The organism is Aeromonas sp. FDAARGOS 1407 (assembly GCF_019048725.1).
GTDB classification, from domain to species: domain Bacteria; phylum Pseudomonadota; class Gammaproteobacteria; order Enterobacterales; family Aeromonadaceae; genus Aeromonas; species Aeromonas enteropelogenes.
Genome location: NZ_CP077399.1, coordinates 1197672 through 1251248, shown reverse-complemented (window position 1 = coordinate 1251248; position 53577 = coordinate 1197672). Strand labels below are relative to the sequence as shown.

Genomic DNA, 53577 nt, shown 5'->3' with positions numbered 1-53577 from the left:
CGGATCTCGCAGGGGCGACTGAGGGCCAGATTGGTGGCGAGCGGATACTTCTCGGGGAAGCAGCCGGAGAGATCGCGACAGAACTGGTGCAGATTGTCGATGTGCAGATCCGAGCCCTGATTGAACAGGTGCACCCGGGATTGCGGCGTCAGCAGATCGTTGAAATAGGCCCAGGCCACCAGCTTGCTGATGTAGCTGTTGAACTCAAGCGGCGCCCTCCCGATGATGTCCACCGGCTCCAGCGAATGTTTGTAGAGGTACCAGCCGGCACGATTGAGGCGGCCGTGGGGCACCTGCACGAAGCTGAGATCCTGCTCGCTGAGATCCGGCGCTATCTTGAGGTTCACCCGCTGCACTTTGCCCGGCAGGCTCTCGAACGCGGCATAGAGCTTGCGCGACAAGATGCCGATATCTTCCGGGTTGATCGACTCGCTGATGTTGTTGCGCCGGGCGAACTGGATCAGGTTGCGATAGCTCAGCATCAGGGCTTCCAGCAACTCGGCGTGGGCTATCTTGACCTCTTCGACCTTCCATTCATGGCGATGGTCCAGCTGATACAGCTTCTCGTGACTCCATCCCCAGTAGGCCACCAGCTGGGCCATCTGCTCGCGACGCCAGTCCGGCGAATGCTCATCCTTGGGATGACTGAGGCCGTCACACACCTTGAGGTAGAAGCAGCGGCGCACCAGATCGAGACGGGCCATGTCGCCGATGGACTTGAGGTAGTTGGTCACCTTGTCCAGCATCAGGCAGTAGTTGTCGAGCCGGTAGTGCATCCCCTCGTTGTGCTGGAACCAGTCGCGACCGATCATCGACAGCAGTCGGGTATTGGGGTACTCGTGGGAGTAGGCCTCCATCAGCACCGACTTGAGCACCGCCTTGTAGGGGGAATCGATCCCCTTGTAGAGCTGCCACAGGGCCGAGCCGAAGTACTCCTCGGCCGGAATCCGATTGAAACTGCCCAAATCGAGCCAGTCATCCTGATTGAGCTGACCGCTCTCGAACAGCCCGCTGACGTACTCGTCGTAGTGATCGTCGTATTCGGCAGGCACCAGATACCAGAGCAACCGCTTGCCCGCGATCATCATGGCACTGCGATAAAACTCGTCGAGCAGCAGCAGGTGCTGGGCACTACCGCAACTCTCCCCCTGCACCTGGGCATCGTTGCGCTGGCGGAACTTGTCTTCGGGGATCAGGAAGAAGTTGAGATCGACCCCCCGCTGCTCCGCCCATTTCGACAGGTGCTGACACTTGAGCTCCAGCAAAGCGAGTCGCTCACTCGACAGGCCGGCCACATGGCAGACCCAGATATCGAGGTCCGAGTGACAACACTGGCCGATGGACGAGGTACTACCCATGGAATAGAGCCCCTGGATCGACTTGTCATGGGTGGCGAGGCCATTCTGGCAGTTGGCGTTTTGGCAGAGATCCTGGATGAAGGCTTGCTGGGCCTCGTTGGCAGTAAAACTCCAGATGCCATGGGGCACATCACCCGCCACATAACCGGGCAGCAGGGGGTGATTGAAGTGCAGCATGACGGGTAACAGCTGGAAGACCTGCTGTCCGTAGCGACTCATGAGACCTAACGCCCGTTGCGTCTTGAGACGATTGAGTTCGTCATAACGCGCCACCAGCGTATCGAGTTTTGCCAGCAATGACCTGCCTATATCGAGATGGGAAATGACGCACCAAAATGGGGAGACGTCAAAAAAGTGTGATCATGTTAACAATGCAAACAGCAGTGGTAAACAAGCCCGCATGTAATCCCGGGATTATTTATTAGATGTCGCTAAACAGTATCAGGAGAAAACAATAAATTATTTAACATTCAAATAGTTAGCATGCGAAGCCAACTTAATGAAAATCATTTTCAGCGGTCCTTTTTGAGCTTGCCCCCGCTTTTGGCGGCTCCGCCATGAAAGCCCGGGCAAAGGGTGGTAATATCGATTTCCTTCATAAAGATAAAACAACTGATTGATATGGCAGCCCGAACCCTGAAAATTGCCACTCGCAAGAGCCCATTGGCCCTGTGGCAGGCCAACTTCGTCAAAGACCGGCTGGAAGCCCTCTATCCCGAGCTAAGGGTCGAGCTGGTCCCCATGAGCACCCAGGGCGACAAGATCCTGGATACCCCGCTCGCCAAAGTCGGTGGCAAAGGGTTGTTCGTCAAGGAGCTGGAGACTGCCATGCTGGAAGGACGTGCCGACATCGCCGTCCACTCCATGAAAGACGTGCCGGTGGAGTTCCCGGAGGGGCTCGGCCTGCACACCATCTGCGAGCGGGAAGATCCCCGCGATGCGTTTGTCTCCAACCGTTTTCAGGCCATCGACGAGCTGCCGCAGGGTGCTGTGGTCGGTACCTCCAGCCTGCGCCGCCAGTGCCAGTTGCGCGCCGCCCGCCCGGATCTGGTGATCCGCGACCTGCGCGGCAACGTCAACACCCGCCTCGCCAAGCTGGATGCCGGCGAATACGACGCCATCATCCTGGCCGCCGCCGGCTTGAAACGGCTTGAGATGGATCACCGTATCACCGCCTTCATCGAACCGGAGCAGAGCCTGCCAGCCAATGGCCAGGGCGCGGTCGGCATCGAGTGCCGCCTCGACGATCACGAACTGCACGCCCTGCTGGCACCGCTTGAGCACAGTGAGACCCGCGCCCGGGTGCTGACCGAGCGTGCCATGAACCGCGCCCTGCAAGGGGGCTGTCAGGTGCCTATCGGTGCCTATGCGCTGGTGGAAGGAGAGCAAATTTGGCTGCGGGGCCTGGTGGGTAGCCCGGATGGTACCCGGGTGATCCGCGACGAGATCCATGGCGCCGTGAGCGACGGGGAAGCCCTGGGTGAACAGTTGGCCCAGCGCCTGCTGGCTGCCGGTGCCGACGTCATCCTGGCCGAGGTCTACCGTACATGATCCCGCTGGTGGTGCGCCCGGCCGCCCAGGCCACCGAGCTGGAGCAGTTGCTGCGCCAGCACGGTCACGCACCGCTCTGCTGCCCGCTGCTGGAAACCGTGGCGGGTAGCGACCTCCCTCGCCTGCCCGAACTGCTGGCACAGGCAGACATCGTTATCGCCGTCAGCATTCATGCCGTTCATTTTGCTCACGATTTTTTGTTGCAAACTGGTCTGACCTGGCCACATATTGAGTACTTTGCGGTCGGCCAGGCCAGTGTGGATGCGTTCGCCGAGGCGGGCATCAGTGCAAGTTGCCCGCACGATCCCCGCAGCGAGGGGCTGCTGGCCCTCCCTGCCCTGCAGCAGGTAAGCGGCAAGCGGGTGCTGATCCTGCGTGGCAATGGCGGGCGGGATCTCATTGCCAGCACGCTGGCCTCACGCGGTGCTCTGGTGCACTATTGTGCAACCTATGAACGGCATTACCCCGACTTTGACGGGGAAACATTGACGCGCCACTGGCAGGCAGCCGGGCTGGACAGCCTGCTCATCACCAGTGGCGAATTGTTGCAACGGCTGCTGGCGCTGGTTCCCGCACGTCAGCACCCCTGGCTTTTTGACCGCCATCTGGTGGTCCCCAGCCCCCGCGTGGCCGAGATGGCCAGTGCTGCGGGCTTCATCCATATCACGATTGCCCAAGGTGCATCCAACCAGGCCCTGATGGCCGCACTGGAACTGAGGAAGATGGAATGACAGAACAACAAGAATCCCAGGTGACCCCACAGCCGGCCGCTGTGGCCAATGGCAGCAAGAACCGCTCCGGTGCCGTGCTGGGTAGTATTGCCATCCTGCTGGCGCTTGGCCTGACCGGCGGCCTCTATCTGCACGGCCACAAGAATGCGGTCGCCCAGCAGGCCGAGCTGGCCCAGCTCAAGCAGCAGCTGGCCAGTGCCATCAGCAAGATTGACCAGAGCAGCAACAAGGATGCCGAACAGCTGACCGCCCTTGAACAGACCCAGCAGCGCTTGCAGGGCGAAATGCAGGGGCTGCAGAACCGGGTGCTGGATCTCAACGACAAGCGTCCCAACGACTGGATGCTGGCCGAATCGGAATACCTGGTGCGCATGGCCGGCCGCAAGCTGTGGCTGGAGCATGACCTCGTCTCCGCCATCACCCTGCTGGGCAACGCCGACGAGCGCATCGCCGCCCTCAACGATCCCAGCCTGATGCCGATCCGCAAGGCGCTGGCCGAAGACATCGCCAAGCTCAAGGGGATGCCGCGCATCGACCGCGAGGGGCTGACCCTCAAGCTGGCCGCTCTCTCCGATCAGATCGAGCTGCTGCCCCTCTCCACCGTCAGCATGCCGGAGGCGAAAGCCGAACCGGATCAGGCGGTCAGCACCAATCCGGACGAGTGGGAAAGCAACCTGAAGAAGAACTGGGTCAAGTTCACCGAGAATTTCATCACTATCCGCCGTCGCGATGGTGCCGTGGAGGCTCTGCTCTCCCCGCAACAGGAGATCTTCCTGCGGGAAAACCTCAAGACCAAGCTGCTGCAGGCCCAGCTCGCCGTTTACCGCGAGCAGCAGGCACTCTATGAAGACAGCCTGGACAAGGCCCAGCGCTGGCTGAACCAGTATTTCGACACCGAAAACAGCGCCACCCATTACATGCTGGGCGAGATCGACAAGCTCAAGGGTGAACAGATCCAGTTCGACTATCCGGATCAGTTCAAGACCCAGGCCATGCTGGAACAGGTGCTGACCGAGCGTCTGCAACGCATTCTGGCCAGCAACTGAGGAGGGCACCATGATCCGTATAATCATTCTGGTTGCCGTGATGGTCGCAGGGCTGATGTTTGGTCCGGAAGCCTCGGGTAACAAGGGCTATGTGCTGATTGCCCTTGGCAACTACACCATCGAATCCTCCGTCACCAGCGCGGTGATCCTGGCGATCCTCTTCTACGGCGCCCTGCTGCTGCTGGAGTGGATCCTGGGCCGGGTATTCGGTCTGCGCCGCAAGACTCTGGGCTGGTATGGCTCCCGTCGTCGTCGCAAGGCCAACCAACAGACGGTGGCCGCCACTCTGGCGATGGCCGAAGGCCAATACAGCCAGGCCGAGAAGTTGCTCATCAAGGGCGCCAGCAACAGCGACACCCCGCTGCTCAACTACCTGAGCGCCGCCAAGGCGGCCCAGGCCAGGGGTGACGATGCCCGCCGCGACCAGTATCTGCAAAAGGCTCAGGAGGAGAACCCCAAGGCCGAGCTGGCACTGACTCTGACCCAGACCCAGCTGCAGATCGAACAGGGCCAGTACGACACCGCGCTGGCGACCCTGGAGTCCGTCTATGCCCTCAACCCGCGCCACCCCATGGTGCTGGATCAGCTGCGTCAGGTACACCAGGCGCGCCAGGACTGGAGCGCTCTATGCGATCTGATCCCGGTACTGCACAAGGTCGGCAAACTGACGCCCAAGCAGGAAGAAGATCTGCTGCAACAGGCCTGGAGTGGCCGCCTGCAGCAAGCCGCCGAGTCCCTCGATACCCTGAAGGCGACCTGGCAGGAGCTGCCCCGCAAACTGCGCCTGGAGCCCGAGCTGCTGGTGCGCTACGGCGACATGCTGTGCCAGCTGGGTGCCGATGGCGAGGCAGCCACCCTGTGGCAGGAGGCACTGCGTAAACAGGCCATGCCACAGCTGCTGGCTCGACTGCCCAGGCTCAAGCTCGACAACTACCAGCCGCTGCTGGCGCAACTGCAGAAAATGCAGGGCCAGCCCGAGGTCGACACCGCGCTGGCCCAGCTCTACCTGCTGTCCGGCCAACTGGACGAGGCCCAGAAGCTGCTGGAGCAGGAGGTGGCCCGGGCTCCGAGCGCTGCCGCCTACCATGCCCTGGGTCAGCTGATGGACAAGCGTCGCCTCACCAACAAGGCCAACGAGTACTACCGTCAGGCCTTGGCACTGGCCGGGATCTGATCGGCAAAGAGCAACGCAAGAGGCCGCATGATGCGGCCTCTTTTTTATCTGCGACTCTGTTCAGAACTCAGCTCGTCAGCCGCTCCAGCTCGCCGATCAGCCAGATGGCCTCGGCCCTGTGGCTGCCGCACACATCCGCCATCGGGCGAAAGCCACCGCACACGGCAGGGCGCTCCGGCGACTCGAAGATCTTGCAACCCAGATGCTCGTCGAGCTGCACGCAAGGCACCCCGGCCGGCTTGCCGTCAGGCATGCCCGGAATCGCGCTGCTGATGCTGGGGGCGATGCAACAGGCAGCGCAACCGGCACGACACTCCATATCACCACCTCCCGTGGCCGTTAACCCAGCACCATGCCAACTGGTCCGTGCCGCCACCATAGCCCAAGCCGATCGACAAAAGTAGCGGGCAGACATGAAAAAGCCCGACCGCTCGACGATCGGGCTTGCAGCAAACCAGTCGGCTCAATGCATCGGCATCACAGAATGATGTCACGCACCACGCTGTCTTTACGCTCCAGATAGTGGATCGACTTGATACGACGGATGGTACGGGACTTGCCGCGGATCAGCAGGGTCTCGGTGGTCGCCATGATGCCGTCGCTGGTGATGCCTTCCAGCAGATCCCCCTTGGTGATGCCGGTGGCGGAGAAGATGACGTTGTCATTCTTCGCCATGTCTTCCAGCTTGAGCACCTTGTTCACATCGATGCCCAGGGCTTCGCAGCGGGCAATCTCCTGCTCGCCCAGCTCGCGCACGTCCGGGCTGTCGCCCTTGACCCGGTGACGGGGCACCAGGCGAGCCTGCATGTCACCATCCAGGGCACGGATCACCGCCGCGGAGATCACCCCTTCCGGCGCACCGCCGATGCCGTACAGCATGTCGACTTCGCTATCCGGCAGGCAGGTGAGGATGGAGGCGGCCACGTCGCCATCAGGGATGGCGAACACCCGCACGCCCAGACCCTGCATCTCCTTGATGGCCTTGTCGTGACGCGGCTTGGCCAGGGTAATGACGGTCAGGCGGGAGAGCGGCTTGCCCAGCGCCTTGGCGACCGCTTTCAGGTTCAGCTCGAGAGCCTGATCCAGATCGATCACCCCCTTGGCCTTGGGCCCGACGATCAGCTTTTCCATGTACATGTCGGGGGCCTTGAGGAAGGATCCCTTGTCACCGACCGCCAGCACCGCCAGCGCATTGGCCTGCCCCATGGCGGTCATGCGGGTGCCCTCGATGGGGTCGACCGCGATGTCCACCGCGTCACCGTGACCCGTGCCCACCTTCTCGCCGATGTAGAGCATGGGCGCTTCATCGATCTCGCCTTCGCCGATCACAATCTCACCATCGATCTCGATCTGGTTGAGAATGTGGCGCATGGCCGCAACGGCCGCCCCGTCAGCGATATTCTTGTCACCACGTCCGAGCCACTTGTAGCCAGCCAGTGCAGCCGCTTCCGTCACTCGGGAAAACTCGATTGCCAGTTCACGTCTCATCGCATATCCAACCTATGGAGCTCGAAAAACGGGCGGCATTCTACCACAAGGGCAAACCTTTGCGCATAAAAGTGGCGTCTACGCCACGAAAAGGGGGTGATTCATCCAGATGACATCAAACTGACACCGCCTCTTCATCTCTTCGTCACCTCGCTGTCACGCCGCCTCCCTAGCATGGCCCCGTCTTTAAAACAAAAGCTTGCAACACAAGGGATTAAGATGAAAAAGCTGACTGTAGTGGCCATGGCGCTGACCGCCGCGTTCCAGGCTCAAGCCGTTGAAGTGTACAAAAACGACACCACCATGGTGGATCTGTATGGCCGCATCTATGCCGGCCACTTCTTCGGGGACAAGAAGGAAGGTGTCGACGCCGCCAACCCGAACGGCACCAAGGATTACAGTGCCAAGCAGGGCGCCAACCAGTTCGTGCGCTTCGGCGCCAAGGCCGAGACCCAGATCAACACGGGTCTGAAGGCGCTGGCCCAGTACGAAGTGCAGATGTATATCAACGACAGCGAGAAGACCATCAGCGAAAACTCGGACAACCTGCGCACCCGTCTGGCCTTTGCCGGGGTGGGGGCTGACTGGGGCAGCGTCACCTTCGGTCGCCAGAAGGGGGCACCAGGCTTCCTGGCCGACTGGACTGACGTCTCCCTCTCCGATGGCTATGGCAACGATGCGCTGGGCGCCAAGACCGATACCTTCGCCACCAACCGGGCCGGCTCGGTGCTGAAATACTCCGGTCTGTTCAACGGCTTCCAGATCGATACCAGCTACAAGTTCGATGGCGGTGACACCGAAGAGACCACCAGCAAGGATAGCGATGCCGCCTATGGCGCTGCCCTGGCCTACACCTTCCCGTTCAATCTGTCGCTGGGTACCGCCTACAACGTCGGCCTGCGTGACAAGAGCGGCGAAGAGGATGCCAAGCTGTGGCTGATCTCCGCCAAATTCGACAACAAGGCCGCCTATGCCGCCCTGAGCTATGCCGATGGCAGCGACTTTCTGGCCACCGGCACCGACCACACCGGCTGGGAAGCCGCACTGGGCTACAACTTCGAAAACGGCTTCGGTCTGATGGCCCTGTGGAACAAGCAGGAGCAGGACAAGGCCGGCACCAAGAAGGACAACGTGGACTACTACACCCTGGGCGCCCAGTACAAGTTCAACAAGAACCTGCGGGTGATCGGCGAGTACCGCATCAACAACCTGGACAGCGTGGCCAACAAGGCGACCGCCAACCAGGATGACTTCCAGCTGGCGGCCCGCTACGACTTCTGATCGAGCCTCCCGGCATCAAGCGCGATGGCCTGCCATCGCGCTTTTTTATTGCGCGGCATTTATCTCAGCTCCCTCTCGTCCCTCTATCCGGATCCTTGCCAAAAACTCTTCCTTTTCAGCAATACCGCCAGTGACCGCAAGAGCATCATGAGGTCCCTTTTTCGCATCATTTCCGCCAAAAAAAGACTCACTAAAATCCGCCCAAACCCTGAACGGACGGCTTAAAGCAGTAAATTGTCAGGATCAAGGCAAGAAGCATTGTGAAGCGTCAATTCGCGACATATAACTTAGCGAGTTATCCCTGAATTTCGTCCGGTAGAGCAGATCATGATGATGCGTTCCCTCCTCCCCCTGTTGCTTGGCGCAGCGATGCTGCCGGCCACTATGGACAGTGCCCATGCCAACCCTTTTTCCGCCAGCGGTCACGGTAGCGGCGGCTTTCTCGAACGACGGGACATTCCCAACCTCAGCTCGGCCGCCTTCGTGGTGGCCAATCACAGAACCGGCGAGGTGATCTCCGAGCGCAATGGCAACCGGGTCATGCCCATCGCCTCCCTCACCAAGCTGATGACCGCCTTGGTGGTGCTGGATGCGAACCAGCGGCTCAACGAGACGCTGACGGTCACCAATGCCGATATAGACCGCATCAAGGGCACGGGCTCACGACTGGCCATCGGCACTCGCCTCAGCCGGGCCGAAATGCTGCACATCGCCCTGATGTCGTCGGAGAACCGCGCCGCTTCGGCCCTCGCCCGCCACTATCCGGGAGGGCAGCGCGCCTTTATCGAGGCGATGAATGCCAAGGCCCGCATGCTGGGGATGTGGAACACCCGCTACGCCGACAGCACAGGCCTCAATCCGCGTAACGTCTCCACCGCCCAGGATCTCGCCAAGCTGGCCGTCGCCGCCTCCGCCTATCCACTGATCCGCCAATACTCCACCGACGATCAGAGCTATGTACGTACCAACAAGCGCCAGCTGCACTACCTCAATTCCAACCGACTGATCCGCGAGGGGCAGTGGGAATTCACCCTCTCCAAGACCGGGTATATCCGCGAGGCGGGCCGCTGCCTGGTGCTGGGGACCAGGGTCAATCATGAACCCGTGATCATGGTGTTGCTCAATGCTGAAACCACCAACGATCGGGTTGCCGATGCCAAGCGGATCAGGACCTGGCTGGAGACCTCGGGCCGCACCACGCTGGCTTCCAACAGCAATGCCATGTTGAGCAACCAATAAGATCCCCATGACGACATCAGGAAGCGAGGCGAATGCCTCGCTTTTTTATGCCTGACGCTCGCCCCCCTGACGGGATCCGGGTCTTATCACGGGGGACACCAGCCCCCTTCAGGTTACAAAACGTAACGACTCAACAACGGGATTCACACTAGTAAAATCAACTGGTTGAAAATATGGATAGGCTCTTTTAGCGTACCGGCACAACCCTGTGATGCCGAGCAAACATGCGAATATCCAGTATCGAGTGCGGGCGGGTGCTGGCCATCCTGGCCGTGATGACCATCCATGTCTCTCCCTTCGCCCATCCGTTCAACCCCGACTTGTGGGGGAGCGCTCCCTATTCCTGGCTCAGCGCGCTCATCAATCAGCTGTGCCGCTTCGCCGTGCCTCTGTTCTTCCTCTGCGCCGGTTATTTCCTGCAACCCAAGCTGACTGGCGCCGCACCGCTGAGCGTGGCCTGGCGCTACTGCCGCCCCCTGCTGCTGCTCTGGCTGGCCTGGAGCCTCCTCTATCTGCTGCTGCCGTTCAATCCCGTGGAGGCCGTCAATCAGGGCTATCTGGCGTCCCTGCGTGGGCAGTGGCAATTCCAGCTCGGCGATCCCCTCAACGACTGGCTGGTCGGCGGCATGATCCACCTCTGGTTCCTGCCCGCCCTGGTGTTGGCCGTGGGCATTCTGGCGCTGTGCCAGTGGCTGGGCAAACCGGCGCTGGCACTCTATTTAGGCGCCCTGCTCTATCTGCTGGCGCTGCTGGGCGGTTCCTATGCCAAGCCCTTGCTGGGGGCCGAGTGGCCCATCCTGACCCGCAACGGCCCCTTCTTCTCCCTGCTGTTCGTCGCTCTGGGGGCCTGGCTGCGCGCGCGAGCCTGGCAACCCACGACCCGGATGAGCCGCCGACTGTTGGTCATGGGGCTGGGGCTCTATGCGCTGGAGGCTATCGCCCTCAATCAGCTGGCGCAGGTACCGCTCACTCGCCACGATTTTCTGCTCGGTTCCGTGCCCTGGGCTCTCGGTCTGTTTGGCCTGCTGCTGGCCAACCCGGATTGGGGACGTGGCAGCTGGCTGGAACGCCAGGCCCCCAAGGTGCTCGGGCTCTATTGCCTGCACATGATCCTGGTGGTGTGGCTGTTCGTATTCGGCCCGCAGGAGGCGTCCCTCCTGTGGGAGATCACCAAGGTGCCGCTGCTGCTCGGCGCTTCTCTGCTGGCCTATGGACTGTTATCCAGCAACGTATTCATCGCCCGCTTGCTGCATATCCGTTGACCCTCGGCATCCGGCCTCCTGCGCAGGGGCTGGATGCACCTTTCCTTTTTATCCACTCATCTCGCCCTTCGTCGAACGCCCCCGCTATCTCCCCAAATTCACTTGCCACACAAATGAAAATCAATATCATTGCGATCCCATTTATGTGGGTCAAAATTAATTACAACTAAATCAACAAGTTCAGGCCGTTCGGTCGACATTTAGAGAATCAACATTGAACATGCAGCACCCTCATTTTCGCAGAACCCTGGTTTCGCTGGCTCTGTTTGGCTCTGCGTTTCAGGCTCAGGCCGCCGATGAAACCCTGACAGTGGTAGGCAAACGCACCCAGCATCAAGAGGTAGCCACCGCCACCCGCACCAATACCCCGGCCAAGCTGGTCCCCCAGACCATCGACAGCGTCTCGGCCAGCGAGCTGACCGCCTTTGGCCAGCCCACCCTGAGCGAGGCCCTGAGCGGCATTCCCGGGGTCAACGCCAGCGGCGACACCCGCTTCGACAGCGTCAATATCCGTGGCTTCAGTGCCAGCAACGACTTCTATCTCGACGGTTTTCGCGATGACATGCAGTACACCCGGGATCTCGGCAACATAGAGCGGGTAGAGGTCCTCAAGGGGCCGGCGGCCGTGCTCTACGGCCGTGGCAGCACGGGGGGCATCATCAACCGGGTCAGCAAGACGCCGCAGAAGGGACAGGCATCCAGCGTCACCGCCAGGGTGGGCAGCTTTGACAGCCAGCGTCTGGCAGCTGACCTCAACGGAGAAGCGAGCGAGCGGGTGCAGCTGCGCCTCAACTTGGCCCAGGAAGATACCGACAGCTTCCGCGATGGTGTGGAGGGCAAACGCACCGGTAATCCCCCCGAAAAACTGAGGTGCTCATAAGTAGAATTTTCTCGTATCTTGAACGCAGGAGGTTCTACATGAAAACATCACGCTTTAGCGATGCACAGATCATCGCCATCCTCAAGCAGGCCGAGTCTGGTTCACCCGTCCCTGAGCTCTGCCGTGAGCATGGCATCAGCTCCGCCACCTTCTACAAGTGGCGCTCCAAATTCGGTGGCATGGATGCCTCTCTCATGGCGCGCCTCAAAGAGCTGGAAGAGGAAAATCGTCGCCTTAAGAAGATGTATGCCGAGGAGCGCCTAAAGGCTGAGATCATCTCCGAGGCGATGGCAAAAAAGTGGTGACGCCATCTGCCCGCAGGGAGATGGCGACCAAGGCTGTGGCTCATTACGCCATTTCTATCCGTCTGGCTTGCCAGGTGTTCAAGGTGAGCGAGGGTTGCTACCGTTATCAGCCCGTGCTGGCTGATGAAAACCAGGAAATTGCCGACTGGCTGCTGCGCCTCACCGCCAACCAGCGCAACTGGGGTTTCGGACTGTGCTTCCTGTACCTGCGTAACGTCAAAGGCTTTGGCTGGAACCACAAGCGGGTCTACCGGATCTATCGGGCGCTAGAGCTCAATCTGCGGATAAAACCCAAGAAGCGGCTAGTGCGGGCCAAGCCGGAGCCGTTGGCAGTCCCTGACCAACCGAATCACTGTTGGTCGATGGACTTTATGCATGACCAGCTCAGCGATGGTCGTTCGGTGCGGTTGTTTAATGTGATCGATGACTTCAATCGCGAAGCACTGTGCATCGAGGTGGATTTTTCCTTGCCTGCCTCGCGAGTCAAACGGGTGCTGGAGCAGGTTATCGAGTGGCGGGGCAAACCAGCCGCAATCCGCTGTGATAATGGTCCGGAATACATCAGCGAAGAGCTCAAGCAATGGGCGCAGCAGAAGAGGATTGCGCTGAGGTATATCCAGCCAGGCAACCCGCAGCAGAATGCCTACATAGAGCGATTTAACCGCACTGTGCGTTACGACTGGTTGGGCCATTACCTGTTTGAGTCACTGAATGAGTTACAGGAATTTGCCACGAACTGGCTGTGGGTTTATAACCATGAGCGGCCCAATATGGCGCTGGGCGGCTACACGCCGAAACAGCGCTTGGCACAGGCCGCATGACCTCTACTTTTGAGTGCTCCAAAAAATGGGGGGATTACCCACCCTGCTGGCCCCCTCCGTCAACTGGGAGATCAGCGACAACCTGAACTGGCTGGTGCAGTACGAGCGCAACGAGCATGATCGCACCCCGGATCGCGGCATCCCCGGCGTCAACGGCCATCCGGCCGATGTGCCGCGGGAGTTCGTCTACAGCGACACCAGCCGCGACTTCATCGACGACGTGGCGCAATCCACCCGCTCCCGCCTCACCTGGGATATCAACGAGCAGTGGCAGCTGCGCCAGCAACTCGGCTACAGCACCCTCGACAGCCAGTTTGACAACACCTATGTCACCAGTGTGAAAGGGGACAAGGTGACCCGCGCCCGCTGGCAGCAAGATCTGCAGGCCAGGAGCCTCATCAGCAACACCGAAGCGGAAGGCCAGCTGCAGACTGGTCCCGTCGGCCATCGTCTGCTGGTCGGCCTGGAGCAGAGTTGGCAGGAACGCACCCCCAAGCTCTACCAGAATGCGACCCCCATCCCGGCGGGCAGCCTCTACCATCCATCGGCCCTGCCCCGCCATGACGGCGCCATGAAGCTCGCCAGCGATGCCAACCACAAGGTGCGCGGAGTCGGCCTCTATCTGCAGGATCAACTCACCCTGGGCGACTGGCATCTGGTCGGTGGCCTGCGCCGTGACGACTTTACCGTCACCAGCCGCCGCAACGACCTCAACAAGGAAGAGACCCGCTCGGTCACCAGCCTGAGCCCGCGCTTGGGACTGGTATGGAATCCTCTCGAGGAGCACGCCTTCTACGCCTCCTACAGCAAGACCTTCACCCCTGTGGGTGGCGAACTGATTGGGCTGACGCCGGGAGACCAGAACAACAACCTGGATCCCCAGAACACCCGCCTCTATGAGGGTGGCGTGAAGAGCGACTGGCTGAATGGCCGCCTGGCAACCACCCTCTCCCTCTACCGGCTGGAGATGTACAACAAGCGCAGCAAGGATCCGCTGGATCCCACCAGGGTGATCCTCACCGGTCTGCAGCGCACCGAAGGTGTCGAACTGAGCGCCCATGCCCGCCTGACGGACGAGCTCTATCTGCGCGGCGGCGTCGCCATCCAGGATGCCGAACAAGTCAAGGCAGACGCGGATCTGCAAGGCAAGCGCCCGAGCAACGTCTCACGCCAAAATGGCCAGCTGTTTGTCGGCTATCAAAGCGGCAAGCTGGGCTGGTTCGGCGAAACCGGGGTGACGGCCGTGGGTGATCGCTTCGCCGACAACGCCAATACCACCACCCTGCCCGGCTATGCCCGCTTCGATGCCCGCGTTGGCTATCGCTGGCAACAGTGGGAAGCCCAGCTGAGCGCCGAGAACCTGACCGACCACAACTACTTCGTCAGCGCCACCAGTGCCAGCCAGATCATGCCGGGCACGCCGCGCCAGCTGCACCTTACCGGCAGTTATCGCTTCTGATCCCATCACCCAGACCCGCTGGCCGGCGTACGCTGGCCAGTTTTTTATGACGCGCCACACCATGAAACGACACCGACTTCCCCTTCATAACAACAAATGGATGCGCCGCCTGCATGCCTGGGCCGGCTTTTTCACCCTCACCCTGATGCTGCTCTACGGTCTCACCGGCCTCTGGTTGCAACACAGGGCCGTCCTGCCCATTCCGGGCCCTCATACCGAGAAGTCGAGCGAAGAGATCGTACTGGACGCGCCGCTGACCAGCCCGGAGGCGTTGCAAGCCCTGCTGCGCCAGCGTTATCCGGATGGCTTTGATGAAGGGCGTGCCATGATCACGCCGGCCCAGACCCTGCCCACCTCGACCGGCTCGCTCACCCTGCCCGCCCGCTGGGAGATGCGCGCGGTCACCCTCACCCAAAGCGTCACCGCCAGCTATGTGGAAGGTACCCTGCTGGTGCGCACCGAATTGCAGCAGGCCAACTTTGCCGCCAGCCTCAACCGGCTGCATCGGGGCATGGGCACCGGCCTCGGCTGGCAGCTGTTTGGCGATCTGGCCGCACTGGCTCTGCTGCTGCTCGCCCTCACCAGCCTGTTTATGTGGACCAAGCTCCATGGCAAGCCCGGGATCCTCGTCCTGATGACGCTGGTCGGCACACTTGGCACCCTGCTGTTTGCCCTGCTGGGCTGATAGTTGTGAAAAAAGATAAAGTGACGGGATATTGCGGGTAAATGTCGCTATTTATCGGCTATTCGATGAGCGATGCAGGAGATACGAAAGGTGGGGATAACGGGATAACTCACCATGGTGCTGGCAGCACGGAACTAACGCGGAGTACGAAAAAACAAAAGGCCATCATTGCTGATGGCCTTTTGTCATGAATTTGATGGTGCCCGGGGTCGGACTCGAACCGACACGGTTATTCACCGGCGGATTTTGAAACCATCGCCATCCGTTGTGAATCAATGAGTTGCCGTGTTTTCGCGGGTTTGCTTGGGGATGGGTGGGGGTTATTGGGTGTCGCTGGTGAGCGCTGCCGCCACTTTGCCGCCATTTTTCATCGCGGTGATCGGGTTGAGTTTGACCGCGTCTTCGAGGTGGTCCGGGGCGAAGTGGGCATAGCGCATGGTCATCTTGATGTCGGTATGGCCGAGGATGCGCTGCAGCACCAGGATGTTGCCGCCGCCCATCATGAAGTGGCTGGCGAAGGTGTGGCGCAGTACGTGGGTGCTCTGTCCGGCAGGCAATTCAATCTCGGCCCGCCGTATTGCCTTCTCGAACTCGGCATAGCAGTCGCCGAACAGCCTGCCGGTGCGCTTGGGCAGCAATGCCAACAGCCAGCCGGCCACCGGCACGGTGCGGTTCTTCTTGCCCTTGGTGCGGGTGAAAGTAAGCCGCCCGATGCCAACCTGTGAGCGGGTCAGCTTTTCTATCTCAGACCAACGCGCCCCGGTCGAGAGGCACAGCATCACGATCAGCCACAAGTCGTTCAGCCCTACGCACGCTGCCAGAAGCTGTTCGATTTCATCCTGGTTGAGGAACGCCAGCTCGGATTCTTGCACCTTGTACTGGCGCAGCACTTCCAGCGGGTTGCCATGAGCCCACTCACCCAGGCGGCCAAGTTCATTGAACACGGCCTGCAGGTAGAGCAGTTCGCGGTTGATGGTGGTCGGGGAGACCTGTTTACGCTGACCGGGCACATAAAGCTCGCCTGCCAATCGTCGTTCGCGATAGGCCGCAAACTGCTGGGCCGTGAACTCGGTCGCCAGTGGGTTGCCCAACGCCTCCGCCAGCCAGACCAGCTTGTCACGACGGCGGTCGCCATCGGTCAGGGTCTGGCCGTGGCGACCATACCAGAGTGCCACCAGGTCGCTCAGCCGCCGTTCATCCACATTGCTCGCCTCTGGCTGTTGCCAGGGCTGGGCCAGCATGTGTTTTTCCCACGCCAAGGCTTCGCCCTTGGTGGCGAAGCGCTTGCGCTTGCGGGGGCCGTCACGGCCTTGGGGGTAGACCTCGACAAGCCAGAGCTTAGGCTTGTCGTCATCGAGTTTACGGACGGTCATACTGTTTCAAGTTGATGAGCCTGCTCATGTAAGCCATCTCGCTCAAATGGGTTGTAAATCTCGATCGAGGATGAGCCATCTGGTAGTGATATTGCTCGCGTGAAGCTTCCATTTTGGAGAAGCGCGACAAACTCAACTTGAGTAAGGGTTATGCGCTCAATCTCGACCAAGCGCTCACCATCTGGCTGAGATACAGCGACCGTTACAGTCCCCTCATCATAGGTTTGAGAATTGATAGCCAAAGGGATTCGGTCTTGTGCTCGTTCACCCTGAGCAGAGCTTGCATTATTCCTACGCAGAACCCCGGTAAATTCACCCTCTATGCGATCAACAGTGTCATACCCTGCAGGGGTTGAAAACTTAACCGACAGCACTCGTTCATTTGTCATTTTTACAAATTCAGACCATGGGCCTCGATGGCCTGAGATGTGACTGCAAATCAGCTCACCACCGATAAAGTTAAAAGCGTGGCCTTGAGTCCAAACACTCTTCGAGATCTTTTCTTTAGGTTTGTCTGAGTTAGAGGTAGATATAGCTGTCAACTTAATATCTAAAGATGGTCGGTGAGCCTCATGGACACAAAAACGCCATCCAGCTGCATAGCCGTCAATGAAGCGAGCGATGAGGCATTGCCGCCTTGGCAAAGTGCGCCATGTTGTAAATGTGTCACGAATATAGTCTATGTCATTACTTGGCTCATTACCTGTAGAGCCCATAATGAGATCATATTCGCCTACCTCTGGGAGCTCACCAGTAGTAATGAGGTCTATGAACTGTTGCTCGGTTAATGCGAGAGCGCCAGCATCCCGTGCTTTTGCTGTTTTAGACGGGCCTGCATTGGGACCGCAACAGAGGTAAGAGAGCCGTTTAGTCACGTCTTTCTTAATAGTTAGGCCAGCGCTTTCAGCTTGGGTTTCTAACCGATCTCTATCAGATTTTGAAAATCCAGTGAATGCAATTTCAGCTTTAGCTGTAGATTGCTTCGGGCGAGATTTTGACAACCTTGGCTGTGATGAATCGAGCAATGATGGCACGTCTACAGAAAGCAATTCATTTTCGCTGCTGAACATGCCCAGTATTCTGTCAATGCGGAAAGTTCTGAACTGTTTTTTGGGTAACGCAACGCCTTGCAAATGATGGTCACTGACACTGATATTAACAACATGATAGCCTTCAGTGCTTCCATCTGATTTTTCGTAGATAAAGAATGCCTCTTTATCAATTATCTTGCTGTTGTCAAACATTATAATTCCCTTTAAATGAAATTCATTGAATTAAAATGGCCGTAGACATAAGGCTGTTAACAAATTTCAATTAGCAAATAGGGCGCTTTAGCGCCCTATCGTTTTCTAAAAATGCGGTGTTCGACCATCACGCCGATGATTTCGATGTGCTGCCGGTCGGAGTGCATGGGCGGGTAATCGTCATTAAGCGGGACCAGTTCAAACACCTCTTGCCCGTTCTCATCGATGCCGCGGGGACGATACGCTGTGAAGTTGCCGTCATTGCTACTCATCATCGACTGCTCTCAGGTCAACCGTGATCTGCCGAACCGGCCCATTGCTTAACTCTTTGGCCAAGGCTGTCGCGTTCTTGGCGCTAAGATTGTTGATTTCAATCTGCTTGCCTTCGACGATAGCTTTGACACTGCAACGGTTAAAACGACTGACAAGCGCAACGAGCACCGCGCATATTGCTTTTACCTGCTCAGGGTTTTGTGCAATCCAGTCAAACACTTCGATAAAATACTGAGCACCGTCGCTGTAGGTTGCGATCGCGCCACCGTTTTCAACCCCATGCTCTTCCAGCAACGCGGTTAGCGGTGTCGCATCATGACCCTGTATGTTCAGATACAGGCTGCCAGCTTCTCGGTAACGAATTTTGCTCATTTAACGTCCCGCCTATTAGGAGATGTCCGCCATGTTCACCGTTATCTGCCACTCTTATCGGTTGGCGCACTTTGAGTCTTCCGATCGTTTCGATGCCGTGGTGCTGACCCACACCCCGACCGGGTTGCGCCAGCGGTTAAGACAATTTTTGAACATGATGTTTTTTGCACTAGCAACCCTCTATACCCGTCACGCAGACTTGGAGGTCAACGGCAAATTGTATCCGCTCGCCCTGTCTGGTCAGCGCTGGTATACCTTCGACCAGCTCCAACACTTCGCCCTGCAATGCTTGTTGCTCGACCGGGCGCGGTTACTGATCCTGTCACAGGCCGCCACCTGACCCTCACCCGCCCCGTTTCAAAATGCGACGGTGCTCGACCACCACGCCGATGATGGCGATGTGGGTTTGGTCGGTGCTCAGGGTTTCATGGTCGTCATTGAGGGGCACCAGCTCGAAGCGAGGGCGGCCGTCGTCGTATTCACCGCGGGAGCGGTATTTTTTGAAGGTGGCCTCTTCGCTGCCATTCTTGGCAATGACAAAGTCACCCGCCTTGGGAGCCTCGTCAGGGTCAACGATCAACAAGTCACCCTCTTTGAAGTCCGGCTCCATGGAGTTGCCGCGCACCCACAGACCAAACGCGCAGCTGCCGACACTGACACCCGCCGCGACATATTCCAGGCTGCCATCAAACGCCGTGGCTTGTTCGCACATCTCTCGCCACTGGCCTGCCTGCACATAACTGAGAATGGGGACCCGCGTGCCTTGTGGGATCTCGGCGGGTTCGACGTTGCGATAACCCGGGAACGGGGGCTCAGAGACGCCCATGCTGCCTTCTTCTTTCCCCGTCAGCAGCCAATCGACAGACACACCAAGCGCAGCCGCTAACTCATTGAGATAGCGGCCGTTAGGGTCTGCTCCACCTCTCTCCCAATGGCTAACAGCGACCCGAGTTACACCTACTCGGTTGGCTACTTGGTCTTGTGTTAAGCCACAAGCCATTCGTCTGGATTTTATGCGTTCATTTACGTTCATGTAAGCAACCTTACACCCCAGTTACGTAAACCAATTTACTTTTTTAGGTAAATAAACTTGCCTCAGACACCCCGAGGATCGTAAAGTTATTTGCGTAAGGATATTTACCAACGGTGGGCAGAATGAAAACTGATGATGTGATTGCGCATTTCGGAGGAATCACTCCATTAGCAAAGGCGCTCGGTGTGAAGACTCAAGCGATATCTCAATGGGGAGAGAATATACCCAAGCTTCGCGCCTACCAGATCGAGGTGGTGACCGGCGGCGCGCTGAAAGCCGACCCCGCTACCCCCTCTGGCCAGCAGTATCTATTCACCAGGACGGGGTTGACGGCATCAGTTCTGCCGGGATGGGATAATCTGTCTTCTCGATGCACGCCCTGACCACGGCCCTCAACCACTCCTGTGGGCAGCGGCCCAATCGCTTGCCGGTCTCCACCAACGACAGGATGCGCTGGCGAAACAGCTCGCCCCGGTGAGACCACACGCCGTAGCTACCCTTGCGCCAGAGCACATAGCCACGCAGCGCCCGCTCCGCCTCGTTGTTGGTCAGCGCTATTTCGTCGTCAGTCATAAACCGCCACAGCATCTCGTCATCCCGCAGCAGCAACTGGCATCGTCCACGGTAGCGTTTGCTGCACAACAGGGCGCCGCGCTCCAACTGGCTTCGCCAGCTTTGCCGGTAACGCGCGAGCCTGCGCAGGTATTTCTGCTTGCTCAACGCACCGCTTTCCCAACGGTGCCGGGTACGAAACACCGCATCCGCCAGCAAGACCAACCGGGCACCGATGGGCTGGTTGCACTGCTCGCTACTCTCGGCGATGGCCACGAGATTGCGGGCCACGTGGGCCCAGCACAGTTGCCGCTGGTCGGCGTCGATAAACCGGTAGCCGGCGTACTGGTCGGTCACCAGCACCCCGTCAAACTCGGCGCCCAGCAGCCGCTTGGCCGCCTCCTGACCACGGCCATAGGCCGTCATGAAGCAGACGGCTATCTTGCTCAGCGCCAGCCACATCCAGCGGCGCTCTCCACCCCGCTGATGCCGGGTCTCATCGGCATGAACGTGGGTGGCCGTCTGCACCTGCTGCTTGATGGCCTGGTAGGTCGGGGTGAGCATGGCACTCACCCGCCCCTGCGCCTCACTGATGGCGCCCCGGCTAAAACTCAGGCCGAAATGCTGTTTGAGCTGCTGCTGTATCTGGCTGACGCTCTGGTGAAACTGGCCGCTTTGCAGCGCGATGTAGCTGAGCAGATTGGCCCCCATCTGGCTGCTGCTGACGTTGTCTGGCAGTGCGGCCTGGGTCGTGCCGATACACCGTGAGCAGGTCGCACGATACAGTTGGTGTTCGGTGACGAGATAGCTCACCTCGGGCAGCTCGAACACCTGATGAACCTGATAGGGTTTGGCATGGGCCACCATGTCCCCGCCACAGCAAGCGCAATCGGCGGCAGGGTAATGCGGGACCAGGGTCAGGCGGGCATCAAGCGGATGCCGCTCGCGGCGATGTCCCTTGTGACCGGGCTGCGCCCCCCGTTGCTTGCCGGACGCCGGACGCTTGCGGGCCGGCGGCGGTGCACCGGGGCCGTCGCTGGAAGGCGGCTTGGAGGAGTTGCCGCTGTGCTGATTGAGGCGGACCTCCAGCTCGGCGATGCGGTCGAGGAGCTTATAAATCAGCTCGTTGGCCTGCTCCAGAGTGGTGGGCATTCCCGCGGAATGCATGGTGTTTTTGCTCATGGGGGGAGCGTATCTAAGGAGCAGGATCAAGCAAGCAGGAAAGTGGGATCAAGAGACGATCGTCTCATTTTTCCTGTGTCAATACTGTTCCGGTGAATACTTACGGCCAGCAGCGCCCCTATCAGCGCGTCGCACCGGGCACCCCGCTGGAGGAGATCCCCAGCGTCCAGCGGGCGACGGCCGCCGCCAAGGATGACCCCGCCAACGCGCAACCAGGGAAGGCGTAACCACCATGCCACCTCGTCATATCAATCCAGCCGCCAGGCCGACCCAGGCCCCCGCCGTCAGCGCGATCACCCTGGTTCTATCGGCAGACATCCCACCGCTGATGCCCATCGCCAGGTTTGCCGCGTGGATCGGGGTTTCTACCGATACCGCCCGTGGCTGGGTCAAAGCCGGCAAGCTCGAGATCATGGAGAAAGAACTCCCGAATGAGCTGTCGATGGTCAAGGTGCATGTGTTTATCGCCAAGCAGATGGCGGGGTCGGTGTTGGCACCCCAGTTCAAACACGCGGGTTAACCATATCGTCCTTTGGAGGGAAATCAGAGTGTCAAACCAGTCCTGTATTTCACACAACCACTTTGCGGCGGCCTGCGACACCTTCAAGGGTATGCACAACATCAGCGAACTGGAACGCGAGCTCGGCATGCCGAGCCGTGTGCTGCACAACAAGTTCAATCCGGCCAGCGAGAAACACAAGCTCACCGCCCTCGACCTCATCGCCCTTTATCGCGCCACCGGGGACGACACCCTGTTCGACGGCCTGCTGTTTGACTGCGGTCTGACCGCCGTTCGCCTGCCGGGGGCGGCCCCGGTTGCGCCAGAGGCCCGCGCCCAGCAGGCGCTGAATGCGGGGGCCCAGATCCTGGGCGTTACCGCCCAGGCCACCACCCTCCTCGCCGGTGACCGCGTCACCAAGTCACACCGAAACACCGTCGTCGGCGGCTTGTGGGCAGGCATCGAGCACCTGGTGCTGCTGGCCACCGAGGTCGAAGACAGATTTCACGCCATCCCCAGCTTGGCATGCGCTGCGGATATGGCCCGCGCCGCCATCGGCGCCTAGGAGACCAGACCATGAGATTACGTTGCCCCCACTGCAAAAGCCGTATGACCAGCCGCACGACTCGCCCAATGAGCCTGCTGTCTTTCGAGTCATATCAGCGATGCTCCAATGTTGAGTGCAATTTCCGCTGCAAAGTGCTGGCCGAAATTGTGGCAGAGCTGAAACCGGCAGAACTGAGAAACCCCGCCGTGGTGCTGCCGGTCGTGCATACCGCCCAGCCCATCCCCACCCACTCTCGCCCGTTCCCCGCCATTGAGGCACTCAAGCAGGCCGGGGTCGCAGAAACCGCCGCAGAACAGGAAGGGGCCTAGGCCCCATACCGCAAGGAGAACCCCATGCAAACGCAACGCATCGACTATGAACAACGCAATTTGGCGGGCCTGACTCCGCTGGAGCAGGTGGCCATGAACACCGCCGGCTGCCAGATCCTGCGGGAGTTGTTCGGCAAAACGCGCTCCAGTCTGGACACCGACTGGCTGGCCCTGAGCCAGGCCAAGAAGGCGGCCATCTGTGCCATCGCCCGCCAGCCACGGGGCGAGCTGATGACGGCCACTTTGTCAGGCCTGCCCCATGAGCAACGTGAGGCGATCCGGCTTGCGGTGATCGCGCTGGAGTACCAGGGGGCGTTTCGCGGCGGCTGTGACACCCAGGTGTGGCACCCGGCGCCGGTGACCAGGCCTATCGGGGATATCGAGAGAGAGAAGAGAGAAAGGGCCGCCAAGCTGCGCATGAAACGCGCCGTGCTGGCGGGCAGTGAGATGTGCCAGTCAGGCCCCAGGGCCATCGGGCAATAAAAAACCCGCTATCGGTGCGCCAACACCAGCGGGCTTTCCATCGTCAACAAGGAAAATCGACATGCCAACTTTAGCCATTCGTGACCAATTGCGCAACCTGCGCCTGCAAAACCGCAAGCTGGCCTGCCGTGGTCAGCGTTACCGCACCAGCCCTGACCTGATCCATGCCGTAGAACGCCCGGCCGCCATGGCCTGGCGTGCGGTCTGGTCATGCGTCAACAGCCGTGGGGGGATCTGATCATGGCCGCCGTTATCACGCGTCATACCGAACCGACTATCAAGGCCGCCAGCGCCTATCTGGTCAGCCGCGGTTACATCAACTGCGGCACCACCTGGCTGCGCGGCCGGAACGGCTACGCCCGCATGGAGCGCCTGACCTCTGGCGCTATCCGCATCATCGAGGGGGTGGCATGAACACGCTGTTACACCCGGTCAACCGGCAAACCGCCATTGCCGCCGTGCACGAATTGACGGCGCGGCTTCGCGCCAGCACCGATTACTCCTACCTCTACCGTGGGTCGGAGGGCAAGTCCCTGATGGCCCAGGCCAGACAGAACCAGCGCTGGTACCAGCTGTTTCACACCATGAACCGGAGGGCTCAACCATGAGCATCGACGCCATTCATATCGCCAAGCGGGCAGAGCGGGCTGTGCTGCCGCTGCTGACCGAGCTGCTGGCCACTGGCGAGCAGGAAAACCGCATCGCCCTGGGCGAGCTCTACTCCGGTGATGAGTACATCCAGGTGCAGCTGGTCGTGACCAGCCGCCCCGCGGATCTGCTCAATGATGACTCAGTGATGGGGGATGAGGCATGAGCCAAGACCTGATGTTCCTTCGCTTGTTCAACGAGTTCGCCGCAGCCAACCCACAGGCTGCGGATGAATGGCTGTTCGTAGAGGGAAGAAGCAGCTTTACCTGGAGTGTCGATGAAGAGCGGATGGTGTTCCAGCCGCAAGACGAGGCCGCTCAGGACCCGGTTGATGACCTGCCATTTATGGATAACCCGTTCTTCATTGGCGCTGATATGGCCTCTGGCCCAGATGCCTCGGTGATGCAAACCATCAAGGTGCCGAGCCGACCTAATCGCCTGAGCGTGATCCGCATCAGCTTCTTTGTGATGTGTCAGGACTGCTTGCGCCTTTCCATCTACTCCACGGAGAAACACGGCGAGCAAGAGTTCTGCCAGTGCGGAGGCCAGTGGTGTGGCTGCGAAAGCTGCAACGAACAAGCACTCATGCTGCTGAGCGGCGAGCGTGATCAAAACAAGCTGGGCCTGCAAGTGCCCATTTCAAGCTGGTCACCGGTGAACGGATGCGTGGTGGTAGGGGGTGCAGCATGAGCGACACCTATGTAAACCCGATGGCAATGCGGGCCCGTCTGGCCGCAGAGCTGGCTGTGCTGGATTTGTATGGGGTGGTCAAAACCACCGCCGCCAGCCTGAGCGACTGGGTCGGCGTTAACGGCGATTCGCTACCAGAGCCGCTTGTCGGTGAGGTAAACACCAGCATGGTCGCCATGTCGGCCGCCGCTCATTGCATTGGCTACAGGTCAGCCGACGAGCTGAGCAAGCGGCTGGCTGCCTTCGAGGACACCGGCGAGCTGGTCGTGCAACTGCTGGCAGAGCTGAACCAGGGTGATGGCCTGCGGCGTGAGGATCTGGTTGTCACTCGCTCAGCAGTGCTGCTGCTGGCGATGTATGGGCTGCTGGCGCTGGCCTGCAGCGAGGCCAATGCAGACCGCGACGACAAGGAGACGCTGGTATGACCGACCTGTTTGAACTGGAGGCCCCGCTGGATGACCAGGGCACCACAGAGGCGGGCCCCGCCCACATGCGGCCATCCGCACCGCTCAGCCAGTTGGCCAGGCATTGGGAGGCCGCTCGCGGCGAGTTTGATTGTGCAAACATGTTTGCCGGCCATCCCGACATTGAGTCTCACATTGCCGAGCTGCTGGCCCTTGGCGCCATCCGCGCCGTGTACTGGTTGGCGCTGGGTAGCGGTGAGGTGGCGCTGGCCAGAGAAATCGCCGAGTGGTGGGCAGACTGCGAACCGCTCCATGGACTGGGGGAGACCATCAAATGAGCCACCGCCTGATCACCGACCTGCAAACCCGTGTGGATAGATGGTTCGACACCATGATGGGCGACGAGGCCCGCCTGCGCAGCTACCAGCGCGACCTGCTGGCCATGCGCCAGCTCTCCCCTCGCCCCCGCTGCACGGTCTCCCTCACCCTGCGCCAGTGTGTCGCAGCCAGAAAGATGGCGAGGCATGCCCGCCATGCGCTGGCCTCCTGCCGGAACAACATCAAAGAGCTGTCGGGTAACAATAACCAATGACCAACCAACAGAAAACAGGGCCAGCCGCCGAGGCTGGCCATCTTGGTTTTGCCATCAGCCGCCTGCCGACGCCAAAACGCAACCAGCTGCCGCTATCCAAGAAGACCCTCAAGGCCCGTATCGATGCCCTCGCCAACTCCATGCCGGGCACCAAGCTGGAGGCCGCCTTTGTGGGCGCCCCTGGTGAATACGATCTGGTCTGGGCGGTGCAGCTGCTCGATGGCCTCTCCATGCAGTTCACCCAGGTGCTGTTCAAGCAGTACGTGCGCCGCCGCAAAGATGGCACTGCCCGCAACTGCCGCAGCGCCAACATCTGGCTGCGGGAACGGGTGAAGTGGGTTCGCTCTCTGGTGATGGCGCTGCCGGTCGATGCCCACCACTTGCGCGATGATGACGGCCGCAAGCGGGTGGCCCACCAGTTCGCCAACCAGACCGCCGCCATCTGGAAAAACATCGAGCAGAACAGCACCGCCGGCGAACTGGACCTGATGGAGACATGGGAAGCCATCAAGCAGCCCGCCGACCAGTGGGGGTTCATCGGCAAGATGCCGGACTTCAAAACCAGAGAGGCGCGGGATAACTGGATCCTGAGCGTGATGGTGCGCCTGCTCTCCGCCAAGTGGTGGGAGAGGCGCGTGAACCGCTGCTGGGATCGGCTGCAAGAGCACATCGCCATCCTGCTGGGCAAGGTACGCAAGGGCGTCTCCGCCTACGTCTCGAACGCCACCATGAAGGTGGTGCGCGAGCGCAAGCAGGCCATGATGCGCTGGTTGGCTGAGTCGGAAGTGATGAACGGCCAGCATGACCTGGTGATCTCGATGAAGGATTGCTGGGAGGCCAGCATCTCCAACCCGGTCAACCGCCGCAACGAGATGATGACCCGCATGCGGGGGTTCGAGGACTACGCAGAGCAACAGGGCCATGTGGGGGTGTTCTTCACCTGGACGGCCCCCAGCCGATTTCACGCCTGGAAGACCGGCCGCAACGGCAAGACCATCGAGAACGACAAGTACCAGGGCGCCACCCCACGCGAAACCTGCGCCTATCTGGCCAAGCTCTGGAGCCTGACCCGCGCCTCACTCAAGCGCAATGATTCACCTGTCTACGGCTTTCGGGTGTGCGAGCCACACCATGACGGCACCCCGCACTGGCACATGCTGCTGTTTATGCGCCCGAGCGATCGCAACAAGGTGATCAGCACCCTGCAACACTACGCGCTGACAGACGACAAGGACGAGCTGGTGCGGGTACCCATGGCTGCCCCCACCTTTACCGATTTCACGCCACGGTTCGACTGGAAGATGATCGACCCAGCCAAGGGCGATGCAACCGGCTATCTCGCCAAGTACATCGCCAAGAACATCGATGGCGCCTATGTCGGTGACGACGAAGAGGCTAACACCCCAGCAGACCAGGGCGCTCTGCATGCGTGCGCTTGGGCCAGTTGGTGGGGGATCCGCACCTTCCAGCAGATCGGTGGCGCACCGGTCGGGGTCTGGCGCGAGCTGCGCCGTATCAGCAACGCCAAGAAGAATGGCGAACTCGTGGGGCCACCCAAGCCGGTGTTGCAAGACCCACGCTTTGAGGCCGCCCGCTATGCCGCTGATAACGCCATCTTTCGTTGCTACCTGGAAGCCATGGGTGGCGCACTGGCTACCCGTGCCGAGCACCCCATCAAGCTGGCCCACCTCATCGAGGAGCAGGCCAACAGATACGGCGAAGACATCAAGCGCCTGATGGGGTTGCACACAGCCCGCCTGGGTATCAAGACCCGCCTGCAAGGGTGGGAAGTGGTGCCAGCAGGCACCTATGAGGCCGCCAAGGCCGCCAGAGTTTCGGCTGGGGGTGTTGGGGTTAAGACGGGCGACAGCCCGGCACCTTGGAGCTCTGACAATAACTGTACGCAGCCGGATCCTGAGGCGTTCGCGGATCAGTTGATGGCAGAGCAATGGGGTTTATCTCCCTTCTCCATCGGGCGTTTACGGGCAGGCGCCAGCGTCAGCACGGACGGCTTCACCCTCTGGCTGGAGAACGGCCAGGTGCAATCGAGCCGGGCGATCCCGAGCGAGCAGGATTGGCAACCGGAAGGCCAGGTGCCAGCCGAACAGGGCCAGCCGGATGAGTACGCGCTGCCGGAAGGCGATGAGGACTGGCCGATGCTGGTTGAGCTGTGCGGCAAGGTCTACCAGGCACAGGGCCACGCCGGGGCGCACCGCTGGATAGAGATGCTGCCGCAGCCCTATCAGTCCGAGATGTGGCGCGTGCTGGAAGGGCTGGATGCGCCGGAGTGGATGCAGGAACAGGACGACTACAGCGAGGAGTGGGCATGAACATGAGTTGCACACAGACCGTCAGCCGCGAAGAGTACCGCCGCCTGGATAACCGGGTGACCTGCATTCTCCAGCAGCGCTGGCCAGCCAACGAGATCAGCCAGTGGGTGGGAATGCTCAAGGGCAAACAGCAGGCCGTGGCCTGCGCCATCCTGCGCCGTCGCCATCCACGCCCATCGCTGCTGGCCCTGCCGGCCATCGCCGCCGAGGTGCCGAACCCGTTTCAGGCCAAGTCCAGTCGCCCCACCGTGCCAGTGCTGACAGCTGATGGCCGCTCGGTTGGCCGCCGCCATATCGTGGACGGACTGACCCCCGTGGCAATCGACCAGAGCGGCACCATCCGGTGCGCCGTCACTGGCCGCACCCTGTTTATCGCACCGGGCAGCGCCATCGACCGCGCCAACCCGGGGGCCGCCGCACAGCTCAACCCAACATACCAGCCAACCCTGCACCAGGTAGTGGCTGACCATCGCCAACATGTAGAAGCCGGAGAGTAACCATGAATAACGTAATGCTGGATCTGGAAACCATGGGAAAAGGCCACCGCGCGGCCATCGTCACCATCGGGGCCGTGTTCTTTGACCCGATGACAGGTGAACTGGGCGCCGAGTTCGAGGCGCATATCGACCTACGAGATAGCGCACGCTTTGGGGAGATAGACCCTGACACCGTGCTGTGGTGGCTGGGGCAGAGTGATGAAGCACGCGCGGCCATTGCCTATAACGTAGATGGCGATAAGCGGATGGCGCTTCTCCAGGCACTGCAAAAGTTTCAGGAGTGGCTGATGCAAGAAGGCAAGCGCCCCTGTGTATGGGGTAACGGTGCTGGGTTTGACTGCACCATCATGGCCAGCGCCTATGATGCGGTGAACAAAGTGCGTTTTATTGGCTACTGGAACGGATTTAAGGATCGGGATGTGCGCACCGTTGTTGATATGGGGCGTGAACTTCTGGGCTTTGACCCTAAGAAAGACATGCCGTTCGAGGGAGTTGCCCATCGCGCGCTGGACGACGCCAAGCATCAGGCCCGCTACGTCAGCGCCATCTATCAGCGGATGCAGGCAGCGGTGAATAGGTGCACTGTGGTAGGGGGTGAGGCATGAGAGACCCCCGCAAAAATCCGGTACCGGGTGATGTGATCACCCGCTTCGGTACCACCAGGGAAGTCACGGCCACCAAGCAGAACGACCGCGGCACGGTTACCCATGTGGTGTATGGCCACCCAACCACCGACACCCCGCCGAAGGAGGCGACCATCTCCAGTTGGCGGGCGTGGGCCAAAGAGGATGCCATGGTGGTAAGGGAGGGAACGATATGCACCACGAACTGAAAATCATGCCGCGCTACTTCCAACCGGTACTGGACGGCGCCAAGCCGTTCGAGATCCGCGATAACTCGGAGCGCAACTTTCAGGAGGGTGACACCGTCACCCTCAACGAGTGGGACGGCGAACGCTACACCGGCCGCAGTGCCAAGCGCCTGATCACCTTCGTCACCGACTACGCACAAAAGCCGGGCTATGTGGTGTTCGGGATGAAGGAAGTAGAGGAAGAGGGCCAATTGATTAATGCCTATCTGGCAACGTGCATCACCGGATATTCGCGGTACCAACATGAGGTGTTTCTGGTTAAACGGATGTCTTGCTCGGCGCTTGAGATGATAGAAAAGTCGATGAGACTGACTTATGCCAAGCCAGGTGCTGAATTTCAGCTGGCATCCATCGTTCCCATTGGTCAGATGACAGAAGAGGATCTCAAGGGATGATTGATGCCACCAAGCGCAAGCAGGCCCAGCGGGCAAGACGGGCGGCTCTCGGTATCAAGCGGGTGGAGGTGGCGCTCTCAGAACGGGAGCGCCAGCAGCTGGACCACCTGCGTATCGCCAGGGCTGGCAGCGGTGAGCCATATTCAGCAGATGAGTACATCAGCACCCTGATCAGGCGAGACTGGGAGAAGTGGCTGGAGCAGGAGGCCGAACTGAAAACGAAGACCTGCCAGCACTGCGACTGTGAGCTGCCAAAGGGGTGCGGCGGCACATTCAAGGGACAGTCATCGTGCTGGCACACCCAGGGCGACAAGACGCTGGCCTTGTGAGGAAAAGAAAGAGGGCGCTATTGCGCCCTCAATCCGTTCAGTACCATTTGTCGCCCCTCTGGCGTGAGTGAACCAACAAGGTTCAGTACCAACTGGCTCGCCGTTCTCGATGAAGGGCTCAGGGGATGCGAATAAGAGAGACACGCAACCCATGTGTGGCCGCACTCTGCATCTGTGCACTGACAATAAAGGTCAGAAACATCAGGGCTGAGCTTGTTGGTCTTGGTAATGCGACCACGTTGGCCACACTCTTTGCAATACACCCGCATCACATCCACCTTTCTCTTATAAATCAACGATCTATTATGCCACAGCACACTGTTTATTTATACAGCCGAGCCTATGGTTTCCCGAAAATCGACCCATAGCGCACGGGGCAGCCCGGCACTGTTGATGGAGTCTTTGATCAGTTCGCAAAGTGGCAGCACCTCGTTGCGGGCATAGGTAGCGTCATACTTATCGGGGTCACCCAAGCCGCCGCCGCCATTGGTCGGGATGATACCGGCCAGCGCGGGCGGGTACCGGTGCGCCGTCAGCACATCCTGGGCGGTGATCCCCTTGATGGCTGCGAACTCGTCTTTGGTCGCGATATCCCCCACCGGGATCAGCTTGATGCCGTCCGGCTTGCCTTCAGGGATGTTCACGAACATCGAGCGGAAGTTACCGACCCCCTTGCTGTTGGCGATCATCTGCTTCATCTCCTCCTCGGTTTCATCGTCCATGTTCGGGTCGGTGGTGTAGAAGATGAACCCCATGTGGGCGCCATTGAGGAAGTATTTGCGGCGGAACAGGGTGGCATCCTGGTTGAGCAGGGCAGACTGCAAGCCGCCCAGATAGTCGGGCATGCCATAGACCTGCTGCTCGGGGTCGTACTGGGCCAACCAGATCACATCCTCCGGCCGATAAACCAGGTTAGGCTTGCCCTGCTGCAGATAGACAAAACAACCGTCAGCACGGCGGCGCAGGTAGACGCTGGAAAGCGGGTGCAGCCCCACCACCTGGCCAAAGCCGTTGCGCAGCTTGAGCAGGCCGCCGTCACCGAATTGCACGTAGTTGTGCACATAGGCGGTGATGACATTGCGCTGGGTGGTGAAGCGACCCGCCACCATATTGCGGCGCGCCATCAGGATCGCCCCGTGGTGAGCGTTGGCCCGCGCCACCTTGGCCAGCCCCTTGCGGTCGATGGGCGGCTGGTAATATTCCCCATAGGGGTTGAAGAACACCCCGGTGTAATCGGTCATCCAGGCCGTGGGGTCGATGGCCTCCGCCGTGCTGAACATCACAGATGGCCGAGGGGATGAGGTGGCCACCTGATGGGCCGGTTTTTGTCGTTTGGTCATGCTGCCTTCTTCTGCTGGCTGGTTACCCAGGTGGATTTACGTTTGCGGTTGGTATCGAGCGGCTCGTTGGCCACGGCGTGGGCGATGGCAAAAAACACGTCAGCGTGTCCGGTCACATTGTCCCGAGCGGCGCGGAACGTCATCTGGCCGCCGCCGGTGGTGCTGCGCTTGATGGCGAGGAACGCCAGCGGGATATCCCGATCCGAGCCGTCCCACTCGATGCGGTTCGCCTCCACCACATCGATCATCTTGAGTACCAGCCGCGATTTGCTCTCGATGCTGTAGTTGATGGGGTGGCACACCCCTTTGAAGATGGGCTTCAACAGGTCAAACACCCCGGAGCCGATGCCGGAGACATCGACCCCGAGATAGGTGACCCGGAACTTCTTGGCGATGCGCTCGATCTCCTGCGCCTGGAACTGGAAGTTGAGCCCGCGCCAGTAGTGCTTTTCCAGCACCCGGAAGCGCTCGCCGGCGACGGTGGGCGGGGCGACCACCACCAGGGTGGCATTGTCGCGGGTGCGGCTCGGGTCGTAGCCCATCCACACCTCGCGCCGCCCGAACGGGTCAGGCCGCCCGGGCTTGTAGTCCTCCCACCGGGTCGGGTCCACCCCTGCCCGCTCCATGTCCTGAAACTTGAACACCGACAGGGCATCGTCGATAAAGCGGCACATGTAGAGGCGGTCGAACACCTCCTCCGGGTACTCGTCCTTGAGCTCCTCGATGTCGATGAGGTGGCAACCGAGGCGAATGGCGTCCTCGATGGTGATGACGTAGCGCCATTGCCTGTCAGGACAGACGCGGCCGCCATCGCGTAGGTCATCTTCGCCTGGGAAGTCGATGGCCACCCGGCTTGGGCGCTGCCCCTTCCAGCGATCCCCGGTCCAGAAGCGATAAGCCTCGTGCACCTTGCTCGACGGGGTCGAGAAGTAGGTCTTGCGCCAGTGGCTCTGGGTCGCCATGGCACTGGCCACATCAGACAGTTTCTCGAAGTTGGGGATCCAGAAGTATTCGTCGATGTAGACGTTGCCGGAACGGGACTGGGCACTGTTGGAGTTGGTAGAGCAGAAGTGCAGCTCGGCCCCATTAGACAGCACGATGGGGTTGCCGGTCAGGGTGACACCCAGGAAGGTCTGGGCAATCTTGCAGATGTAGGAGCGGAACACCTCGGCCTGGGCCCGGGTGGCAGACAGGAAAATCTGGTTGCCGCCGGTCAGCACCGCATCTTCCAGCGCCTCGCCGGCGAAGTAGTAGGTCATGCCGATCTGACGGGATTTCAAGATGTTGCGGGTGCGCGGCAGCGCCGGGTCGTTCTTGGCCTCCCGCACACGCAACTGATAGCCGAACAGGGTGCCCAGCCACTCGGTAAAGTCATCGGCCGTCAGGTGCCCGATCTCGTTCTTGGCCTTCTTGCCCCCCTTGCGGCCACCCCCTCCCTGGCTGTTGTGCTCACGCTTGCCACGGCTGGGCCCGGGTTCACTCCCTTCCGCCCGCTGGGTCTTGAGGGCCTGCTCACGCTCGGCCCACTTGAGTGCTTTCTCTTTGAGGCTGACATGGTGGCCGATGAGCCGGTCCAGCTCCTCTTGCTCGCCCGGGGTTTTCTTCTCACGGTGCAGCAACACCTGCACCCGGCGATTGATGGCATCCTCCACCGCCTCTTCGGTCAGCAGGTCACGCCAGCCGAGCTTTTCGGCCCAGTAGTAGATGATGCGACAGGAGTTGAGCCCCAGTTCGTCCTTGATTTCCTGGGGTGTCCATCGTTTAAGGTAGAGTCCCTTCGCCGCATTGCGGATCTCTTCGGGGTACGCCACGGCGCCTCCATCCGGTGAATGATGGCGCCATCATAGCCAGCCCCCTCCCCCCACTTATCTCACTGATGTTCTGAGCAATTCGGATTTCCTGATGGATCCGAATTCAGCAGAACACCATAGCGTGAAACCCCCTTGCCGACCCGATAGCCTGAGCCCGCATCACTTGGGAGTAGGCATGAACACATCAACCTTGAGAACTGGCTGGGTCTGTATCGCCACCGAAGGGACCACCGTCGATGGCAGGGAGATCACCGCTGCTTGGCTGACTGATATGGCCGAGACCTACGACCCGGAATACTACACAGCACTGATATGGCCCGAGCACGACCGCTGGTCGAACTTCGGCTATGTACAGGAACTGAAGACAGAAGTCGTTGATGGAAAGCTCAAGCTGTTCGCCATCCTGAGTCCGACCAGGGATCTGGTTTATTACAACCAGGTTGGCCAGTACCAGTTCTGTTCCATCGAACCACAAGAGCAGTTTGCCGATCTGGGCCGCACCTATCTGCGCGGCCTGGGCGTCACCGACCAGCCAGCCAGCACCGGCACCACCCACCTCAAGTTCAAGAAGAAGGGCGAGTCTCGCCTGATCGGTACCAGTGAACCGCTGGATCTCTCCACCTTCAAACTGCCCAAGCACGAGAAGGCAGACGGCTTGATATCCAAGTTTTTCAGCTTCCTGGCCAGCCACGGCGAGCCAGCCATCCAACCTACCCCCAGCCAACCAGAGGATGAGGAAATGACCAAAGAGCAGTTCGATCAGTTGCTGGGGGCCGTCAGCGGCCTGGGCACCAAGATCGAAGGCTTCAGCGCCAAGCTGGAAGCCAAACCGGAAACCACCGCCCCGGTGACCGAAACGGCGAAAGAAGAGAAGGCCGGCATCAGCGCCGAGCAGTTCAGCAAGCTGGAAGAGACCCTGAACGGTCTGGCCAGCACCGTCGGCGAGCTGAAAGGCCAGATCGACCAGTTCTCTGCAGAGAAGCCGGGCCAGCGCCCGGGCGCCATCGGCGGTGACGACACCACCTACCAAGTTTGCTAAGGAGCATTCAGTGAGCCAAACCCTGACCGTTCAGGCCGAACAGCGCCTGAACAAATACTGCGATGCCCTGGCCAAAGCCTACGGCATCGACATCAGCAAGCTGGACAAGCAGTTCAGTGTCACAGGCCCGGTGGAAACCACCCTGCGATCTGCCCTGCTCGCCTCCGTCGAGTTCCTTGGCCTCATCACCTGCCTGGATGTGGATCAGATCAAGGGCCAAGTCGTGCAGGTTGGCGTGGGTCAGCTCTACACCGGTCGTAAAAAGGGTGGTCGCTTCAAGGGCAAAGTCGGTGTGGATGGCAACACCTACGAACTGACCGAGACCGACTCCTGCGCCTCGCTGGATTGGGCCACCCTCTGCACCTGGGCCAACGCCGGTAGCGAGGGCGAGTTCATCAAGCTGGTCGGCGAGTTCGTCAACAGGGCGTTTGCGCTCGACATGCTGCGGGTCGGCTGGAATGGCGTGTCTGCAGCCGATGACACCGATCCGACGGAGAACCCGCTGGGTCAAGACGTCAACAAGGGTTGGCACCAGATCGCCCGCGAGTGGAAAGGTGGTAGCCAGATCATCAAGGCCAAAGCCGGCGAGAAGATCTACTTCGACCCGGACGGCAAGGGCGATTACAAGACCCTGGACGAGATGGCCTCCGACCTCATCAACACCACAATCGACCCGTTGTTCCAGCAAGACCCCCGTCTGGTGGTGCTGGTCGGCACCGATCTGGTCGCAGCCGCTCAGGCCAAGCTCTACAGCGAAGCCACCAAGCCGAGCGAGCAGATCGCCGCCCAGCAGCTGGCCAAGTCCATCGCCGGTCGCAAGGCCTATATCCCGCCCTTCTTCCCGGGCAAGCGGATGGTGGTCACCACCCTGGACAACCTGCACTGCTACACCCAGCGCGGTACCCGCAAGCGCAAGGCGGACGACAACCAGGACAGCAAGAGCTTCGACAACCAGTACTGGCGCATGGAGGGCTATGCCCTCGGCGAGCACAAGGCCTACGGCGGCTTTGAAGAGGCCGACATCGAGATCGGCGCTGATCCGGCTGTTGTCGCTGCAGAAGCTGCCGCTCAAGCGGCCCAGGGCTAACCCATGAGCTCACCCGGTCAACGCCACAAACAGCGTGTACTCGCCATGCAGGGGGCCGAGCAGGCCGCCTGCTCTGGCATGGCCACCGGCGCGGTGGCCGACAGCCTGCACCTGCAACTGATTGCCCTGGAGCAGGACATCGTCAGGCTGCGCAAGCTGGCCCGCATCGGCGACCGGGTGAACATGAAACGCGATGAGCTGATGCCCAAGTACCGCCCCTATGTGGAGCGCTATCTGGCCGCCGTTGCTGAGTCCGGCCAGCCCTATCAGAACGAGCTGTTTCAGCGCCTCATCATCTGGGCTTTCGATGTGGGCGACTTCGACGCCGGCATCGCTTGGGCGGATCTCGCCATCGCCCAGGGCCAGCGCACCCCGGCCAACATCAAGCGCGACTGGGCCCACTTCGTGGCCGACACCGTGCTGGAGTGGGCCGAGAAGAACGCCGCCGAAGGCCACGCCGTCGAGCCCTGGTTCTCCAGGGTATTCGACAAGGTGCGCAACGAGTGGCGCCTCAACGAGAAGCTGACCGCCAAGTGGTTCAAGGCTGCGGGTTGCCTGCTGCTGCGCGACCAGGACGGCCAGCCTCGACCGAGTGCAGTGGGTGACAGCGCCACCCTGGAGCAGGCAGACCACTGGCTGGCCCAGGCCGACAAGCTGCACGGCAAGGTGGGCGTCGGCACCTTGCGCCAGAAGATTGCCATGCGCCTGCGGGCGCTGAATCCGGAGTAACCGACTCTCCGCGCCGTCGCACCCCGGCGGGGAGGATAGGCCAGCCACAAGGCTCGCGCCGAATCCTGCGATCCGTGGCTACAGGGGTGCACCTTTTCTCGCCGCGCCATCGGCGACCCGGGCAATCGGGGCAGTGGTGTTCACATTGGCAAGCATCAACAGGGGTCCAGACATGTTTGCAGGCAAGGACATCAACTACAGCGCCGCCACCATCCGCAATGACGGGTTCTGGCCGGATGTGGCCGTCGCCGACTTCGAACGCCGCCGCGCCCTGCCTGCCGATCTGGACCAGCAGACCACCGGCGCCGCCTTGCTGGCCGCCGTCTCTGAAATCAACCTGCAGCTCGCCAGCCATCAGACAGCGCTGCAGGGCAAGGGCTACACCACTGCCGCCGAGGTACCTGGGCCCAGCCTGGAAGGTGACAACAACGCCCTGACCGAGCAGTACCTGGCCGCCGTGTTTGCCCGTGCCAAGGCGGCCCTCTTACCGGAGTTCGCCAGCGTCACCGAGCGGGCCGCCGCGAACAACCAGGTGGAGCGATCCCCTGATCAACGCGCCCAACTGCTGGCCGAGAGTCAGCAACTGGTGCGCAGCATCAAGGGCAAGCGCCGTGCGGGGGTGTCGTTGATATGAGTGAAGGCATGAACGAACAGCAGGCCCAGGGCTATTTCCTCCACGCTCTCCACGCCGAGATCCAGCGGGTGCTGCCGGGCAAATGCCACAAGCGCCTGGATAGCTGGATGGAGAACGGCACCATCAAGCTCGAACCCAGGAACATGGGGCCCACCGGGGTGGATGTAGCCTGGCTCACCTACCAGGCGGTGTTCACCATCGAGCAACTGCCGTTTCGAGAGCTGGATCCGGCCATTCTGCTGGCGGCTGTCGCGGCCTGGGTGCAGGAGCACGACGACTTTCGCGAGCAGTTCGAGCTGGCCGATCCCGAATACGCCGTCACCCCGAACGATGAGCAGACGGCCGACCTCGAGATCCAGCTCCCCTTCGCCGAGCCGCTGCGCCTTATCGAGCACCCGCAAGGGCCCATCAACTGGCTCGGCAAGCGCTGGAACGTGGCCCCGTATGAAATCTGGGTGGCAGACCATATCGACCTGAACGTCGGTGACACCGGCCATCACCAGATCGGTGACACGGCATGATCACCATCACTCTCGACACAATACCGGTAAAGGAGCAGCTAAAGCTGTTGGAAATGCCAGCCAAGAAGCGCCAGCGGCTGGTGTGGCGGGCAGCAGAAAACTTAAGGATTGCGGCAAAGAGCAATATCCAGAAGCAGCAGGACTGGAATGGCCGCTCATGGGCTCCAAGGAAGCATGGCCGCCGCAAGATGTTGATGGGCATGCGAAAGCTGATCGTAATCACCGAAAAGCCACAGCAGAACTCGGCAAAGCTCAGATTTGAGGGTGGTGCATATGGAGTGCATCCGGGGATTGTCGCCGGGGCTCATCAGTCAGGGCATACCTACAAGGTCAACCATGTAAGCCGTCTAAAAGTGAAGCCTAAAGGCGCCGGAAAAGACATGGCTTCGACTAAGAGACAGGCAAGAAAACTGCGGGAACTGGGGTTCAAACGTCCGGGGAAGCGCAAAGGAACATACCGTTCTGCATCCATTGGCTGGATAACCGAGAACATCAATTACGCCCAGGCGGGGTTGCTGATCAAGAAGTTGAAGGGTGACCCCAGAAAAACAAATTGGGAAGTAACTCTGCCAGCCCGCCCGTTCCTCGGCGCCAATACCAAGCAACGAGAGCAAGCCTTTGCCCGCGCCCTGCAAAGCATCAACTACGGCTGGGACGTCAACAAGCAAGAGATGAAGAGGAAATAACGCCATGTGGCCTTATGTACAGATCAACAACTTGAACCAGATGCAGGGGCCCGTGACGGAAGTCGAGCGCCACCTGCTGTTCATCGGCACCGCGCCGACCAACACCGGCAAGCTGCTTTCGCTCAACACCCAGAGCGACTTCGACAAGCTGCTGGGCGAGGCCGACAGCGAGCTGAAAACCAACCTGCAAGCCGCCATGGTCAACGCCGGTCAAAACTGGACGGCTGCCGCTTTTGTGCTGCCCACCGACATGGACTGGAAAGATGCCGTTCGTGAGGCCCAGAAAACCCAATCCTTTGAGGGCTGTGTGGTACTGGGTCAGGAGTGGGACGAGGCGAAAATCAACGCAGCCCACGCCCTCAACCAGGAGCTGATCGCCAAGATGGGGCGCTGGCAGTTCATGCTGCTGGTCGTGGCGGGCATCGTCACTACCCTCGAAGGCGGCCAAGACTGGAGCGAGTACGAGGCCAAACTGGTCGCGCTGCAAGATGGCATCAAGGCGGAATCCGTCACCCTGCTGCCGCAGCTGTGGCCGAACCTCGCTGGCGCCTATGCCGGTCGCCTGTGCAACCGTGCGGTGAGCATCGCCGACAGCCCCGCCCGGGTGAAAACCGGCGCCATGGTGGGCCTTGGCAACAAGCCGAAGGATAAAGACGGTACCGAGCTGCCGCTGGCCACCCTGCAAACCCTGGAACAGAACCGCTACTCGGTACCGATGTGGTACCCGGACTATGACGGCATCTATTGGGCCGATGGCCGCACCCTGGACGGCGAAGGCGGCGACTACCAGGTGATCGAAAACCTGCGGGTGGTCTACAAGGTGGCCCGCCGGATGCGCCTGCGCGCAATTGCCCGCGTCGCTGATCGCTCCTTCAACTCCACCCCCGGCAGCACCGCCGCCGCCATCATGTACTTCGGCAAAGACCTGCGCGAGATGGCCAAGGCCGTCACCATCAACGGCCAGCTGTTCCCGGGCGATATCGCCTCACCCAAAGATGGCGATATCACCATCCAGTGGACGGCCAAGAACTTGGTCTCCATCTATGTGGTGGTGCGCACCGTGGACTGCCCCAAGGGGATCACCGTCAACATCATGCTCGATTTGAGCCTCAACAACGGGGAGGGCTAACCCATGACCAGACGCATTTCAGGCCAGAGCTTTGACGTAGAGCTGATGGGCATCATGGTGCACGTCGAAAAGGCCAGCCTCTCCATCACCGACAACAGCGCCGTGGCCCAGACCCGTGGCATCCCTGACGGCTATATCGATGGTGATGTGGCTGCAGAACTTGAGTTCGAGCTTGATGCCAAGAACTTCAAGCTACTGGGCGATGCGGCCAAACGGGCCGGTAGCTGGCGCGGGATGAAGCCGGAAGATGTGCTGTTCTACGCCGACACCGGTGACGAGGCCCAGAAGGTGGAGGTATTCGGCGTGAAATTACTGATCGCTGACCTGCTCGATCTCGATCCCAAGGGGGGTAGCAAGGCGGTAAACAAGATCAAGGGCTTAGTCACATCCCCCGACTTCATCCACATCGATGGCGTGCCGTACCTCTCCGAAGACGACACCCGCCATATGAAGGGCTGATAGATGGACCTGATCGACCGTGCCAATCAGCAGGCCCAGCAAATGCTGGAAGCCCAGCTGGCCAACCAGCTATGCCGCGTATACCCGCCAGCAGAGAGCCTGCACCACTGCGAGGAGTGCGGCGATCCGATCCCGGAAGCGCGCCGCCAGCATGTGCCGGGTGTGCGCCTGTGCGTCAGCTGCAAAAGCCGCTCCGAACGGCGCGGACAATAACGAGAACGGGATATGAACCCTATGCCAAACAAAGACCCCACCCTCTGGGCCGCCCTGCTGGCCTGGTTGATGGACAACTGGCCCGCCGTTTCCGGGGCTCTGCTGGCGTTGAGCATTTCATTTATGCGCATCACCTATGACGGCGGCAGCGGGCGCCGCCGCCTGATCGAATCAACCATGTGCGGCCTGATCACCTTGGCCGCCGCATCCGGTACCACCCTGCTCGGCGTCCCCTATGAAGCGGCCCCGTTTATCGGCGGTGTGGTGGGGCTGCTCGGGGTAGACATCATCCGCGAGCGGGCCAAGTTGGTGTTCAACAAGAAGGAGGAGGGCTGATGGCTCTGCGCTGGATTAACGAGGCTCGCAAGTTCTTGGGCCTGAAGGAAATCAAAGGGTCGAAGCATGCTCAGGAAATTCTGGACATGTGGAAAGCCATCAAACGGGGCGGCATCCGAGACGATGAAACCCCGTGGTGCGCCGCCTTCGTGGGCGCTTGCCTGGAACGGGTTGGCATCCAGTCTACCCGCTTCGAGAGCGCCAAAAGCTATCTGGGATGGGGCGAAAAATTGGATCGCCCGGTGCTCGGCTGTGTGGTCGTGTTCAGCCGTGACGGCGGTGGCCATGTGGGCTTCGTGGTCGGCAAGTCACCATCTGGCAACTTGCTGGTACTGGGTGGCAACCAGGGGGATGAGGTGAATATCCGTGAATTTCCGCTGACCCGCGTCACCGGCTATCGCTGGCCAATCAATGAGCCGCTGCCAGTGGGTGATCTGCCTGTCGGCACTCCGGCCCAGCTGTCGATGGGTGAAGCATGAGCACATTCAAGGAGCTGTTTTCCAATGTGCTGCTGGCACTTGTGCTGCTGATGGGTGCCGCCCTGTTTCTTGGCAGCCGGATGCTGGAGAGCCGTGGCAAGGCGCTCGCCACCGCCAACGAGACCATCAGCACCCTGCAGCAGACCAACGAGCAGCAGGCCAGCCAGCTGGTGACACTACAGCGCGATGCCGAAGGGATGCGCACGTTGCTGGGTACCCAGAACGCCGCCTTGGCAGATCTCGACCAACAGAACAGGAAGACAGCATATGAACTGGAACAAGCCTTGGCCACGCCACCGGAAGGCCGCCCGAACTGCGCTAGTGAGCCTCTGCCTGTTGGCGCTCTGCGCCTGCTCCAGCCAGCCCACAACCGTGGTGAAAACGCAGGTCATCAAGCGCCTGCCGCCGCCGGGGCTGGTACCTCACTGCCCGGAACCTGAGTTCACGGGGGCGACCTACGGCGATGCCGTGCGGTTTATCCCCACCATGCAGACGGCAATGCGCCGCTGCCAAACCCAAATCAACACCCTGAACCACTGGATTGAACAAGAGGAAACCAACCAATGAGCAAGAAAATCGTCCTGACCGTTGCCGGTACCGACATCAGCTTTGAGCCGACCATGGTGGCCTACAACGGCTTTATCAACGACATGATGCCGAGCGACAAGGTGGCACCGGCTCACAACTACCTGAAAAAGATCGTCTGCCAGGAAAGCAAAGAGGCGCTCGATGAGCTGCTCAAGCGCCCGGGTGCTGCGTTGCAGCTGGCTGGCGCCATTAACCAGCAGTTCGCCCCTGATCTGGAAATCACAGTAAAAAACTGACGGCGCGCGCCGAGGCCATCGAGCGCAACCAACTGGAGCAGGTGCTGGCGCTGCGGCGCCACTACCTGCCCCACGAAGATGACGATATCGACAGCCTGGCACGCGCCATCTGGTTAGACAGAAACGCAAGAGAGTCCAACGCCGCCGCCGTGGCCGAGGGCATCGCCAAAGCATTCAACGGATAACGACCTATGGCCTGGATGGAAAAATTGATGATGCAGGTGGCTTTGGTGGATCAAGTCACCAAGCCCCTTGCTGGCATCAATGCCCAGATGGACAAGGTCAGCAAGGCAGGCCGTCAGGGCTGGAGCAGCATGGCAATGGGGGCCACCACGGTGGCCGCCGGTGGCATGGCGATCCAGTCTGCTCTGGGCCCTGCCATCGAAATGGATCGGGCGCTGGGTGAAGTGGCCTCGCTCGATGTGCAAAAGGATGTGCTCGGAGCACTGGGGCGCGAAGCTCTGGCCCTATCGGTGAAGTACGGCGAATCAGCAACCGAGATTGTCCGATCCTCCTACGATATCCAATCAGCGATCGCGGGGCTGGAAGGTAACGAACTGCCCGCCTTCACCCGCGCCTCGACCACCTTGGCCAAGGCGACCAAGGCCGACACCGCCACCATCACCAACTACATGGGCACCATGTACGGCATCTTCGAGCAGCAGGCCAAGATGATGGGCAAGGCTACCTGGGTGGAAAACTTGGCAGGCAAGACCGCCACCGCGGTGCAGATGTTCAAGACCACCGGCCAGGGCATGGCAGATGCGTTCGGAGCAATCGGCGCCAACGCTACAGCCGCTAATGTCTCAATGGATGAACAGTTCGCCGTACTCGGCATGCTGCAGTCAACCATGGGAGGCGGCGAAGCGGGCACCAAGTTCAAAGCCTTCCTCGCTGGTGTGGGCAACGCCCAGAAGACCCTCGGCATGCAGTTCACCGACTCGGCGGGCAACATGCTGCCGGTGCTTGATGTGCTGGAACAGCTCAAGGGGCGCTATGGGGAAACCCTGAGCGTGGCCGAAGGAGACGAGCTCAAGAAGGCATTTGGCTCTGATGAAGCGGTCAGCATGGTCAAGCTGCTGATGACCAACACCAAGGGGCTGGCCACCAATATCAACGCGCTGGCCAACACCCACGGCATGGGCAAGGCCGAGCAGATGGCCGCCTCTATGACCGACCAGTGGCAGCGTGTCGAGCAAGCGTGGTTCGCAATCCGTGCCGCCGCGTTCGGGGTGGTACTGCCCGCTATCAATGCGGTGGTCAGTGTCTTTGCCGATGGCGCCAACGATGTGCTGCGCTGGACGCACCTGTTCCCGAACCTGACCAAGGTTATCAGCTATGCCGCGCTGGCCATCGTGGGCTTGAGCATGGTTACCGGCACCTGGATGCTGGTTGCCGGTATCGCCAAGCTGGCCACCCTGGGGCTGGGTATTGCATGGTCAATCATCATTGCCCCGCTCAACCTGCTGAAAGCAGGCCTTGCATCGTTTCGCGCCATCATGCTGGCGGTCAACATCGCCATGTATGCCAACCCCATCGGCCTGTTCGTGGCGGGCATCGTTGCGCTGATTGCGGCTATCGCCGTTGGGATCATTTACTGGGATAACATCAAAGCAACACTGGAAGATATCGGTGTGTTTGAGGGGCTGCGTACGGCATTCGATACTCTGCTTACCCCATGGCGAGGGCTCATTACACTAATCAAAATGGCCTTGGATGCCTCTAATAAGTTTCTAGGGTCAAACTTCGACACCAGTTGGATGGACGTGGATGTGCTGCCTAAATGGGCATCAGCACCTGCGAATGTTGAGCCACCCACATCCGTAGTGAATAGCCCATTGGCAACTTACCGCCAGGGCGGCCAGAGCCGCGTACCAGCTGGCGGGCTTGGGCAACAGCTGATCCAGGCCAACGCTGCCGCCACCACAGCCAACCAGAAGCCATCACGCACTATCAACACCGGCGATGTACACATGCACGTACAGAACCCGCTATCGCCAGGTGAGTTGGAGCAAGAACTATGGATGACGACCCGCGGATGAGCGACCCCAAATATATCGATATCTGGGTGGTAGACGGCGCATGGCAGCTGGATGCCGGTGGTCAACCCCGTTACACACAAGACCGCCACAGCATCGGTCAGGACATCAAGCACCGGATCATGGAGTCAGGGCTAGCCCGCAAGCTCATTGGCGAGCGCAGCCCCACCATACGCGCAGATGTGATGACCGAGATCGAGCTGCTGGTTGAGAACGACGAGCGACTGGTGCCAGGCACCATCGTGATCAGCGAAGAAGCCCCCGAGCGGGTACTGGTCACCGCTCGCACTTATGAATTTGGCGATCTGGAGGTAACCCTGTGAACCTGCGCCCCAACGTGGATTTTATGGCACTGCTGGCTGATACAGGCGTGCCGACTACCGAAGAGGCCATGGAGGCCGAGCTCAAGAAGGAGGTCGAGGCCGCCGGATCTCTTATCACCAACGACAGCGATGTGAGCCCATTCTGGCGACTGGTACGCGGCGTGGTGATCACCCCGGCGCTCTGGCTTATCCGCACCCTGCTGGCCGGCCATGTGCTGCCCAACACCTTTGCTGCCACTGCCACCGATGCCTATCTCGACCTCAAGGCGTGGGATGTGGACTTGACCCGCAAGGGGGCCCAGAAGACCCGCGGGGTGATCAACTTCGTCAAGGCCAATCCGAGCGAAGCGGTCACCATCCCGGTCGATATCTGGATCAGTACCGAGCGCATCAACGGCACCATCTACCGGGTCAAACCGCTGCAAGCGGTGGTGAGCCCTGCCGGTGAAGCAGTGGCCCGAGTGGTGTGCGAGGCCGAGTTCGCGGGCGCGGCCTGGAATCTGGCCCCGGGATATTACAACCTGCTGAGCGAACCGGTCACCGGCATCTTGTCGGCCCGCAACGATGACAAGGAGTGGATCACCACCCAGGGCGCCGATGCCGAGAGCAACGATGCGCTGGGCCTGCGCATTCAGAACCAGTTCTCGGCGGTGGGCCGCTATCACATCGACGCTATCTATCGCTCAATGCTGGCGAGCGTTGCCGGTATTCGGGCAGATCACATCTTCTTCGAGCATGAGGCGCCGCGCGGCCCGGGCACTGCCAACGCCTACATTCTGCTGGAGGTGGGCGCCACCCCGGCCAGCCTGATTGCCCAGCTTAACGACTACGTGGGCCGCCAGGGCAACCATGGCCACGGCGATGACCTGTTTGTGATGGCGATGCCGGAGACCCAGTACAACCTCACGCTGGAGCTGTGGCCGGTGGCCAACCTCACAGATGACCAGAAAGCAGCCCTCAAGCGGGGCGCTGAATCGCTGGTCAAAGCGGCGTTTCGTCAGTCGGCGGATTTTCCGGCCGTGACCAGAACGTGGCCACAGGCCAGATTCTCCATTTCACAACTGGGCAAAGAGCTGCATAGCCAGTTCCCGCAGCTGCTGAGCCTCAAGTTTGGGCAGGAGGATATCGTCTCGGGGATCTCCATCCCGCGCCTGACCGCGCTGGAGGTGACGCTGCATGAATAAATCTCCCCGCATCGATCACAACGCCACTGCACCGGCCATGCCAAAGGCGTCTGCCCCGTGGTGGGAAGATGGCCAAACCATCACCGATGGCGTGAAGGAACCCGCCTTTTTGGCGCGCGGTGTCATGGCGTTCTGGCAGTCGATCCGGCGCTGGTTGCTGGCGCCGCTGGCAGAGCAAGACCCGCTGACCTGCTCGGAGTCCATGCTGGCACTGCTGGCATGGGAGCGGGACATTGCCCGCTTTGAATCTGAGCCGCTGGAGCTGTTCCGCAAGCGGGTCAAGTTCGCCTTTGTGAATGCCCGTGACTCGGGAGAGGTAGCCGGATTCAAGCGCATATTCGAGCGCCTGGGCATCGGCTGGTGCGACATCCACGAACGACAAGACGGCGCGCCGTGGGACGTCATCACCATCGAGGTGACCGATAGCAGCATCGCCAACAACCAGAAGCTGATGGAGACGCTGATCCAGCACTATGGCCGCACCTGCCGCCGCTATCGCTTTCAGGTGGTTTACCCGGTAGCCGGTTATATCGGCTATGGCCAGTTTGATATGAGTCAGGAGGTATTTGCCGCCAGTCTCACCCCGCACAAAGCCAGATATCGGCTGGCACCTGGACACATCCAGATGATCCAGCACGTCTATGGCGCAACGCTGAAAACCAAGGAGACCCGATGAGCCAAGTCATCACCAACGCATTCGAGACCTATTGGCAAGGCTGCCTCACTGACCAGGTGCCGGTGGTGCTCGATGAGGTCGTGCTGGCGGATATCCCAAATCTGGATATCACCGCCCCCATCGACCCGAATACCGGCCTGCCGCCAGAGGCGCAGATTGTCCATCGCCATCCGGTGGATCAGCGCGGCCGCATCAATAACAACGCCGTGGCTTACTCCATCGTGATGGACACGACCGTGGGCAACTTCTCATTCAATGCCATGTACCTGGTCAACAAGGCCAGCGGCATGGTCGGGATGATTGTCTACAAGGGACGGGAGACCAAAACCAAGACCGACCCGGCGACGGGCACCACGGGCAACAGCCTGGTGAAATCCATGTTGATGGAGTACGACCAGGCGGCCACGGCCACCGTGACCACAGTAGAGGCCGGCACCTGGCAAATCGACTACTCGGCCCGTCTGAACGGCATGGAGGAGCAACAACGCTTGCACGCCATCGCCATCTTCGGAGCGTCCGCCTTCTTTGGCGATGGCTTCAAGCTGGTCAACAAAGCCAACGCCTACAAGGTTCAACCCGGGGTGGCCATGGTTGGCGGGCTGCGCATCCAGCTGGATGTCGAACAGGTTGTTGCCGTAGGGGCCAAGCCGGTGGGTGTGTGGGTCGATGTGCACCGCGCCGGCACCATCCTGAGCCGCTGGGATAACCACTTCGAGTTCAAAACCAGCACCACAGAGCTGACTGATTACACCGACAGCAACGGCTATCGCCACTATGTGGCCAAGCTGGGGGTTGTCGAGGCCAACGCAACCGTCACGGACAAGCGACCAGCCAATGAGTCAGCCGACCTGTGGGCCGCGTTGGAGGCGCTTCGCAAGCAGACGGAGAAAAGCGCCAGTGATATGGAAAAAGCGCTGGCAGACCATGCCAAGGGACGAGATCACCCCTCTGCCACCACCACCGAACAAGGGATGGTGCGCATGGCTACGGATGACGAGGCGCGACTTGGCTCGGCAATTGACGCAGTGATGTCAGCCAAAAATGTAGCTGATGCGGTAAAAGAGATGCTCAAGCAGATGTTTGTCGGTATCCCGTTGCCGTGGATGAGTGCAACCCCGCCCACGTGGGCCATCAACATGGTGGGGCAAGCAATCAACCCTGTAACTGATCCTATCCTGGCAAGCCGTTACCCATCTGGCATTGTGCCAGACCATCGAGCCATGACGACACGAGGATGGGACGCTGGCAGGGGGATAGATGTAGGACGTGCGCTGTTGTCATACCAGCCTGACCAGCAACAGCCGATCACGGGTCGGCTATGGAACAGCGGCGGCGTTAATCAGTTCCTGGGCGAAAAGATTTACACAGAGGGCGCCTTTAGCACAGATGGCAATGATAAGTGTTTAGCATCTAACGATATAACAGTGTTCGCTGGACCGAGTGAATTGAAGTTCAATTCCGCCAACGTGGTCAGAACGGGCCCTGAAAACACGGTCAAATCGTTGGCATACAACATCATCACGATGCGAGGTTAACCATGGTTGAGTTTGACGAAAATGGCTTTGCCCTGAAATCTGGTGATATCACATGCCATTGCTGTTATCCAGACGGTTCCTATATTGGGGAGGTTTCCGTCTATGTCTCGGTTGATACTGGCCTGCCAGCTCATGCGTATTTGGATACACCACCTGACCATGGTGATGGTGAATGGCCAAGCCGGACAGACAGGGATAAACCATGGTCTATCCTGCCTGATCTGCGCGGCCAGACGGCATACCATATCGACACAAAAGAAACGCGAGAAATCACCGCGCTAGGCCACCTGCGTGAACGTGAAACCCTGCTCAAGCCTTCATCACCATACGATGCGTGGGATGGTTTGCAATGGGTTGCAGATCATGAGGCAGAGGCCGCCGCGGAACTGGCCGCAGCAGCTGCAACCCGTTCCGCTCTGCTGGCAGAGGCAAACCAGCATATCGCCGTGTTAAGTGATGCAGTTGATTTAGGGATGGCGACCGAAGATGAACAAGCCGCCTATAACGCGTGGCGCCGCTATCGGGTAGAGCTGACCCGCCTAGACTTGACAGTAACCCCGATCGTGTGGCCGGATGCCCCGCAATGAGTTGGATGCAAAGCCAGTTGAGCTGGCCAGCCAGCTGCGAGGCAATACACACCCGCGCCAGCGGGGTGCTCGGCCAATTTCCTGACAGCCAGGCTGGCACGGTGGCCCGCTTGCAGGCACTGGCGCCCAGGGCGCAATACCGCCCCACGCCCATCAGCCAAGCCGCTGCCGCGCTGGCAGGGTTGCATGCAGAGCTCGATCGGCTGCTGGTCATCGGTCGCTGCCTGACCGTCACCCCCTATCAGCATGGCGTGGGCCAGCACCAGGGCAACCAGTACAGCCTCGCCGCCCCCAACGCGGTGGCCACCCTTGTGGCCAAGCTGCAGGATGGCGCCGACCCCCTGCTGCCGGCGGGCCAGTTGCACGCCATCGCCTGGTTGGTCACTGGTAACAGCGAAACCGCGCTGGCAGATGCCTTGGCGCCTCTTTGCACCATCCTGCCGTTGCCGGAGTGGTGCGCCGCTCTGCGCCGCCTCACGGCCAACAACGATGCCATGAGCAAGCCCACCGCCGCCAAGGTGCCACGCTGGAAAGCTGATGAGCCGCTGGTGTGGAACCCGCTGCGCTCGGCTCGCTCACTGCTTGGGGCCGAGCTCGCCCAACTGGAGAGCCTGGCACAGGGGGCCACCACCCCGATCGCCAAGCTGGCCACCTTGGCAGAACGCCGCGCGGCCAAACTGGCAGAGCTGGAGCAGGCACTCGATCAGCTAGCTACCATCAGCGGCCAGATGTGGCACTGGCAGGGGCAAGGTGATGCAGCAAGCATTGCCACCCAATTGGGCCAGAGTAGCCCGCCAGACCACAGCCACAGCATGACGGTCGGCGCCCTGCTGATCTCCCCCTCCCCGCTCACCTTCTGGCAGGAGTTAACCCGATGAGCAGAACAGCCATGCTCACCCTGGACGGTGAGCCGATTGTGATGAAGTCGATGCGGATCTCTGTATCGATGCAGTTTCAGGACAAGGACAGCAGCGGCCAAACCAGCTCGACCAGTAGTTCGGAGCAGGGGGAGAAGGCCAAGGAGCTCGATGTCTCTGGCCTTGTTCCATTCAATGACGAGAAGACCCTCGGACGCTTGTTTGAGCTGGCCGATGCCAAAGGCGATGGCGGCAAGCGCCATATCTACCGGGTCGGGTCGCTGCTGGCCAAGTCGGTGAAGGTGCGTCAGGCCAAGTTCGCCGGGCGCATCACCGCCAGCGAGCAGGAGGGGCTGCTGGCGTGGCAAGTACAGTTCACCCTGCGCGAACACAACTCGGTGCCAGAGAAGCGGGAACAGCGGATGCCAAAGGCACCGGCCACCGTAGGCCAGGGCACCGCGAACACCAAACCGGCCAAGGCAGCCGATGGCGGTAACGGGAAACCGGCCACCGAGCAGGAACAACTGAGCTCATTGGAACAAGCCATCAAGGGGATCGATAACCAATTGGGAGACCTGATGGCGTGAAACTCTCGACTAACCTGACCATTGGTGGACAGCCTGCCAACCTCATCGACCACGATATCGTGCTGGATCTCTGCGCGGGTGGGCGCGCCGCCCTCACCATCGAGGGGGACGCCGAGAAGGGGAAAACCCTGACCGTGGATCTGGGCTACAACGGCGAGCTGCGCCGCTGGTTTACCGGCTACGTGTATGACGTGCAGCCAGCCAGCAATGGCGCCAGCAAACTGCTGTGCCGCGAGCTGGCCGGTATTCTGGGCAGTGCCTTCCCGGTCAGCCTCCAGCATGCAACCCTGCGCGGTCTGCTGGCCTGGTTGAGCGACCAGACCAAACTCACCTTTTTGCTACCGGATGGTACCGACTACACCGACCAACCGATCCCCAACTTCACCAGCGCCGGTACCGGCTATCAGTTGCTGAACAACGCGGGTCGCGCCTTTGCGGTGCCGGACTTCATCTGGCATCAGCAACCGGATGGTGCCATCTTCGTGGGCAGTCATGCCCATAGCCGTTGGGCGGATAGGCCTGTGGAACTGGATCCGGCTTTCTCTGGCCGCCAGGCGGGCAACACCATCACTCTCGCCCCGATCCCGACCATGCGCCCGGGCGCACTCGTCAACGGCAAGCGGGTGGAACGGGTACGCCTGAAGGGCGACGAGATGACCCTCACCACAGCAACGCCCGGTAAACCGGTGAAGTCACCGGAGCGGCGCAAGATGGAGGGCGAGTTCCCGGAGCTGGCTGACAAGATGCACCTGCCCAAGTTCGGACGGGTCGAGGCCATCAGCGACAGCGCGGCCGCTGGCCAGCTCAATGATCCGTTTCGCCCGCGCTACGCGGTGGATGTGCAACTACTGGGGGAAGATGGTCAGCCGGACAAAGCCGCCCCGCTCTATCGGGCCGTGCCGCTGCCGGTAATGTTCGGCGGGCCTGAACAGGGGCAGCTGCAATTCCCCATCGAGGGGACGATCGTCGAGCTGGGGTTTGCCTTCGGTCGCGCCGATCGGCCGTTTATCCGCACAGTGCTGGGCACTGGCTGGCCATTGCCGGATATCGCCCCGGGCGAGCAGCTCCAGCAGCAGCGGGCGGAAGTGTTCAGCCGTACCGACACTGTGGGCAACCAGTCACGCCATACTGACCGCCGCCAACATGACAAGGCGATGCTGATGCACCGCGAGGCTGACGAATACCTGGGCGAGTTCGGCCAGCACCGCCTCACCACCCAACAGCACAGCGTGGAGCAGATCGGGGCAATGAAGCGCATCGAGGCGCTCGGGGCCATCGAGCTGCTGGCCGGTGATGACTTGATGACAGGGTGCCTGGGTAACATGAGCCAGACCGCAGCCGGTGATCTGGTGGAGGTGATCGGGCAACTGCGGCGCAGTGTGGCCGGTGAACTCCAGCACTTCGAGGCGCCACGTTCGTGGGTGGGTACCGACGGCGTGAACATATTCCGCCTACTGCTACAACTGATGAACGTGGTGGAACAGCTGGCCGCCTCTGCAGCCAGTCACAACCACGGCGGGCCAGGGCCAACCAATGCACCCGCATTCAGCAGCCAGAGCCAGCAGGCCGCAGAGCTGGCCACCGCCCTCTCACCCATCATCGAATAACCCACCGAGCAACCAAGCGAAGAAGGCCCCGCGTCTGCGGGGCCTTCTTCTATCTGCCTGACAGCGCCTGAGCATGGCCAGGGAAGGGCGCCGCATGTTAGGGGCACCATCAGGCAGGCGCACAGCATACGTGAAGCACAGGGCCGCGCACAGCCGCCAGCGCATGGCGGAGAAGCCCACGGCGGCGTCTGCGTCACGGAATCCGCGCTCTTCCGCTCCCGCCTGCGCGGCTCATCAAATAAATTTTTTGCAAAAGTGGATTACCGCAAAACCATATGCCCAGGCCGCGCCAGATAAAGGATCTGGGGTTCGTTGAGGATCTGCAAAGAAGGATCTTTTTTTCACTGTTTTGCAGTTATCTCCACCGGATTTAAGCAGGTGAAGAAATGCAAGTTGCTGATTTTGCTAGGGTGCGCGTGTTTCCCGTGGGGATTGGGACGATCTCGGGGGATCTCGTTGTGCGCGGTCTGGTTCGCTAAATATCTTTTGTTTCAGTTGGTTAGGTTCAATTCGAGGGATTATGGAAACTGAAATTTTGAAGCGGCACTGAGCGGGGCGGAAGCTGCGGCGAGTGCGCCACGGAAAAGAGGTTTTTTATTGTTTGTGTCCGGTCACGCGAGGACGGGCGAACACTGAAGGAAACCGATCACCAGAATCTCTGTCGCCACTCTGTCGCCACTCACCACCAGAATAACAAAAGGCCATCCGATTGGATGGCCTTAAGTCATTGAATTCTAATGGTGCCCGGGGTCGGACTCGAACCGACACGATTATTCATCGGCGGATTTTGAATCCGCTGCGTCTACCGATTTCGCCACCCGGGCAACTGCGGGGAATTATACGAATGGCGCGATACCATGCAAGGTGTTTTTCTATTGCCCGCACCTATTTGTTCATTTATTCAACGCCTTGCCGATGCAGGATCAGTTACATAGAATGCCGCCATCATCTTAATGGAATAAAAACGATGGCCAAGCGCAAACAAGTCCAACAAACGCCCCCCTCTTCCACCACACCAGGCTACCCGTCTGCCGGGCTGCTGCGCCGTCTCGGCGCCCTGATCTATGACTCCCTGGTGGTGACCTCCTTGCTCATCATTGCCGGCTTTATCGGCATGGCAGTGGCCAAATTACTGCTGGTGACCGGCATGGCCAGCGTGCCGGCAGGGGAAGATTCCCTCTGGTTGCTGACCCGCCACCGCTACAGCCTGATCTACACCCTCTGGCTCGCCTTCGTCATCTGCGGCTTCTACACCTGGTTCTGGACCCGTGCCGGCCAGACCATCGGCATGCGCGCCTGGCGTCTGCGCATCCAGAATGAAGATGGCAGCAACATTCGCATCACCCAGGCGCTGATCCGCCTCGCCACAGCCGCCTTCGGTCTTGGCAACCTGATGTGCCTGTTCAACCGCAAGGAGCCGCGCGCCTTCCAGGATATCTGGGCCGAATGCAGGGTCGTGGTGCTGGACAAACAGGCCAACCTGGAGCTGCTGAACAAGTAATTCACACCGGCAGCAACGAAAGAGGGCACCCGATGGGTGCCCTCTTTGCATTTCAAACAGCGCGTTACTGCTTGCGACTGAGGATGTAGAAGGAGATACCGCCAAACAGCAGGCTGGGGGCGACGGCCGCCAGAATAGGGGGCACCGAATAGACCAGGCTGACGGGACCAAACACCCGATCGCTCACGTAGACGGCGAAGCCAGTCATGATCCCCATCAGCATCCGTGCCCCCATGCTCACCGAGCGCAGCGGGCCGAAAATGAAAGAGGAGGCCAGCAGGATCATCGCCACCACGGAGAAAGGTGACAGCAGCTTGCGCCACAGCTCCAGCTTGTAGCGACCGGCATCCTGCTTGTTGGCATCCAGATAGCCGATATAGTCCTGCAAACCGGAGACCGAGAGATTCTCCGGATCCACACTCACCACCCCCAGCTGCTTGGGCGTGAGTTCGGAGCGCCACTCCATCTTCTCATGCTGCTCGCTCTGGATCCGGGTCGGGTCATCGAAACGGGTCACCTGCGTCTGCTTGAGCAGCCAGTGGTGTTGCTCGAACACGCCTTCCTGCGCCTGGATGACGTCGATGAGCTTGCGATCCGGAGTGAAGCGATAGAGGGTGATGCCGGTCAGGGCGCCATCGTTGCGCACCCCGTTGATATTGACGAAGTTGTTGCCATCGCGAGCCCAAACGCCATAGGCCGAGACGGTCAGGCGCCCTTCCGACAGGGCCCCCGCCTTGATGTCATCCGCCATCCGCTTGGCGATGGGCGCCACGTATTCGCCCATCAGGCCCACCACTATCATCAACGGGATGGCCGTCTTGAGCGCCGCCATAACGATGCTGATCTTGGAGCGACCCGCCGCCTGCATCACCACCAGCTCTGAGCTGGTAGCGAGCTGGCCCAGACCAATCAGACCGCCCAGCAGGGCCGCCAGCGGGAAGAAGAGCACGGCCTCTTTCGGCATGGAGAGCAACACAAAATAGAGCGCATTGACCATGTCGTAGTTGCCGTCCCCAACCGACTTGAGCTGCTCCACATACTTGATGAGCGCAGCCAGACCGACCAGGGTCACTTCGCACAGCAGGATCGACATGAAAATGATCCGGCCGATATATCTGTCGAGAATACCAAACATCAGCAGAGACTCCCCTGTTGCAGCATCATGCTGATTTTTCCCTCAAATACAGGCGCATAGAGCGGGTGCGACATCAAAGTGATCCGGTCGCCATGTCTGTCGAGAATGCCAAACATCAGCAGAAGTTCCTATGTTGCAGCATCATGCTGATTTTCTTTTGAAATACTGACCCTTCACCCGGTTCCACCAGCTGGTGCCCTGCAGGTTGAGAGGCAGGCCGATGAACAGCAGGTAGGCGAGCGGCACCAGGAACATCCCGGGCCAGTAGGGCAGACGGCCGCTGTCGATGGCCGAACGGGCGGCACTGAGCAGCAGGAAATAGGAGAGATAGAGCAG

The 53577-nt window shown here is 60.3% G+C and carries 68 protein-coding genes, 1 tRNA gene and 4 pseudogenes (2 of these 73 running past the window's edge); 57 read left to right on the top strand and 16 right to left on the bottom strand.

What is annotated here, in order from left to right; all coding sequences use genetic code 11:
• Positions 1-1655, bottom strand: partial view of a class I adenylate cyclase gene (locus tag I6L37_RS06045; RefSeq protein ID WP_216993532.1) — the 5' portion only. 865 nt of this gene lie to the left of the window's left edge; the window shows 1655 of its 2520 coding nt (coding positions 1-1655); the start codon lies at positions 1653-1655; its stop codon lies off the left edge, out of view.
• 324 nt (positions 1656-1979) lie between these two features.
• Here I6L37_RS06045 and hemC point away from each other — a divergent pair, with 324 nt between their 5' ends.
• From hemC to I6L37_RS06025, 4 genes are read left to right on the top strand one after another with little or no spacing between them, the layout of a single operon-like run.
• Entirely contained in the window at positions 1980-2909 is a 930-nt protein-coding gene (gene hemC, locus I6L37_RS06040; RefSeq protein WP_216993531.1) for a hydroxymethylbilane synthase, read from the top strand.
• On the top strand, positions 2906-3640 hold the full coding sequence (locus I6L37_RS06035) for a uroporphyrinogen-III synthase (protein ID WP_216993530.1): 735 nt from the start codon (positions 2906-2908) through the stop codon (positions 3638-3640). Before hemC ends, I6L37_RS06035 begins: the two co-directional genes overlap by 4 nt.
• A complete protein-coding gene (locus I6L37_RS06030) occupies positions 3637-4686 on the top strand; it encodes a uroporphyrinogen-III C-methyltransferase (RefSeq protein ID WP_216993529.1) in 1050 nt (349 codons plus the stop codon). The genes I6L37_RS06035 and I6L37_RS06030 overlap by 4 nt, the downstream gene beginning before the upstream one ends.
• A 10-nt stretch (positions 4687-4696) precedes the next feature.
• Positions 4697-5860 (top strand): heme biosynthesis HemY N-terminal domain-containing protein, encoded by a 1164-nt coding sequence (locus tag I6L37_RS06025; RefSeq protein WP_216993528.1) that lies wholly within the window; start codon positions 4697-4699, stop codon positions 5858-5860.
• Between the two features lie 67 nt (positions 5861-5927).
• Here I6L37_RS06025 and I6L37_RS06020 read toward each other — a convergent pair whose 3' ends face one another.
• Positions 5928-6179, bottom strand: a complete 252-nt coding sequence (locus I6L37_RS06020) for a YkgJ family cysteine cluster protein (RefSeq protein ID WP_042025019.1) — start codon at positions 6177-6179, stop codon at positions 5928-5930.
• Positions 6180-6337: 158 nt separating this feature from the next.
• Positions 6338-7348: a class II fructose-bisphosphatase gene (gene glpX / locus I6L37_RS06015; RefSeq protein ID WP_026457183.1), complete on the bottom strand. Its 1011-nt coding sequence runs from the start codon at positions 7346-7348 to the stop codon at positions 6338-6340.
• A 219-nt stretch (positions 7349-7567) separates the two neighbouring features.
• Here glpX and I6L37_RS06010 point away from each other — a divergent pair, with 219 nt between their 5' ends.
• From I6L37_RS06010 to I6L37_RS05980, 7 genes and pseudogenes are all read left to right on the top strand, one after another.
• On the top strand, positions 7568-8629 hold the full coding sequence (locus I6L37_RS06010) for a porin (RefSeq protein ID WP_026457184.1): 1062 nt from the start codon (positions 7568-7570) through the stop codon (positions 8627-8629).
• A gap of 327 nt (positions 8630-8956) precedes the next feature.
• Positions 8957-9868 (top strand): D-alanyl-D-alanine endopeptidase, encoded by a 912-nt coding sequence (pbpG, locus tag I6L37_RS06005; protein WP_042070919.1) that lies wholly within the window; start codon positions 8957-8959, stop codon positions 9866-9868.
• Positions 9869-10092: 224 nt separating this feature from the next.
• Positions 10093-11130, top strand: a complete 1038-nt coding sequence (locus I6L37_RS06000; RefSeq protein WP_042070920.1) for an acyltransferase family protein — start codon at positions 10093-10095, stop codon at positions 11128-11130.
• Positions 11131-11350: 220 nt separating this feature from the next.
• Positions 11351-11977, top strand: a pseudogene (locus tag I6L37_RS05995) (TonB-dependent receptor plug domain-containing protein); the annotation flags it as partial.
• A gap of 71 nt (positions 11978-12048) precedes the next feature.
• Positions 12049-13136 (top strand): IS3-like element ISAs22 family transposase gene (locus I6L37_RS05990; protein ID WP_088821966.1). Its coding sequence is split into 2 segments (ribosomal slippage): positions 12049-12301 and positions 12301-13136, totalling 1089 coding nucleotides; the frame shifts between segments, so codons are not numbered across the junction.
• A 40-nt stretch (positions 13137-13176) separates the two neighbouring features.
• Positions 13177-14595: pseudogene (locus I6L37_RS05985) on the top strand (TonB-dependent receptor); the annotation flags it as partial.
• Between the two features lie 46 nt (positions 14596-14641).
• Positions 14642-15280: a PepSY-associated TM helix domain-containing protein gene (locus I6L37_RS05980; protein ID WP_327786562.1), complete on the top strand. Its 639-nt coding sequence runs from the start codon at positions 14642-14644 to the stop codon at positions 15278-15280.
• Between the two features lie 320 nt (positions 15281-15600).
• Here I6L37_RS05980 and I6L37_RS05975 read toward each other — a convergent pair whose 3' ends face one another.
• The 4 genes and pseudogenes from I6L37_RS05975 to I6L37_RS05960 form a co-directional block, all read right to left on the bottom strand.
• Positions 15601-16653 (bottom strand): site-specific integrase, encoded by a 1053-nt coding sequence (locus tag I6L37_RS05975; protein WP_216993527.1) that lies wholly within the window; start codon positions 16651-16653, stop codon positions 15601-15603.
• The gene (locus tag I6L37_RS05970; protein WP_127904543.1) at positions 16650-17897 is read right to left on the bottom strand and encodes a BRCT domain-containing protein; all 1248 of its coding nucleotides are present in this window, start codon (positions 17895-17897) and stop codon (positions 16650-16652) included. Before I6L37_RS05970 ends, I6L37_RS05975 begins: the two co-directional genes overlap by 4 nt.
• A 95-nt stretch (positions 17898-17992) precedes the next feature.
• Positions 17993-18163, bottom strand: a pseudogene (locus tag I6L37_RS05965) (LexA family transcriptional repressor); the annotation flags it as partial.
• Entirely contained in the window at positions 18162-18542 is a 381-nt protein-coding gene (locus tag I6L37_RS05960; protein ID WP_010673014.1) for a hypothetical protein, read from the bottom strand. The pseudogene I6L37_RS05965 and the gene I6L37_RS05960, both read right to left, overlap by 2 nt.
• 31 nt (positions 18543-18573) lie before the next feature.
• Here I6L37_RS05960 and I6L37_RS05955 point away from each other — a divergent pair, with 31 nt between their 5' ends.
• Entirely contained in the window at positions 18574-18882 is a 309-nt protein-coding gene (locus I6L37_RS05955; RefSeq protein WP_102949102.1) for a hypothetical protein, read from the top strand.
• Positions 18883-18885: 3 nt separating this feature from the next.
• Here the strand turns inward: I6L37_RS05955 and I6L37_RS05950 are convergent, their stop codons facing one another.
• Positions 18886-19368, bottom strand: coding sequence for a S24 family peptidase (locus tag I6L37_RS05950; protein WP_336470434.1), 483 nt, complete (start codon positions 19366-19368; stop codon positions 18886-18888).
• An 18-nt stretch (positions 19369-19386) separates the two neighbouring features.
• Positions 19387-19575: pseudogene (locus I6L37_RS22205) on the bottom strand (helix-turn-helix domain-containing protein); the annotation flags it as partial.
• Positions 19576-19697: 122 nt separating this feature from the next.
• On the opposite strand from I6L37_RS22205, the gene I6L37_RS22200 reads away from it, so the two are divergent.
• Positions 19698-19958: a Cro/CI family transcriptional regulator gene (locus I6L37_RS22200; RefSeq protein WP_216993525.1), complete on the top strand. Its 261-nt coding sequence runs from the start codon at positions 19698-19700 to the stop codon at positions 19956-19958.
• Here the strand turns inward: I6L37_RS22200 and I6L37_RS05940 are convergent.
• On the bottom strand, positions 19888-21309 hold the full coding sequence (locus I6L37_RS05940) for an IS66-like element ISKpn15 family transposase (RefSeq protein ID WP_216993524.1): 1422 nt from the start codon (positions 21307-21309) through the stop codon (positions 19888-19890). The genes I6L37_RS22200 and I6L37_RS05940 overlap by 71 nt on opposite strands.
• A gap of 92 nt (positions 21310-21401) precedes the next feature.
• Between I6L37_RS05940 and I6L37_RS22180 the strand changes: the two genes are divergently transcribed.
• From I6L37_RS22180 to I6L37_RS05850, 19 genes are all read left to right on the top strand, one after another.
• Positions 21402-21536 (top strand): hypothetical protein, encoded by a 135-nt coding sequence (locus tag I6L37_RS22180; protein ID WP_302056957.1) that lies wholly within the window; start codon positions 21402-21404, stop codon positions 21534-21536.
• 5 nt (positions 21537-21541) lie between these two features.
• Positions 21542-21829 (top strand): hypothetical protein, encoded by a 288-nt coding sequence (locus I6L37_RS05935; protein WP_216993523.1) that lies wholly within the window; start codon positions 21542-21544, stop codon positions 21827-21829.
• Between the two features lie 28 nt (positions 21830-21857).
• On the top strand, positions 21858-22373 hold the full coding sequence (locus I6L37_RS05930; protein WP_216993522.1) for a phage regulatory CII family protein: 516 nt from the start codon (positions 21858-21860) through the stop codon (positions 22371-22373).
• Entirely contained in the window at positions 22334-22684 is a 351-nt protein-coding gene (locus I6L37_RS05925) for an ogr/Delta-like zinc finger family protein (protein ID WP_128296128.1), read from the top strand. The genes I6L37_RS05930 and I6L37_RS05925 overlap by 40 nt, the downstream gene beginning before the upstream one ends.
• A gap of 24 nt (positions 22685-22708) precedes the next feature.
• Positions 22709-23167, top strand: a complete 459-nt coding sequence (locus tag I6L37_RS05920; RefSeq protein ID WP_216993520.1) for a hypothetical protein — start codon at positions 22709-22711, stop codon at positions 23165-23167.
• A 61-nt stretch (positions 23168-23228) separates the two neighbouring features.
• Positions 23229-23405 carry a hypothetical protein gene (locus I6L37_RS05915; RefSeq protein ID WP_216993519.1) on the top strand — a complete coding sequence of 59 codons (177 nt, stop codon included), beginning with the start codon at positions 23229-23231 and terminating at the stop codon, positions 23403-23405.
• A 2-nt stretch (positions 23406-23407) separates the two neighbouring features.
• Positions 23408-23581 (top strand): hypothetical protein, encoded by a 174-nt coding sequence (locus I6L37_RS05910; RefSeq protein WP_216993518.1) that lies wholly within the window; start codon positions 23408-23410, stop codon positions 23579-23581.
• Entirely contained in the window at positions 23578-23775 is a 198-nt protein-coding gene (locus tag I6L37_RS05905) for a hypothetical protein (RefSeq protein ID WP_216993517.1), read from the top strand. The genes I6L37_RS05910 and I6L37_RS05905 overlap by 4 nt, the downstream gene beginning before the upstream one ends.
• Complete coding sequence (locus I6L37_RS05900; protein ID WP_216993516.1) at positions 23772-23981, top strand: hypothetical protein; 210 nt, start codon at positions 23772-23774, stop codon at positions 23979-23981. Before I6L37_RS05905 ends, I6L37_RS05900 begins: the two co-directional genes overlap by 4 nt.
• A complete protein-coding gene (locus tag I6L37_RS05895) occupies positions 23978-24505 on the top strand; it encodes a hypothetical protein (RefSeq protein ID WP_216993515.1) in 528 nt (175 codons plus the stop codon). Before I6L37_RS05900 ends, I6L37_RS05895 begins: the two co-directional genes overlap by 4 nt.
• Complete coding sequence (locus tag I6L37_RS05890) at positions 24502-24930, top strand: hypothetical protein (protein WP_216993514.1); 429 nt, start codon at positions 24502-24504, stop codon at positions 24928-24930. The genes I6L37_RS05895 and I6L37_RS05890 overlap by 4 nt, the downstream gene beginning before the upstream one ends.
• A complete protein-coding gene (locus tag I6L37_RS05885; RefSeq protein ID WP_128296135.1) occupies positions 24927-25247 on the top strand; it encodes a hypothetical protein in 321 nt (106 codons plus the stop codon). Before I6L37_RS05890 ends, I6L37_RS05885 begins: the two co-directional genes overlap by 4 nt.
• Positions 25244-25501 (top strand): hypothetical protein, encoded by a 258-nt coding sequence (locus tag I6L37_RS05880; RefSeq protein WP_216993513.1) that lies wholly within the window; start codon positions 25244-25246, stop codon positions 25499-25501. Before I6L37_RS05885 ends, I6L37_RS05880 begins: the two co-directional genes overlap by 4 nt.
• Before the next feature lie 140 nt (positions 25502-25641).
• Positions 25642-27831 carry a replication endonuclease gene (locus tag I6L37_RS05875; RefSeq protein ID WP_254203572.1) on the top strand — a complete coding sequence of 730 codons (2190 nt, stop codon included), beginning with the start codon at positions 25642-25644 and terminating at the stop codon, positions 27829-27831.
• 2 nt (positions 27832-27833) lie between these two features.
• Positions 27834-28328 (top strand): hypothetical protein, encoded by a 495-nt coding sequence (locus tag I6L37_RS05870; RefSeq protein ID WP_216993511.1) that lies wholly within the window; start codon positions 27834-27836, stop codon positions 28326-28328.
• 2 nt (positions 28329-28330) lie between these two features.
• Positions 28331-28933: a 3'-5' exonuclease gene (locus I6L37_RS05865; RefSeq protein WP_216993510.1), complete on the top strand. Its 603-nt coding sequence runs from the start codon at positions 28331-28333 to the stop codon at positions 28931-28933.
• Complete coding sequence (locus I6L37_RS05860) at positions 28930-29160, top strand: hypothetical protein (RefSeq protein WP_216993509.1); 231 nt, start codon at positions 28930-28932, stop codon at positions 29158-29160. Before I6L37_RS05865 ends, I6L37_RS05860 begins: the two co-directional genes overlap by 4 nt.
• Positions 29145-29594, top strand: a complete 450-nt coding sequence (locus I6L37_RS22040; RefSeq protein WP_254203547.1) for a DUF3850 domain-containing protein — start codon at positions 29145-29147, stop codon at positions 29592-29594. The genes I6L37_RS05860 and I6L37_RS22040 overlap by 16 nt, the downstream gene beginning before the upstream one ends.
• Positions 29591-29923, top strand: coding sequence for a hypothetical protein (locus I6L37_RS05850; protein WP_216993508.1), 333 nt, complete (start codon positions 29591-29593; stop codon positions 29921-29923). The genes I6L37_RS22040 and I6L37_RS05850 overlap by 4 nt, the downstream gene beginning before the upstream one ends.
• 17 nt (positions 29924-29940) lie before the next feature.
• On the opposite strand, the gene I6L37_RS05845 is transcribed toward I6L37_RS05850, so the two are convergent.
• From I6L37_RS05845 to I6L37_RS05835, 3 genes are read right to left on the bottom strand one after another with little or no spacing between them, the layout of a single operon-like run.
• Positions 29941-30192, bottom strand: a complete 252-nt coding sequence (locus I6L37_RS05845) for an ogr/Delta-like zinc finger family protein (protein WP_082037449.1) — start codon at positions 30190-30192, stop codon at positions 29941-29943.
• A 57-nt stretch (positions 30193-30249) separates the two neighbouring features.
• Positions 30250-31263, bottom strand: a complete 1014-nt coding sequence (locus I6L37_RS05840; RefSeq protein WP_216993507.1) for a phage portal protein — start codon at positions 31261-31263, stop codon at positions 30250-30252.
• Positions 31260-33074 carry a terminase family protein gene (locus I6L37_RS05835; RefSeq protein ID WP_216993506.1) on the bottom strand — a complete coding sequence of 605 codons (1815 nt, stop codon included), beginning with the start codon at positions 33072-33074 and terminating at the stop codon, positions 31260-31262. The genes I6L37_RS05840 and I6L37_RS05835 overlap by 4 nt, the downstream gene beginning before the upstream one ends.
• Positions 33075-33249: 175 nt before the next feature.
• On the opposite strand from I6L37_RS05835, the gene I6L37_RS05830 reads away from it, so the two are divergent.
• The 24 genes from I6L37_RS05830 (at position 33250) to I6L37_RS05720 (ending at position 50605) form a co-directional block, all read left to right on the top strand.
• A complete protein-coding gene (locus I6L37_RS05830) occupies positions 33250-34113 on the top strand; it encodes a GPO family capsid scaffolding protein (RefSeq protein WP_216993505.1) in 864 nt (287 codons plus the stop codon).
• Positions 34114-34123: 10 nt separating this feature from the next.
• Positions 34124-35200 (top strand): phage major capsid protein, P2 family, encoded by a 1077-nt coding sequence (locus I6L37_RS05825; protein WP_216993504.1) that lies wholly within the window; start codon positions 34124-34126, stop codon positions 35198-35200.
• 3 nt (positions 35201-35203) lie between these two features.
• The gene (locus I6L37_RS05820) at positions 35204-35929 is read left to right on the top strand and encodes a terminase endonuclease subunit (protein ID WP_216993503.1); all 726 of its coding nucleotides are present in this window, start codon (positions 35204-35206) and stop codon (positions 35927-35929) included.
• 172 nt (positions 35930-36101) lie between these two features.
• Positions 36102-36563 (top strand): head completion/stabilization protein, encoded by a 462-nt coding sequence (locus I6L37_RS05815; protein ID WP_216993502.1) that lies wholly within the window; start codon positions 36102-36104, stop codon positions 36561-36563.
• The gene (locus I6L37_RS05810; RefSeq protein ID WP_216993501.1) at positions 36560-37084 is read left to right on the top strand and encodes a phage tail protein; all 525 of its coding nucleotides are present in this window, start codon (positions 36560-36562) and stop codon (positions 37082-37084) included. The genes I6L37_RS05815 and I6L37_RS05810 overlap by 4 nt, the downstream gene beginning before the upstream one ends.
• Positions 37081-37770, top strand: coding sequence for a virion morphogenesis protein (locus I6L37_RS05805; RefSeq protein ID WP_216993500.1), 690 nt, complete (start codon positions 37081-37083; stop codon positions 37768-37770). Before I6L37_RS05810 ends, I6L37_RS05805 begins: the two co-directional genes overlap by 4 nt.
• Before the next feature lie 4 nt (positions 37771-37774).
• Positions 37775-38899, top strand: a complete 1125-nt coding sequence (locus I6L37_RS05800; RefSeq protein WP_216993499.1) for a DUF2586 domain-containing protein — start codon at positions 37775-37777, stop codon at positions 38897-38899.
• Positions 38900-38902: 3 nt separating this feature from the next.
• Positions 38903-39358: a phage protein gene (locus I6L37_RS05795; RefSeq protein WP_216993498.1), complete on the top strand. Its 456-nt coding sequence runs from the start codon at positions 38903-38905 to the stop codon at positions 39356-39358.
• A gap of 3 nt (positions 39359-39361) precedes the next feature.
• Complete coding sequence (locus I6L37_RS05790; RefSeq protein WP_216993497.1) at positions 39362-39571, top strand: TraR/DksA family transcriptional regulator; 210 nt, start codon at positions 39362-39364, stop codon at positions 39569-39571.
• Positions 39572-39592: 21 nt separating this feature from the next.
• On the top strand, positions 39593-39907 hold the full coding sequence (locus tag I6L37_RS05785) for a phage holin, lambda family (protein WP_049045767.1): 315 nt from the start codon (positions 39593-39595) through the stop codon (positions 39905-39907).
• On the top strand, positions 39907-40386 hold the full coding sequence (locus I6L37_RS05780) for a TIGR02594 family protein (RefSeq protein ID WP_216993496.1): 480 nt from the start codon (positions 39907-39909) through the stop codon (positions 40384-40386). The genes I6L37_RS05785 and I6L37_RS05780 overlap by 1 nt, the downstream gene beginning before the upstream one ends.
• Entirely contained in the window at positions 40383-40826 is a 444-nt protein-coding gene (locus I6L37_RS22035) for a hypothetical protein (protein ID WP_017782567.1), read from the top strand. The genes I6L37_RS05780 and I6L37_RS22035 overlap by 4 nt, the downstream gene beginning before the upstream one ends.
• Positions 40708-40953, top strand: coding sequence for an Rz1-like lysis system protein LysC (gene lysC, locus I6L37_RS05775; RefSeq protein ID WP_254203546.1), 246 nt, complete (start codon positions 40708-40710; stop codon positions 40951-40953). The genes I6L37_RS22035 and lysC overlap by 119 nt, the downstream gene beginning before the upstream one ends.
• Complete coding sequence (locus I6L37_RS05770; RefSeq protein WP_216993494.1) at positions 40950-41210, top strand: putative phage tail assembly chaperone; 261 nt, start codon at positions 40950-40952, stop codon at positions 41208-41210. Before lysC ends, I6L37_RS05770 begins: the two co-directional genes overlap by 4 nt.
• Positions 41211-41251: 41 nt before the next feature.
• On the top strand, positions 41252-41395 hold the full coding sequence (locus I6L37_RS05765; RefSeq protein WP_198037996.1) for a hypothetical protein: 144 nt from the start codon (positions 41252-41254) through the stop codon (positions 41393-41395).
• Between the two features lie 6 nt (positions 41396-41401).
• Entirely contained in the window at positions 41402-43252 is a 1851-nt protein-coding gene (locus I6L37_RS05760) for a phage tail tape measure protein (protein WP_216993493.1), read from the top strand.
• Positions 43249-43572 carry a DUF2590 family protein gene (locus I6L37_RS05755; protein ID WP_216993492.1) on the top strand — a complete coding sequence of 108 codons (324 nt, stop codon included), beginning with the start codon at positions 43249-43251 and terminating at the stop codon, positions 43570-43572. The genes I6L37_RS05760 and I6L37_RS05755 overlap by 4 nt, the downstream gene beginning before the upstream one ends.
• Positions 43569-44756: a baseplate J/gp47 family protein gene (locus I6L37_RS05750; protein WP_216993491.1), complete on the top strand. Its 1188-nt coding sequence runs from the start codon at positions 43569-43571 to the stop codon at positions 44754-44756. The genes I6L37_RS05755 and I6L37_RS05750 overlap by 4 nt, the downstream gene beginning before the upstream one ends.
• A complete protein-coding gene (locus I6L37_RS05745; RefSeq protein WP_216993490.1) occupies positions 44749-45432 on the top strand; it encodes a phage tail protein in 684 nt (227 codons plus the stop codon). The genes I6L37_RS05750 and I6L37_RS05745 overlap by 8 nt, the downstream gene beginning before the upstream one ends.
• Positions 45429-46967, top strand: coding sequence for a phage tail protein (locus I6L37_RS05740; protein ID WP_216993489.1), 1539 nt, complete (start codon positions 45429-45431; stop codon positions 46965-46967). The genes I6L37_RS05745 and I6L37_RS05740 overlap by 4 nt, the downstream gene beginning before the upstream one ends.
• Positions 46968-46969: 2 nt before the next feature.
• Positions 46970-47554 (top strand): tail fiber assembly protein, encoded by a 585-nt coding sequence (locus I6L37_RS05735; protein ID WP_216993488.1) that lies wholly within the window; start codon positions 46970-46972, stop codon positions 47552-47554.
• The gene (locus I6L37_RS05730) at positions 47551-48432 is read left to right on the top strand and encodes a hypothetical protein (protein ID WP_216993487.1); all 882 of its coding nucleotides are present in this window, start codon (positions 47551-47553) and stop codon (positions 48430-48432) included. The genes I6L37_RS05735 and I6L37_RS05730 overlap by 4 nt, the downstream gene beginning before the upstream one ends.
• Positions 48429-48998, top strand: coding sequence for a hypothetical protein (locus I6L37_RS05725; RefSeq protein WP_216993486.1), 570 nt, complete (start codon positions 48429-48431; stop codon positions 48996-48998). Before I6L37_RS05730 ends, I6L37_RS05725 begins: the two co-directional genes overlap by 4 nt.
• Positions 48995-50605 (top strand): hypothetical protein, encoded by a 1611-nt coding sequence (locus I6L37_RS05720; RefSeq protein ID WP_216993485.1) that lies wholly within the window; start codon positions 48995-48997, stop codon positions 50603-50605. Before I6L37_RS05725 ends, I6L37_RS05720 begins: the two co-directional genes overlap by 4 nt.
• 738 nt (positions 50606-51343) lie before the next feature.
• Here I6L37_RS05720 and I6L37_RS05715 read toward each other — a convergent pair.
• A tRNA-Leu gene (locus tag I6L37_RS05715) sits at positions 51344-51429 on the bottom strand.
• 143 nt (positions 51430-51572) lie between these two features.
• On the opposite strand from I6L37_RS05715, the gene I6L37_RS05710 reads away from it, so the two are divergent.
• Positions 51573-52106 carry an RDD family protein gene (locus tag I6L37_RS05710; protein ID WP_216993484.1) on the top strand — a complete coding sequence of 178 codons (534 nt, stop codon included), beginning with the start codon at positions 51573-51575 and terminating at the stop codon, positions 52104-52106.
• 64 nt (positions 52107-52170) lie between these two features.
• Here the strand turns inward: I6L37_RS05710 and lptG are convergent, their stop codons facing one another.
• Positions 52171-53241 (bottom strand): LPS export ABC transporter permease LptG, encoded by a 1071-nt coding sequence (gene lptG / locus I6L37_RS05705; RefSeq protein ID WP_124239238.1) that lies wholly within the window; start codon positions 53239-53241, stop codon positions 52171-52173.
• A gap of 141 nt (positions 53242-53382) precedes the next feature.
• On the bottom strand, positions 53383-53577 hold the end of the coding sequence (lptF, locus tag I6L37_RS05700; protein WP_216993483.1) for an LPS export ABC transporter permease LptF. Its footprint extends 918 nt past the window's final position; only the last 195 of its 1113 coding nucleotides appear in the window; its start codon lies beyond the right edge, outside the window; the stop codon is at positions 53383-53385.

Excerpts from the sequence above, each read along its gene's own strand:
- hemC (WP_216993531.1), top strand. The coding sequence starts at position 1,980 with ATGGCAGCCCGAACCCTGAAAATTGCCACTCGCAAGAGCCCATTGGCC.
- I6L37_RS06035 (WP_216993530.1), top strand. The coding sequence starts at position 2,906 with ATGATCCCGCTGGTGGTGCGCCCGGCCGCCCAGGCCACCGAGCTGGAG.
- I6L37_RS06030 (WP_216993529.1), top strand. The coding sequence starts at position 3,637 with ATGACAGAACAACAAGAATCCCAGGTGACCCCACAGCCGGCCGCTGTG.
- I6L37_RS06025 (WP_216993528.1), top strand. The coding sequence starts at position 4,697 with ATGATCCGTATAATCATTCTGGTTGCCGTGATGGTCGCAGGGCTGATG.
- I6L37_RS06020 (WP_042025019.1), bottom strand. The coding sequence starts at position 6,179 with ATGGAGTGTCGTGCCGGTTGCGCTGCCTGTTGCATCGCCCCCAGCATC.
- glpX (WP_026457183.1), bottom strand. The coding sequence starts at position 7,348 with ATGAGACGTGAACTGGCAATCGAGTTTTCCCGAGTGACGGAAGCGGCT.
- I6L37_RS06010 (WP_026457184.1), top strand. The coding sequence starts at position 7,568 with ATGAAAAAGCTGACTGTAGTGGCCATGGCGCTGACCGCCGCGTTCCAG.
- pbpG (WP_042070919.1), top strand. The coding sequence starts at position 8,957 with ATGATGATGCGTTCCCTCCTCCCCCTGTTGCTTGGCGCAGCGATGCTG.
- I6L37_RS06000 (WP_042070920.1), top strand. The coding sequence starts at position 10,093 with ATGCGAATATCCAGTATCGAGTGCGGGCGGGTGCTGGCCATCCTGGCC.
- I6L37_RS05980 (WP_327786562.1), top strand. The coding sequence starts at position 14,642 with ATGACGCGCCACACCATGAAACGACACCGACTTCCCCTTCATAACAAC.
- I6L37_RS05975 (WP_216993527.1), bottom strand. The coding sequence starts at position 16,653 with ATGACCGTCCGTAAACTCGATGACGACAAGCCTAAGCTCTGGCTTGTC.
- I6L37_RS05970 (WP_127904543.1), bottom strand. The coding sequence starts at position 17,897 with ATGTTTGACAACAGCAAGATAATTGATAAAGAGGCATTCTTTATCTAC.
- I6L37_RS05960 (WP_010673014.1), bottom strand. The coding sequence starts at position 18,542 with ATGAGCAAAATTCGTTACCGAGAAGCTGGCAGCCTGTATCTGAACATA.
- I6L37_RS05955 (WP_102949102.1), top strand. The coding sequence starts at position 18,574 with ATGTTCACCGTTATCTGCCACTCTTATCGGTTGGCGCACTTTGAGTCT.
- I6L37_RS05950 (WP_336470434.1), bottom strand. The coding sequence starts at position 19,368 with ATGGGCGTCTCTGAGCCCCCGTTCCCGGGTTATCGCAACGTCGAACCC.
- I6L37_RS22200 (WP_216993525.1), top strand. The coding sequence starts at position 19,698 with ATGAAAACTGATGATGTGATTGCGCATTTCGGAGGAATCACTCCATTA.
- I6L37_RS05940 (WP_216993524.1), bottom strand. The coding sequence starts at position 21,309 with ATGAGCAAAAACACCATGCATTCCGCGGGAATGCCCACCACTCTGGAG.
- I6L37_RS05935 (WP_216993523.1), top strand. The coding sequence starts at position 21,542 with ATGCCACCTCGTCATATCAATCCAGCCGCCAGGCCGACCCAGGCCCCC.
- I6L37_RS05925 (WP_128296128.1), top strand. The coding sequence starts at position 22,334 with ATGCGCTGCGGATATGGCCCGCGCCGCCATCGGCGCCTAGGAGACCAG.
- I6L37_RS05920 (WP_216993520.1), top strand. The coding sequence starts at position 22,709 with ATGCAAACGCAACGCATCGACTATGAACAACGCAATTTGGCGGGCCTG.
- I6L37_RS05915 (WP_216993519.1), top strand. The coding sequence starts at position 23,229 with ATGCCAACTTTAGCCATTCGTGACCAATTGCGCAACCTGCGCCTGCAA.
- I6L37_RS05910 (WP_216993518.1), top strand. The coding sequence starts at position 23,408 with ATGGCCGCCGTTATCACGCGTCATACCGAACCGACTATCAAGGCCGCC.
- I6L37_RS05905 (WP_216993517.1), top strand. The coding sequence starts at position 23,578 with ATGAACACGCTGTTACACCCGGTCAACCGGCAAACCGCCATTGCCGCC.
- I6L37_RS05900 (WP_216993516.1), top strand. The coding sequence starts at position 23,772 with ATGAGCATCGACGCCATTCATATCGCCAAGCGGGCAGAGCGGGCTGTG.
- I6L37_RS05895 (WP_216993515.1), top strand. The coding sequence starts at position 23,978 with ATGAGCCAAGACCTGATGTTCCTTCGCTTGTTCAACGAGTTCGCCGCA.
- I6L37_RS05890 (WP_216993514.1), top strand. The coding sequence starts at position 24,502 with ATGAGCGACACCTATGTAAACCCGATGGCAATGCGGGCCCGTCTGGCC.
- I6L37_RS05885 (WP_128296135.1), top strand. The coding sequence starts at position 24,927 with ATGACCGACCTGTTTGAACTGGAGGCCCCGCTGGATGACCAGGGCACC.
- I6L37_RS05880 (WP_216993513.1), top strand. The coding sequence starts at position 25,244 with ATGAGCCACCGCCTGATCACCGACCTGCAAACCCGTGTGGATAGATGG.
- I6L37_RS05875 (WP_254203572.1), top strand. The coding sequence starts at position 25,642 with ATGCCGGGCACCAAGCTGGAGGCCGCCTTTGTGGGCGCCCCTGGTGAA.
- I6L37_RS05870 (WP_216993511.1), top strand. The coding sequence starts at position 27,834 with ATGAGTTGCACACAGACCGTCAGCCGCGAAGAGTACCGCCGCCTGGAT.
- I6L37_RS05865 (WP_216993510.1), top strand. The coding sequence starts at position 28,331 with ATGAATAACGTAATGCTGGATCTGGAAACCATGGGAAAAGGCCACCGC.
- I6L37_RS05860 (WP_216993509.1), top strand. The coding sequence starts at position 28,930 with ATGAGAGACCCCCGCAAAAATCCGGTACCGGGTGATGTGATCACCCGC.
- I6L37_RS22040 (WP_254203547.1), top strand. The coding sequence starts at position 29,145 with ATGCACCACGAACTGAAAATCATGCCGCGCTACTTCCAACCGGTACTG.
- I6L37_RS05850 (WP_216993508.1), top strand. The coding sequence starts at position 29,591 with ATGATTGATGCCACCAAGCGCAAGCAGGCCCAGCGGGCAAGACGGGCG.
- I6L37_RS05845 (WP_082037449.1), bottom strand. The coding sequence starts at position 30,192 with ATGCGGGTGTATTGCAAAGAGTGTGGCCAACGTGGTCGCATTACCAAG.
- I6L37_RS05840 (WP_216993507.1), bottom strand. The coding sequence starts at position 31,263 with ATGACCAAACGACAAAAACCGGCCCATCAGGTGGCCACCTCATCCCCT.
- I6L37_RS05830 (WP_216993505.1), top strand. The coding sequence starts at position 33,250 with ATGAACACATCAACCTTGAGAACTGGCTGGGTCTGTATCGCCACCGAA.
- I6L37_RS05820 (WP_216993503.1), top strand. The coding sequence starts at position 35,204 with ATGAGCTCACCCGGTCAACGCCACAAACAGCGTGTACTCGCCATGCAG.
- I6L37_RS05815 (WP_216993502.1), top strand. The coding sequence starts at position 36,102 with ATGTTTGCAGGCAAGGACATCAACTACAGCGCCGCCACCATCCGCAAT.
- I6L37_RS05810 (WP_216993501.1), top strand. The coding sequence starts at position 36,560 with ATGAGTGAAGGCATGAACGAACAGCAGGCCCAGGGCTATTTCCTCCAC.
- I6L37_RS05805 (WP_216993500.1), top strand. The coding sequence starts at position 37,081 with ATGATCACCATCACTCTCGACACAATACCGGTAAAGGAGCAGCTAAAG.
- I6L37_RS05800 (WP_216993499.1), top strand. The coding sequence starts at position 37,775 with ATGTGGCCTTATGTACAGATCAACAACTTGAACCAGATGCAGGGGCCC.
- I6L37_RS05795 (WP_216993498.1), top strand. The coding sequence starts at position 38,903 with ATGACCAGACGCATTTCAGGCCAGAGCTTTGACGTAGAGCTGATGGGC.
- I6L37_RS05790 (WP_216993497.1), top strand. The coding sequence starts at position 39,362 with ATGGACCTGATCGACCGTGCCAATCAGCAGGCCCAGCAAATGCTGGAA.
- I6L37_RS05785 (WP_049045767.1), top strand. The coding sequence starts at position 39,593 with ATGCCAAACAAAGACCCCACCCTCTGGGCCGCCCTGCTGGCCTGGTTG.
- I6L37_RS05780 (WP_216993496.1), top strand. The coding sequence starts at position 39,907 with ATGGCTCTGCGCTGGATTAACGAGGCTCGCAAGTTCTTGGGCCTGAAG.
- I6L37_RS22035 (WP_017782567.1), top strand. The coding sequence starts at position 40,383 with ATGAGCACATTCAAGGAGCTGTTTTCCAATGTGCTGCTGGCACTTGTG.
- I6L37_RS05770 (WP_216993494.1), top strand. The coding sequence starts at position 40,950 with ATGAGCAAGAAAATCGTCCTGACCGTTGCCGGTACCGACATCAGCTTT.
- I6L37_RS05760 (WP_216993493.1), top strand. The coding sequence starts at position 41,402 with ATGGCCTGGATGGAAAAATTGATGATGCAGGTGGCTTTGGTGGATCAA.
- I6L37_RS05755 (WP_216993492.1), top strand. The coding sequence starts at position 43,249 with ATGAGCGACCCCAAATATATCGATATCTGGGTGGTAGACGGCGCATGG.
- I6L37_RS05745 (WP_216993490.1), top strand. The coding sequence starts at position 44,749 with ATGAATAAATCTCCCCGCATCGATCACAACGCCACTGCACCGGCCATG.
- I6L37_RS05740 (WP_216993489.1), top strand. The coding sequence starts at position 45,429 with ATGAGCCAAGTCATCACCAACGCATTCGAGACCTATTGGCAAGGCTGC.
- I6L37_RS05735 (WP_216993488.1), top strand. The coding sequence starts at position 46,970 with ATGGTTGAGTTTGACGAAAATGGCTTTGCCCTGAAATCTGGTGATATC.
- I6L37_RS05730 (WP_216993487.1), top strand. The coding sequence starts at position 47,551 with ATGAGTTGGATGCAAAGCCAGTTGAGCTGGCCAGCCAGCTGCGAGGCA.
- I6L37_RS05725 (WP_216993486.1), top strand. The coding sequence starts at position 48,429 with ATGAGCAGAACAGCCATGCTCACCCTGGACGGTGAGCCGATTGTGATG.
- I6L37_RS05710 (WP_216993484.1), top strand. The coding sequence starts at position 51,573 with ATGGCCAAGCGCAAACAAGTCCAACAAACGCCCCCCTCTTCCACCACA.
- lptG (WP_124239238.1), bottom strand. The coding sequence starts at position 53,241 with ATGTTTGGTATTCTCGACAGATATATCGGCCGGATCATTTTCATGTCG.